At 54.7% G+C, this 54,613-nt stretch carries 53 protein-coding genes, 2 tRNA genes and 2 other annotated features (1 of these 57 cut by a window edge); of the genes, 6 read left to right on the top strand and 49 right to left on the bottom strand.

Annotated features, from left to right (window positions below):
• The 8 genes from DWY25_RS06135 to DWY25_RS06100 all read right to left on the bottom strand — a co-directional run.
• Positions 1–977: coiled-coil domain-containing protein (locus tag DWY25_RS06135; RefSeq protein ID WP_147336668.1), on the bottom strand; the 977-nt coding region annotated here is incomplete at its 3' end.
• Positions 978–1,142: 165 nt separating this feature from the next.
• Positions 1,143–1,427 carry an HU family DNA-binding protein gene (locus DWY25_RS06130; RefSeq protein ID WP_006060734.1) on the bottom strand — a complete coding sequence of 95 codons (285 nt, stop codon included), beginning with the start codon at positions 1,425–1,427 and terminating at the stop codon, positions 1,143–1,145.
• Between the two features lie 95 nt (positions 1,428–1,522).
• Positions 1,523–3,199 carry a CvpA family protein gene (locus DWY25_RS06125; protein WP_117894493.1) on the bottom strand — a complete coding sequence of 559 codons (1,677 nt, stop codon included), beginning with the start codon at positions 3,197–3,199 and terminating at the stop codon, positions 1,523–1,525.
• Positions 3,196–4,149: a DHH family phosphoesterase gene (locus DWY25_RS06120; protein WP_117894492.1), complete on the bottom strand. Its 954-nt coding sequence runs from the start codon at positions 4,147–4,149 to the stop codon at positions 3,196–3,198. Before DWY25_RS06120 ends, DWY25_RS06125 begins: the two co-directional genes overlap by 4 nt.
• A gap of 2 nt (positions 4,150–4,151) precedes the next feature.
• Entirely contained in the window at positions 4,152–5,348 is a 1,197-nt protein-coding gene (locus DWY25_RS06115) for an acetate/propionate family kinase (protein ID WP_039865131.1), read from the bottom strand.
• A 12-nt stretch (positions 5,349–5,360) separates the two neighbouring features.
• Positions 5,361–5,687 carry a putative DNA-binding protein gene (locus DWY25_RS06110; RefSeq protein ID WP_006060729.1) on the bottom strand — a complete coding sequence of 109 codons (327 nt, stop codon included), beginning with the start codon at positions 5,685–5,687 and terminating at the stop codon, positions 5,361–5,363.
• On the bottom strand, positions 5,677–6,648 hold the full coding sequence (gene ftsY, locus DWY25_RS06105) for a signal recognition particle-docking protein FtsY (protein ID WP_006060728.1): 972 nt from the start codon (positions 6,646–6,648) through the stop codon (positions 5,677–5,679). Before ftsY ends, DWY25_RS06110 begins: the two co-directional genes overlap by 11 nt.
• Positions 6,645–9,584 carry a chromosome segregation protein SMC gene (locus tag DWY25_RS06100; RefSeq protein WP_117894491.1) on the bottom strand — a complete coding sequence of 980 codons (2,940 nt, stop codon included), beginning with the start codon at positions 9,582–9,584 and terminating at the stop codon, positions 6,645–6,647. Before DWY25_RS06100 ends, ftsY begins: the two co-directional genes overlap by 4 nt.
• A gap of 235 nt (positions 9,585–9,819) precedes the next feature.
• Between DWY25_RS06100 and DWY25_RS06095 the strand changes: the two genes are divergently transcribed.
• Both DWY25_RS06095 and DWY25_RS06090 read left to right on the top strand, forming a co-directional pair.
• Positions 9,820–10,182 (top strand): CidA/LrgA family protein, encoded by a 363-nt coding sequence (locus tag DWY25_RS06095; protein ID WP_117894498.1) that lies wholly within the window; start codon positions 9,820–9,822, stop codon positions 10,180–10,182.
• A complete protein-coding gene (locus DWY25_RS06090) occupies positions 10,179–10,856 on the top strand; it encodes an LrgB family protein (RefSeq protein ID WP_117894490.1) in 678 nt (225 codons plus the stop codon). The genes DWY25_RS06095 and DWY25_RS06090 overlap by 4 nt, the downstream gene beginning before the upstream one ends.
• 63 nt (positions 10,857–10,919) lie before the next feature.
• Here DWY25_RS06090 and DWY25_RS06085 read toward each other — a convergent pair whose 3' ends face one another.
• The 21 genes from DWY25_RS06085 to DWY25_RS05990 all read right to left on the bottom strand — a co-directional run bounded on the left by DWY25_RS06085 (position 10,920) and on the right by DWY25_RS05990 (position 32,296).
• Positions 10,920–12,335 carry an amidase family protein gene (locus tag DWY25_RS06085; RefSeq protein WP_117894489.1) on the bottom strand — a complete coding sequence of 472 codons (1,416 nt, stop codon included), beginning with the start codon at positions 12,333–12,335 and terminating at the stop codon, positions 10,920–10,922.
• Between the two features lie 166 nt (positions 12,336–12,501).
• Complete coding sequence (locus tag DWY25_RS06080) at positions 12,502–14,796, bottom strand: peptidase U32 family protein (RefSeq protein ID WP_117894488.1); 2,295 nt, start codon at positions 14,794–14,796, stop codon at positions 12,502–12,504.
• Complete coding sequence (locus tag DWY25_RS06075) at positions 14,793–14,999, bottom strand: hypothetical protein (protein WP_039865122.1); 207 nt, start codon at positions 14,997–14,999, stop codon at positions 14,793–14,795. Before DWY25_RS06075 ends, DWY25_RS06080 begins: the two co-directional genes overlap by 4 nt.
• A 33-nt stretch (positions 15,000–15,032) precedes the next feature.
• A complete protein-coding gene (locus DWY25_RS06070; RefSeq protein WP_117894487.1) occupies positions 15,033–15,527 on the bottom strand; it encodes a DNA-deoxyinosine glycosylase in 495 nt (164 codons plus the stop codon).
• A complete protein-coding gene (locus DWY25_RS06065; RefSeq protein WP_117894486.1) occupies positions 15,524–16,828 on the bottom strand; it encodes an L-serine ammonia-lyase, iron-sulfur-dependent, subunit alpha in 1,305 nt (434 codons plus the stop codon). The genes DWY25_RS06070 and DWY25_RS06065 overlap by 4 nt, the downstream gene beginning before the upstream one ends.
• Before the next feature lie 82 nt (positions 16,829–16,910).
• Entirely contained in the window at positions 16,911–17,870 is a 960-nt protein-coding gene (gene holA, locus DWY25_RS06060; protein ID WP_117894485.1) for a DNA polymerase III subunit delta, read from the bottom strand.
• An 8-nt stretch (positions 17,871–17,878) separates the two neighbouring features.
• Positions 17,879–19,816 carry a ComEC/Rec2 family competence protein gene (locus tag DWY25_RS06055; protein WP_181981720.1) on the bottom strand — a complete coding sequence of 646 codons (1,938 nt, stop codon included), beginning with the start codon at positions 19,814–19,816 and terminating at the stop codon, positions 17,879–17,881.
• On the bottom strand, positions 19,807–20,280 hold the full coding sequence (locus DWY25_RS06050; protein ID WP_117894483.1) for a ComEA family DNA-binding protein: 474 nt from the start codon (positions 20,278–20,280) through the stop codon (positions 19,807–19,809). Before DWY25_RS06050 ends, DWY25_RS06055 begins: the two co-directional genes overlap by 10 nt.
• Before the next feature lie 50 nt (positions 20,281–20,330).
• A complete protein-coding gene (gene greA / locus DWY25_RS06045) occupies positions 20,331–20,801 on the bottom strand; it encodes a transcription elongation factor GreA (protein WP_117894482.1) in 471 nt (156 codons plus the stop codon).
• Positions 20,802–20,828: 27 nt separating this feature from the next.
• On the bottom strand, positions 20,829–21,458 hold the full coding sequence (udk, locus tag DWY25_RS06040; RefSeq protein ID WP_117894481.1) for a uridine kinase: 630 nt from the start codon (positions 21,456–21,458) through the stop codon (positions 20,829–20,831).
• Positions 21,459–21,485: 27 nt separating this feature from the next.
• Positions 21,486–22,568 carry an endolytic transglycosylase MltG gene (mltG, locus tag DWY25_RS06035; RefSeq protein ID WP_117894480.1) on the bottom strand — a complete coding sequence of 361 codons (1,083 nt, stop codon included), beginning with the start codon at positions 22,566–22,568 and terminating at the stop codon, positions 21,486–21,488.
• The gene (locus DWY25_RS06030) at positions 22,549–22,815 is read right to left on the bottom strand and encodes a DUF1292 domain-containing protein (protein ID WP_117894479.1); all 267 of its coding nucleotides are present in this window, start codon (positions 22,813–22,815) and stop codon (positions 22,549–22,551) included. The genes mltG and DWY25_RS06030 overlap by 20 nt, the downstream gene beginning before the upstream one ends.
• Positions 22,816–22,866: 51 nt before the next feature.
• Positions 22,867–23,286 carry a Holliday junction resolvase RuvX gene (gene ruvX, locus DWY25_RS06025; RefSeq protein ID WP_006060684.1) on the bottom strand — a complete coding sequence of 140 codons (420 nt, stop codon included), beginning with the start codon at positions 23,284–23,286 and terminating at the stop codon, positions 22,867–22,869.
• A complete protein-coding gene (locus DWY25_RS06020) occupies positions 23,286–23,543 on the bottom strand; it encodes an IreB family regulatory phosphoprotein (RefSeq protein ID WP_006060683.1) in 258 nt (85 codons plus the stop codon). Before DWY25_RS06020 ends, ruvX begins: the two co-directional genes overlap by 1 nt.
• Positions 23,544–23,599: 56 nt before the next feature.
• Positions 23,600–26,221 carry an alanine--tRNA ligase gene (alaS, locus tag DWY25_RS06015; RefSeq protein ID WP_147611934.1) on the bottom strand — a complete coding sequence of 874 codons (2,622 nt, stop codon included), beginning with the start codon at positions 26,219–26,221 and terminating at the stop codon, positions 23,600–23,602.
• Between the two features lie 58 nt (positions 26,222–26,279).
• Positions 26,280–26,483: a binding site (T-box leader), on the bottom strand.
• Positions 26,458–27,525, bottom strand: coding sequence for an AI-2E family transporter (locus tag DWY25_RS06010; protein WP_181981719.1), 1,068 nt, complete (start codon positions 27,523–27,525; stop codon positions 26,458–26,460). (Overlaps the previous feature by 26 nt.)
• Positions 27,526–27,551: 26 nt before the next feature.
• Positions 27,552–27,707: a hypothetical protein gene (locus DWY25_RS17710; protein WP_006060679.1), complete on the bottom strand. Its 156-nt coding sequence runs from the start codon at positions 27,705–27,707 to the stop codon at positions 27,552–27,554.
• Between the two features lie 51 nt (positions 27,708–27,758).
• Complete coding sequence (gene recD2 / locus DWY25_RS06005; protein ID WP_181981718.1) at positions 27,759–29,948, bottom strand: SF1B family DNA helicase RecD2; 2,190 nt, start codon at positions 29,946–29,948, stop codon at positions 27,759–27,761.
• 16 nt (positions 29,949–29,964) lie between these two features.
• Positions 29,965–30,663: a CPBP family intramembrane glutamic endopeptidase gene (locus DWY25_RS06000; RefSeq protein WP_117894475.1), complete on the bottom strand. Its 699-nt coding sequence runs from the start codon at positions 30,661–30,663 to the stop codon at positions 29,965–29,967.
• On the bottom strand, positions 30,660–31,805 hold the full coding sequence (gene mnmA, locus DWY25_RS05995) for a tRNA 2-thiouridine(34) synthase MnmA (protein ID WP_117894474.1): 1,146 nt from the start codon (positions 31,803–31,805) through the stop codon (positions 30,660–30,662). Before mnmA ends, DWY25_RS06000 begins: the two co-directional genes overlap by 4 nt.
• 59 nt (positions 31,806–31,864) lie before the next feature.
• The gene (locus tag DWY25_RS05990; protein WP_117894473.1) at positions 31,865–32,296 is read right to left on the bottom strand and encodes a Spx/MgsR family RNA polymerase-binding regulatory protein; all 432 of its coding nucleotides are present in this window, start codon (positions 32,294–32,296) and stop codon (positions 31,865–31,867) included.
• A 201-nt stretch (positions 32,297–32,497) separates the two neighbouring features.
• Positions 32,498–32,711, top strand: a binding site (T-box leader).
• Between the two features lie 33 nt (positions 32,712–32,744).
• Here DWY25_RS05990 and trpS point away from each other — a divergent pair.
• Positions 32,745–33,755: a tryptophan--tRNA ligase gene (trpS, locus tag DWY25_RS05985; RefSeq protein ID WP_072684571.1), complete on the top strand. Its 1,011-nt coding sequence runs from the start codon at positions 32,745–32,747 to the stop codon at positions 33,753–33,755.
• Between the two features lie 10 nt (positions 33,756–33,765).
• Here the strand turns inward: trpS and DWY25_RS17615 are convergent, their stop codons facing one another.
• The 7 genes from DWY25_RS17615 to DWY25_RS05960 all read right to left on the bottom strand — a co-directional run bounded on the left by DWY25_RS17615 (position 33,766) and on the right by DWY25_RS05960 (position 39,002).
• Positions 33,766–33,972: a hypothetical protein gene (locus DWY25_RS17615; protein ID WP_147336667.1), complete on the bottom strand. Its 207-nt coding sequence runs from the start codon at positions 33,970–33,972 to the stop codon at positions 33,766–33,768.
• Positions 33,973–34,056: 84 nt separating this feature from the next.
• Positions 34,057–34,917 carry a YitT family protein gene (locus tag DWY25_RS05980; protein WP_072684474.1) on the bottom strand — a complete coding sequence of 287 codons (861 nt, stop codon included), beginning with the start codon at positions 34,915–34,917 and terminating at the stop codon, positions 34,057–34,059.
• An 80-nt stretch (positions 34,918–34,997) separates the two neighbouring features.
• Positions 34,998–36,767: an asparagine synthetase B family protein gene (locus DWY25_RS05975; RefSeq protein WP_117894472.1), complete on the bottom strand. Its 1,770-nt coding sequence runs from the start codon at positions 36,765–36,767 to the stop codon at positions 34,998–35,000.
• 47 nt (positions 36,768–36,814) lie between these two features.
• Positions 36,815–37,243: a competence protein ComK gene (locus tag DWY25_RS05970; RefSeq protein WP_117894471.1), complete on the bottom strand. Its 429-nt coding sequence runs from the start codon at positions 37,241–37,243 to the stop codon at positions 36,815–36,817.
• A 359-nt stretch (positions 37,244–37,602) separates the two neighbouring features.
• The gene (locus DWY25_RS05965; RefSeq protein ID WP_006060666.1) at positions 37,603–38,085 is read right to left on the bottom strand and encodes a RidA family protein; all 483 of its coding nucleotides are present in this window, start codon (positions 38,083–38,085) and stop codon (positions 37,603–37,605) included.
• 50 nt (positions 38,086–38,135) lie between these two features.
• Positions 38,136–38,297, bottom strand: coding sequence for a hypothetical protein (locus tag DWY25_RS17705; protein WP_181981716.1), 162 nt, complete (start codon positions 38,295–38,297; stop codon positions 38,136–38,138).
• A gap of 39 nt (positions 38,298–38,336) precedes the next feature.
• Entirely contained in the window at positions 38,337–39,002 is a 666-nt protein-coding gene (locus DWY25_RS05960; RefSeq protein ID WP_117894470.1) for a hypothetical protein, read from the bottom strand.
• Positions 39,003–39,063: 61 nt separating this feature from the next.
• On the opposite strand from DWY25_RS05960, the gene DWY25_RS05955 reads away from it, so the two are divergent.
• The gene (locus tag DWY25_RS05955; RefSeq protein WP_006060663.1) at positions 39,064–39,318 is read left to right on the top strand and encodes a DUF3892 domain-containing protein; all 255 of its coding nucleotides are present in this window, start codon (positions 39,064–39,066) and stop codon (positions 39,316–39,318) included.
• 158 nt (positions 39,319–39,476) lie between these two features.
• On the opposite strand, the gene DWY25_RS05950 is transcribed toward DWY25_RS05955, so the two are convergent.
• From DWY25_RS05950 to DWY25_RS05895, 12 genes are all read right to left on the bottom strand, one after another.
• Positions 39,477–40,622 carry a VWA domain-containing protein gene (locus tag DWY25_RS05950; RefSeq protein WP_117894469.1) on the bottom strand — a complete coding sequence of 382 codons (1,146 nt, stop codon included), beginning with the start codon at positions 40,620–40,622 and terminating at the stop codon, positions 39,477–39,479.
• The gene (locus DWY25_RS05945) at positions 40,622–42,832 is read right to left on the bottom strand and encodes a DUF5682 family protein (protein ID WP_117894468.1); all 2,211 of its coding nucleotides are present in this window, start codon (positions 42,830–42,832) and stop codon (positions 40,622–40,624) included. The genes DWY25_RS05950 and DWY25_RS05945 overlap by 1 nt, the downstream gene beginning before the upstream one ends.
• Positions 42,832–43,920: an ATP-binding protein gene (locus DWY25_RS05940; RefSeq protein ID WP_181981715.1), complete on the bottom strand. Its 1,089-nt coding sequence runs from the start codon at positions 43,918–43,920 to the stop codon at positions 42,832–42,834. Before DWY25_RS05940 ends, DWY25_RS05945 begins: the two co-directional genes overlap by 1 nt.
• Positions 43,920–45,839, bottom strand: a complete 1,920-nt coding sequence (locus DWY25_RS05935; protein WP_117894466.1) for a hypothetical protein — start codon at positions 45,837–45,839, stop codon at positions 43,920–43,922. Before DWY25_RS05935 ends, DWY25_RS05940 begins: the two co-directional genes overlap by 1 nt.
• Positions 45,840–45,851: 12 nt before the next feature.
• Positions 45,852–47,276: an SWIM zinc finger family protein gene (locus DWY25_RS05930; protein WP_117894465.1), complete on the bottom strand. Its 1,425-nt coding sequence runs from the start codon at positions 47,274–47,276 to the stop codon at positions 45,852–45,854.
• Between the two features lie 245 nt (positions 47,277–47,521).
• The gene (locus DWY25_RS05925; RefSeq protein ID WP_117894464.1) at positions 47,522–48,100 is read right to left on the bottom strand and encodes a hypothetical protein; all 579 of its coding nucleotides are present in this window, start codon (positions 48,098–48,100) and stop codon (positions 47,522–47,524) included.
• Entirely contained in the window at positions 48,097–48,606 is a 510-nt protein-coding gene (locus DWY25_RS05920; RefSeq protein WP_006060655.1) for a tRNA (cytidine(34)-2'-O)-methyltransferase, read from the bottom strand. Before DWY25_RS05920 ends, DWY25_RS05925 begins: the two co-directional genes overlap by 4 nt.
• Positions 48,603–49,301, bottom strand: coding sequence for a TIGR01906 family membrane protein (locus tag DWY25_RS05915; RefSeq protein ID WP_117894463.1), 699 nt, complete (start codon positions 49,299–49,301; stop codon positions 48,603–48,605). The genes DWY25_RS05920 and DWY25_RS05915 overlap by 4 nt, the downstream gene beginning before the upstream one ends.
• A complete protein-coding gene (locus tag DWY25_RS05910; protein WP_117894497.1) occupies positions 49,288–49,878 on the bottom strand; it encodes an XTP/dITP diphosphatase in 591 nt (196 codons plus the stop codon). Before DWY25_RS05910 ends, DWY25_RS05915 begins: the two co-directional genes overlap by 14 nt.
• The gene (locus tag DWY25_RS05905; protein WP_117894462.1) at positions 49,863–51,521 is read right to left on the bottom strand and encodes a B12-binding domain-containing radical SAM protein; all 1,659 of its coding nucleotides are present in this window, start codon (positions 51,519–51,521) and stop codon (positions 49,863–49,865) included. Before DWY25_RS05905 ends, DWY25_RS05910 begins: the two co-directional genes overlap by 16 nt.
• 120 nt (positions 51,522–51,641) lie before the next feature.
• Entirely contained in the window at positions 51,642–52,622 is a 981-nt protein-coding gene (locus DWY25_RS05900) for a hypothetical protein (RefSeq protein ID WP_117894461.1), read from the bottom strand.
• Positions 52,622–53,698, bottom strand: coding sequence for a M42 family metallopeptidase (locus DWY25_RS05895; RefSeq protein WP_117894460.1), 1,077 nt, complete (start codon positions 53,696–53,698; stop codon positions 52,622–52,624). The genes DWY25_RS05900 and DWY25_RS05895 overlap by 1 nt, the downstream gene beginning before the upstream one ends.
• A 142-nt stretch (positions 53,699–53,840) precedes the next feature.
• Here DWY25_RS05895 and DWY25_RS05890 point away from each other — a divergent pair.
• Together DWY25_RS05890 and DWY25_RS05885 are read left to right on the top strand one after the other, a co-directional pair.
• Positions 53,841–53,915, top strand: a tRNA-Gln gene (locus DWY25_RS05890).
• A gap of 182 nt (positions 53,916–54,097) precedes the next feature.
• The gene (locus tag DWY25_RS05885; RefSeq protein ID WP_117894459.1) at positions 54,098–54,478 is read left to right on the top strand and encodes a YkvA family protein; all 381 of its coding nucleotides are present in this window, start codon (positions 54,098–54,100) and stop codon (positions 54,476–54,478) included.
• 91 nt (positions 54,479–54,569) lie between these two features.
• Here the strand turns inward: DWY25_RS05885 and DWY25_RS05880 are convergent.
• Positions 54,570–54,613 (bottom strand) — tRNA-Gln (locus DWY25_RS05880) (it continues 31 nt past the right edge of the window).

The following is a 54,613-nucleotide window of genomic DNA, read 5'->3' as shown; positions in this document are numbered from 1 at the left end:
CGATCCGTTTCACTCACGGCAATGTGATCCGCATTGATATCGATTCCAATCACACCGTCTTGCTTATTCTCCATCAATTCACGTTCTTCCATCTCCACAACTGCTTTGATAATGAAATATTTCTTATGATCTTCCAATAGATAAGCAACCGCTTTCCCCGGTGTGTTATGCGGCAGCTTCACCGCCCGTTCCAGTTCTTTGGCATTTGCGTGAAACTGGATCTTCAACCGGATTTCTCTGTTTTCACTGCTGCAGCGATAAATCAATACGCCTTCTTCAAGATGATATTTGAATAAGCAATTGGAATACTTCCCCTGCCTGCGCCCGGGAATCATCATGGTTTTGTTTCGCTGATATCGGTATTCTTCAAGCCACGCTTCATGATTTCCAGCGTAAACCGTCGTTCTGGAACGCGACAGCTTCTTCCCGCCAAAGCAGGTAAACCGCATTTTCTGATTCGCGGTATTGAGCTGTTGCTGCGTGCGGTTCAATTTAAAGATTAATTGAGAGCGTTGGTTCTTTAACTGTTTTCGGTTTGGACGCAGCACTTGCACCTCCTCGAGATAATCTTCCCGGGTTTGCTTTCCCAGCTTCGTTTTCTGTTTCAGCTGTGCTAACTGTTTATCCAACCGCTGGATTTCTTTCTCTGTTTTCCGGATTTTCTTCTCCACGCTTTTCACTCTTGCCTTTAACGACTTCTTCCAGCGTTCATGGTTCTCAAAGTCCGCTTTCAACTGATGCTGAGCTTCCCATAGCGCTGCCAGAGGAAAATAATCATTCGTGTGATACCGGCGCTTCAGCTCTTTATGAAGCGATTCTTCAAATGGTAAGGGAATTCCCCGGGCTTTCAGCGTCAGATAACGATAAGCGGTATGGAGGATAGAATGAACCAGCTGGATATCTTGACGAATAGCCTGAGCTTCTTCAGGAAGCAATTCATCATAGTAGACCCGATCGGAACACGTTATCGTTTTCACGAAGAAGACCTCGCTTTCAGAGATGCCCATCATCTTTAGCGAGTTAATTATACAATAAACGTGATCTCATCTCAACGCATTTGAGTTCGTTTCATTCTTTTCATTTTCTTTTGCCTCTGACGCATCGAAATTCTTAGAATACAAAAAAAAGAAGCGCAAGGCTTCTTATTTTACAGCGTCTTTTAAGGCTTTAGCAGCTTTGAATCCTGGAACCTTTGTCGCAGGCACGGTGATCTTTTCCTTTGTTGCAGGATTGATGCCTGTTCTTTCAGCTCTTGTCTTCACTTCGAATTTGCCGAAACCGCTGATATCGACTTTGCCGCCGTCTTTCAACGTTGAAGTAATTTCATCAAAGATCAGATCGACAGTTTCGCCTGCCGCTTTCTTTGTCATTCCCATCTGATTCGCTACAATATCTACTAATGCTTTCTTGTTTAACAATTCACTCATACTATTACCTCCGGTACTTGTATATGATACCATCTTTCGTTTCAGAGTTCAACAGAAACTAATCTTAAATTTCGCTTTATTTCAGGCGTTTTTTCTTATTCGTAATCCATTTCTAAATTGTCAAAACCGCTTCCGGCGACCGTATTGCTAACGGTGTCCAGATACTCAATCTTGACGTTTTGACCAGGCTGGGTCAGCGTCAGCTCCGCACTTACGTCCAGGGAGAGCACATACAGATGCGCATCATTTTCTAACGTGAGATAATAATGCGTCGTGCCTTCCTGCACGGCAGAAGCGATCGCCGCCACGGTTCCCGTGACCGTTTTCATTTCCGCCACTTCGCCGCTGATCTGTTTGTTCGCAGTCTTCAGCTTCCGCAGATAATCGTCATGTGCCGTCTGCATGGTTTCGCCGATGCCGACGATGGAATAATCCGTAACGTCGACGAAGGAATACATTTTAACCAGACCTTCGGAATCTTTTAAAGAAATGAAGTACGTCGGCTCATCCGCAATGTTCAGCAAGATTGGGAAGGTTGCGCGGTAGTTAAGATGCTGAACCTGCCCTTCCGCAGAAGCCATCGCCGAAACCTCGTCAGCGCCGCCGACTTTAATATAGCTGGCTTCCTTAGTGCGCAGATTGATTAAGGCAAAGCCGTTGATCGAATGATCCGCCGCGACGGAAGTCAGACCGGAAAAGACGTAGGTCTGACCGTCGATATTGACGAAATTGTAGCCGTCGGTCGTCTGAATCATATCCTTCTGACCAAACAGCGTATTGAAGAAACCATGGACATAGTAGCCCCAGTTGTCAATCTGTTTCCAAGCCAGTTCCGCCGGCTGGACACGATCCACCCAGGCTGGAATTTCATCCATCGTATATTTATTCATCTCACCGGTGATCGGATCGACGATGATCACGCCCTGAGCGCTTAATCCGCCGTAGTAACCGATTTCCGGCGCGACGACGGAAACAACCCAATACGGATGACCTTCGTCATCCAGCTCAAATGAATAATCGGAAAGCAGCTCTGTGCGATAACGGAAGCGGATATGCCGGAACAGATTTTGATTGAACCAGGCCGACGGGGAATATTTAATCCCTTCCTGAAGCATGACCATATCGACGTCGTTGGGATCGTTTACGTTAACCTGGATAAAGCCGGGAATTCCAGTGCCGTTGTTCTGGAACCATTTAATGAAATCCCGGTATTCCAGCGGCGACACACGGTACAGATGTTGATCGGAACTGATCAGCGTGTAGGTGGGATCGATCTGATACTGCGAACCCAAGCCGGCCTGCTTGCCGATCTGCTTATCGCCTAACAGCGATGCGGTCTGCTGATCGACGACCGGAATCCGATCGGTTGAAATGGCCTGGAACTGTGAGCTGAAATCAGACACGTCTTTTATCTCGATCTGATCGCGGTATTTCTCAGCGTTGAGCAGCTCGCTGCCTAAAAACACCAATAGCAGCATTGCGGTAAACAGGAATCCTGCCCCGAAAACGCAGCATTTCTGGATCAGCGCCCACTTGCCGGACAGCACAAAATCGCTGATCCCAAAGACGACAAGCAGAAAGACCACAAGCATAACGGTCGAGGGACTGTGCAGATTCCAGGCCGGCAGCGTCACATAGTCAATCAGGATAGCCAGCGCCAGCGTGATCACCAGAGCTGTCAGATGAGCTTTTCCCGGCTTCATTTTCGGCTTGCGCGGTGTCTTGAATTGGTTGAAGGCGTTGGGATCAAAGTTAAAATGGAATTGAGTCATGCTTGATTCTCCTTTAAGCGCCGGCGCAGATCAGCGATTAGCGCGTTCAGACTGGCGTCGTCCAGACATTTGCAGCCGGCCGCGTTCTTATGCCCGCCGCCGCGGTAATTCATCGCGATGTCGTTGACCGGCAGCGTCTTGGAACGCAGCGAACCAGCCCACCAGGTGTTTCTCTGATCGTCGTGATCCTTCGCAAAGACCGCCCAGATCTCAATTTCGCGGATTCCGCCGAACTGATAGACTTGATCCTTTGCCTGGGAAGCCGTCATGGACCAGCGGTCTAAGAAGGCCTGATCAATAACGGAAATCATCAGATGCTCATCCAGAATTTGAGCTTCGGCCCGGATCGCGCTGGCAAATTCATATTCTTTAAGCGGAACGTCGAACAGATCGCGGTTGATCTGCGGGATATTCAGACCGCTCTGAGCCAGATAGGATGCCATTGCGAGCGTATGTTCCGTTGTATTGCTCGTCTTGAAGCTCAGCGTATCCGTCAGTAAACCGCGGTACAGATATTCCGCGACATCCGCTTCCAGCGGCTCCTGATCAACGGTGCTGAAAAATTCCGCAAGAATTTCACAGGTCGCCGCGTAGTGATCGATGACATATTCAAGATCGGCGAAATGCTCGATCTGCGGATGATGATCGAGATGGATGATCTGCCGGGCGCTTTGCCAGCGCTCGTCGTCAATCCGCCGCACGTTCGCCGTGTCCAGTACGATCGCCAGCGACTGCCGAACGGTCTCATCGTCAATTTCATCGCTGTCCGGAAACAAGCCGTTGGTCATTTTCTGATGTCCGAGTACAATCACCCTTTTTAAAGGAAAGCGATGCTTTAACCAGGTGGCGAGCCCCCATTGGCTCCCTAAAGCATCGCAGTCCGGATTGATATGTCGGTAAAGTGTAATGACCTCAGACTGCTCCAGCGCGGAATACAGTCCTTCAAACATGCTTATAACCCTAACAGACGAACGGTGTCGCGGGCAATAACAAGTTCTTCATTGGTCGGTACGATATAGACCTGAACCTTGCTTTCCGGATTGGAAATGCAGACTTCCTTGCCGCGGGTCTTATCGTTGAGTTCATAGTTGATGGACAAGCCCAGGCATTCTTCCATCTTTTCGAGGATCTGATGGCGCAGGTTCGTGTCGTTTTCACCTAAGCCGGCCGTGAAGGCGATCGCATCGACGCCGCCCATCTGCATGACGTAGCCGCCGACCACATTGATCACGCGGTTGACATAGACAGCCTGGGTCAGAATGGCGCGTTCGTTGCCCTGCTTCACTGCGTCTTCGATATCACGGGCATCGCTGGAAATGCCGCTGACGCCCAGCATGCCGGATTTCTTATTTAAGATTGTGTCCATTTCCTTCGGGGAAATGCCCTTCTTATCCATGATATGGCAGATGACGGATGGATCGATATCGCCGCAGCGGCCGCCCATCATGATGCCGCCTAACGGTGTGAAGCCCATCGATGTGTTGACGCACTTGCCGCCCTTGACCGCCGTGATCGAAGCGCCGTTGCCTAAGTGGCAGGTGATGATGCGGGTATCCGCAATGTCCTTGCCCATCAATTCCGCAGTGCGCTGGGAAACATACTGGTGGCTGGTGCCGTGAGCGCCGTAGCGGCGGACCTTATCTTCCGTGTACCATTCGTACGGAACCGGGAAGATGTAGGATTCCGGCGTCATCGTCTGATGGAAAGCCGTATCAAAGACGAACACGTGACCGATTTTCGGCAGCGCTTCGCAGAACGCGCGGTAACAAATCAAATGCGCCGGATTGTGCAGCGGCGCCAGCGGTGCCAGTTCCTCAACTTTATTGACGACGTCCGCGTCGACCTTGACGGACTGATCGAAGTATGCGCCGCCCTGAACAATGCGGTGGCCGGCAGCGGAAATCTCATCCAGCGTTTCGACGATGTGATATTTAACCAGAGCTTCCAAAAGCAGTTCGACCGCGACCTTGTGGTCCTTGATCGGCAGGTTCTGGGTATGTTTTTCCCCGTTGACCTTGATCGTGAAGATGCCTTCGTCCAGACCGATCCGTTCTGCCACACCGGAAGTCAGAACTTCCTCCTCGGGCATGTTGAACAGCTGGAACTTAAGGGATGAACTGCCTGCGTTGACTGAAATAACTTTACTCATATGTACCTCCATTTATTCTGTCTGCATACAGACCTCGACCAGTGCGTCGACTTCGGCAATGTGCAGCGCTTTCAGCTTTTCATATTGCGCGATGCGGACCTGATAGTGACGCAGCAGGTGAAGTTTCGATTCATAGTCTTCCAAAATCTTTTCACAGCGTTTCAGAAGATCGTACACGGCGCTGCGGCTGGTTTGCTGCAGCTCGGCGATTTCCGACAGCGAATAATCCTCTTGAAAGTAGTAATCCAGGATCGTGCGCTGCTTCTCTGTCAGCAGCGTACCATAGAAATCGATCAGGAGATTCATTCGTTCGGTTTGAGCTAATTCTTTATCCGACATCCCGGATGCCTTCCGAAATGCTGTAAAGATACAGATCGAGATCAAACGGCTTGAGGTCGTCTTCCCTTTCGCCTAAGCCCAGATAATAGACCGGAATGTGCAGCACATCCTTGATTGCCAGCACGATGCCGCCCTTGGCGGTGCCGTCCATTTTGGTCAGGATGATGCCGGTCACATCCGTGACCTCCTGGAAGATCTTGGCCTGGGATAAGCCGTTCTGGCCGGTTGTGGAATCGAGCACCAGCCATACGTGATGAGGCGCGCCTTCGATTTCACGGCCGATGACCTTGCGCATCTTGGCCAGCTCGTTCATCAAATTGACCTTGTTCTGCAAGCGTCCGGCAGTGTCGCACAACAGGATATCCAGGTTGTGTTCCTTGGCGTAGCGGCAGCCGTCGACCAGCACGCTGCTGGGATCGCCGTTCTCGCGGCCTTTGATGCACGGGACGCCGAGCTTATCGGCCCAGCGCGCCAGCTGTTCGATCGCCCCGGCCCGGAACGTGTCCGCGGCCACGACGCCGACTTTTTTGCCCTGACTCTGATACAGCTTGGTCAGCTTGGCGCACGTCGTGGTTTTGCCGCTGCCGTTGACGCCCACCATCAGGATCACGGTCGGACCGTTTTCATTCATCACGATCGGCGCGTCGGTGCTTTCCAGATAGATATTCTGCATGATCTCCATCAGAAAAGCCATAACGTCCTTGAACGTGACGTAGCGGTATTGATCGACCGTTGTTTTCAGCTGATCGCAGATCTTCTCTGCGGTCTGAATGCCGACGTCGCTCTCCAGCAGCACGATCATCAGTTCTTCGAGGAAATCCTCGGTAACGCCGTTGAAGCCGAACGCCATCTTGTTGAGCTTTTTGCCCATCGTGTCGCTTGTTTTGTTGAAACCGCTCAGATAGCGGTCGCCGTCTTTTTTCTTGGAAAATTTATCTTTCAGCGTATCAAAGAAACTCATGCCGGCTGCACCTCCTTGGTTTCGGCCATTTCAATTGCGTCGGTCAGCTCGACCTTCAGCATCTGCGAAACGCCCTGCTTCTGCATTGTGACGCCGTAGAGGACGTCGCACTGTCCCATTGTTCCGGGACGATGGGTGACGACGATGAACTGTGTCCGTTCGCTGAAGTTCTTGATGTAGCGGGCGAACCGTTCGACGTTGCCCTGATCCAGCGCCGCCTCGACTTCGTCGAAGATACATAACGGAACCGGCCGGGCCTTGAGAATCGCAAACAGCACGCTGATCGCGATCAGGCTCTTTTCGCCGCCGGAGAACAGCCGGATATTCTGAACCGACTTGCCCGGGGGCTGAACGTCGATATCGATGCCGGTATTTAACAAATCCGTCGGATCCTCCAAGATCAGGCGGGCCTTGCCGCCGCCGAACAGCGCGCGGAACGTGTCGCCCAGCTCCTCGTTGATCTTATCGAACATGTCCTTGAACTGCCGGACCATGACTTCGTCCATCTCGTCAATCGCCGACAGGATTTTATCGCGGCTGGCGATCAGATCATCCACCTGCTTGCGCATGAATTCATACCGGTCGTTGACCTCAGTGTATTCTTCCGGCGCGTTCATGTTGATGTTGCCGAGCGCTTCGATTTCCGAGCGCAGCTGCAGCACTTCCTCGCGCGCATTTTCAATGTGGCTTTCCTCAACCTTGGTGCGGGCGTATTCATAGGTCAGCTGATATTCGCTGGTCAGCCGCGCCAGATTGTTTTCCAGGCGCGTTTCAATCTTCGCCTTGTCGAGCTGAATCGCGTGCGAGCTGGCGGTTGCCGTTTCCAGTTCCCGGCGAATCTGCCGGATCTGCTGCTCGCGACGTTCGATGTCGGCGGTCAGCTTCATCTTCTGCTGGCGCTTCTGGGACAGGGACGTCGTGATTTCATCCCGGCGGGAATAGGCCTGGTTAAGCGAGGTGATCAGCGAATCCGCGAACGTTTCCTGCACGCCGTCTACCGCTTCCGGCGCTAACAGCTCGTAATCGTTTTTCAAGCGTTCAAATTTGGCGCGCTTGGCGTCGACGACCGGTTCCAGCTGAGCGCTGGCAATCCGTTTCTCCGTCAGCGACCGCTCCAGCTCGGAGCGCTGGCGTCCGGATTGATCCAGCGCCTTCTGCGCCAACTGGCATTTCGCCTGCTGCGATTGAATCGTTCCAGTGATTTCTTCCAGTTCACGCTGAACCGTCATTAAGGACGAACTGTTGCGGGCCTTGCCGCCGGTCATCGAACCGCCGCGGTGGATGACATCGCCGTCCAGCGTTACGATTTTATAACTGAACTTTAATAAATCGGCCAGGTTATTGCCATGTTCCAGCGTATCGCAGACCAATACGTTCTGCAGTAACGACTGACTGACTAAATCAAACTGCGGATCACAGTGGATGAACTCGCTGGCGACGCCTAAGAAGCCTTCGGTGTTCTGCGCCACGATGCGGTGATCCTGCGCGATCCAGCGGGGTTTTAAGACCCGGATCGGCAGAAACGTCGCACGTCCGCTCTGGTTCTTTTTCAAAAAGCTGATCGCCTGACGGGCGCTGGCTTCGTCGGTGGTCACGATGTTGTACATCGCACCGCCTAAGGCGACTGAGATCGCTTCCTCATAGCCTTTTTCCGGTTCCAGCACCTTCGCCACGACGCCTAAGACGCCGGGCAGAAACGCCTGGGAATCCATGACAGCCTTGACGCCGGCTTGGGAATTGAACGGCTGGCGGGCCAGGTTTTCCAGAACTTCCCTGCGGTTCTGCAGCCGCCGCAGAATGCCGGCGGCCTCGTCGTTTTTCTGCGAGTTTTCAGCCAGCTCCATCGCGGTCTGCGACAGCTGTTGGGAAAGCAGCGCCACATCCCGCTGCAACTGATCCAGCCGCTGCTGCCGGTCTTCGTATTCAAAACGTGCTTCTTCCAATAACGACTGCATCTGCTTCGCTTTTTCCTCGCGCGTGCCGACCTCAATCGCGTATTTCCGCTTTTCATCCAGTTCAATCTTGCGGGTTTCCAACGTTTGGATTTCATTGATGACACGCATCAGTTCTTCCTGCAGCTTGTTGATTTCGACTTCCAGCCCGTTGGAATCCTTCTTGGCCTCCAGATTGGCCGTTTCATGAACCTGAATCGTCGTCTGCTGCATCGTCGTCGAATTCTCGATATCGAACAGCGTTTTGACAGCTTCATCGATCTGCTGGTTAAGATGCGTGATCTCCTCGACTAAAACGGCGATCTCGATTTCCTGCAGACGCGTTTTCTTTTCCCTGTAAATCTCAGCCTTGCGGGCCTGGCGTTTCAACGGCGAAACCTGCCGCTCCAGTTCGCTCAGGATATCTTGGGTGCGGTCGAGATTTTCCTTGGTCCGCTCCAGCTTGGACAGCGATTCAAGCTTGCGTTTCTTGTACTTGCTGACGCCGGCGGCATCCTCAAAGATCGCCCGCCGTTCAATCGGCTTCGCTTCCGCAAATGAACTGATATTGCCCTGAGAAATCATTGACAGGGAATCTTTTCCCAGGCCGCTGTCCAGAATCAGATCCACAACGTCCTTTAACCGGACCGGGTTGCGGTTGATCAAATACTGGGCTTCACCGTTATTGCGATAAAGCCGGCGTGTGACTTCTATTTCATCCAGCTCGCTGTTGAGATCCCGGCGGCTGTTGTCAAAGACAAGGGTAACCTCAGCCATGTTGACCATTCGGCGGTCGGCGCTGCCCGCAAAGATGACGTCGGTCATCGCGTTGCCGCGCAGAGACTTCACGGACTGTTCGCCCAGAACCCAGCGGATCGCGTCGGTAATGTTGCTTTTCCCGCAGCCGTTGGGGCCTACGATCCCGGTGACGTCGTGATCAAACTGAATCACGACCTTATCGGCGAAAGATTTAAAGCCCTGCATTTCTATTCGTTTTAGAAACATGGCATCCTCCTTCTCACTCCATCTATGTATTATAACAAACCAGCGTTTAAATTTAAAGGAAACCCAGGACGAAAAGCAGTGCTTTCGCATGTTTTTTAAGCAATTCCGCACATCCGTGATCACTTTGATAAAAATTGCTCAAGGAATGCGCTTCCATTCAAAAATCCCGGTTGCGCCGGGGTTTTATTTCCGGTATACTGGTAACGATCTTTTTAAAGCGAGGTTCTTTTCCCCTATGAAAATTTTAAAACAAATCACGATTGTGTTTCTGTTGTGCTGGCTGGGCGAGGTGATCAGCGCCCTGCTGCCGTTTGCTTTTCCCGGCAGTATCGTGGCGATGCTGCTGTTATTAGGCTGTCTGTCGACGTCGCTGCTGCGGATCGAGGATGTTTCCGGATTCGCCGGGTTTCTCCTGGCCAACATGGCGTTCTTTTTCATTCCGGCGGGCGTATCGATTCTGGACAGCTTCGGGGCGATCCAAAATGATCTGCTTCCGATCCTGGCGGTAATCGTGCTCAGCACCCTGATCACCGCGGCGGTAACTGGCGGCAGCATCCTTTTGATCACGAAATTACAGAAGCGGGGGTCGGCGCGATGAACGAGCTGCTCAACGGTCCGTTTTTCTTCACGGGTCTGTGCCTGATCGTTTATCTTCTGGCCTGCCGGCTGCAGCGGATCACGCGGAAGACATGGCTGAATCCGTTGTTGGTTTCAATTCTGGTTCTGATTGGAATTTTGTCGGTTCTGCGGATTCCCTATGCCCATTTTAAGGAAGGCAGCAGCGTCATCGCCATGATGCTGACGCCGGCGACGTGTGTCCTGGCGATTCCCATGTACAATCAGCGGAAAATCCTGAAGCAGAACCTGGCGGCGATTCTGATCGGAACGTTTCTGGGAGCGCTCAGCTCGATCCTTTCCGTCACGCTCCTATGCCGGATCTTTGGCTTAAACGAGCTGATCACCCGCTCGCTGCTGCCGAAGTCGGTAACGACGCCGATCGCGGTCAGCGTGTGCGAGGTCAGCGGCGGTCTGCCCGCGATCACCGTGGCGGCGGTGATCCTGACCGGAATTCTCGGTTCGATCGTAATTCCTCTGTTATTCGCTAAACTGAAGATTAAAAACAGCGTGGCGCTGGGCATTACCCTGGGCACAGCGTCGCATGCGATGGGCACGTCCAAGGCGATTGAGATCGGCGAACAGGAAGGCGGCCTGTCCGGACTGGCGATCGGGATCACCGGCATCTTTACGGTCATCCTGTCGCTGCTGCTGTGAACATTCAAACCAAAATAAAGGCATATCGTTCAGCGAGGAACTGACGATATGCTTTTTTTGACTTTACTGGAAAATCGGGGCATGGCGGGCGCACAGTTTGGTTTCAAGGGCATGGGCAGCGGTGATCAACGTTTCTTCGCTCCAGGCCGTAGAAAGAAACAAGACGGAACACGGCGTCCCCTGATCCGGACTTTGCGCGCAGACCGCGGCGCAGGGATATCCGGCAATCGGCGCATAACCGGTGATTTTAACCGTCATCAGACAATCCAGCTGATATTCCTTCAACAGCCGGTCGATTCCTTCTGTGCGTGTTTGACGGGTCAACGCTAAGCGCTGCCGGAGATAGTCGGCTTCCCGCAGCGTGCCGGAGGTGCGGTTGCTGCTTTCCAGAAGATCCTGTCCGTAACGCAGGCAGGTCTGCGCATGCCGGCGGTTATACGCGAGGATGTCGTCCAGCGTGCGCATCGCGGTGCAGCCGCGGACAGACCCCAGCCAGGCGTTGATTCCATTTTTGAATTCATGTTCCAGCACCGGCAGATTGTTCAGCCGGCCCTGCGGGAGGGAAACCGGCACCAGTGCTGCGCCCTGCTGTATCAAAATCTGCCGTGCCTGCTCCAGAATCGTGTTTTCAAGCTCATCCTGCGGCGCATCGTCAAATGTCAGAACGCCGATCCGGAAGCCTGCGACCCCGCGGTTCAGCGCACCGGCGAAATCGAAGTGATCCGGGCACGCCAGCGTCGCCGGGTCCAGTTCATCCTTGCCCCATAACGCATCCAGGACGACGGCGCAGTCCGCGATCGTCTTGCCCATCGGTCCAGCCGTATCCTGCATCGAGGAGATCGGAATGATGCCGCTGCGGGAAATCAGCCCCACCGTCGGCTTGATCGTCGCCACGGCGTTGTTGCGGGCTGGGGAAACAAGCGAACCGTTGGTTTCCGTACCAATGGAAAACGGCACAAGCTGGGCGGCGACGGCCACGGCGGAGCCGGAGCTGCTTCCGGACGGATCCAGCTGCGGATCATAGGGATTGACGACCTGACCGCTGCGCGAGCTGAACCCCGACGGCATCTTCCGCTTCCGGGCTACCCAATAAGCGAATTCAGAAAGACAGGCTTTGCCGAGAATGACAGCCCCTGCCTGCTTCAGCCGGCGCACGACTTCAGCGTCCTGGGGTGCGTAAAAATCAGCCAGTGCCACCGAACCGGCAGTGGTGTGCATCTTGCCGGCCGTGCTGATATTATCTTTCACGACGACCGGCAGCCCATGCAGCGGTCCGCGCGGTCCCGTTTCCTGCAGCTCGCGGTCAAGCGCGTCCGCAATCCAAAGCGCATCCGGATTCACCTCGGCAATCGCGTTCAAGCCCGGTCCGGACTGGTCGATCTCCGCGATACGCCGCAGTGCTTCCTCGGTTAAACTCCGGCTGGTCCAGCGGCCGGTCCGCAGGCCTTCCGCCAGTTCTGAAATTGAAGCTTCAAACATGAAGATTCCCCCTTTTTGTTAGTGTAGCATAATTGAAAACGTTAAACCAGCTCATCCCGCTTCCGAAACGGAACTTTCAATCTTCATATCGAGATATAGTAAAACCGCGGCGTTTCGCCGCGGTGGAAGTGTACGATCTTGTTTTTTCTTTTCTATCTCCCGAGCCTTATTCTCCCTGAATCCGGTTGCGGATACGAAGGAAACGTTCAACGATCTGCCGGCTGGCAGCACTGTCTTCCAGCGTCAGCCGGAGCTTCCAGGCAGAATGCGGATCCAGCTCGCCGGCTTTGAGCTCAAACGGCGTTTTTTCAAGACAATGACTGTAACAGGCGGCGTCGCCGAAAACGGGATAGAGCTCGCCTTTTTTATTTTTCAGCGCGTAAGCCTGCTGATGACAAAGCTGACAGTTCCGCTTTGTCCCGTCTTTTAACAATCGGTTAACCGGACAAGCCTTGGACACCATCAGATCGCGATAGCCGTAGACGTACTGCACGGTCGGCGCGAAAAATCCGTATTGTTCTTTAAACGCTTCACGAATCGCACTCTGCTGCATTGGATTAATTTCCAGTGAAAACTCCACACCTGCTACCGAAGTCTGGCTGAGCAGCAGCGCCAGCGCTTCGCTGTTGGTCACATTGAAGCCGCTCGTACAGATCAGCCGCGTCGTTGTCCGGGTCAGCGTTCCGATTTCCTCGGCCTGCAGCCATTCCGTTTCGTATCGGACAGGATGCTCCTGGACCCGCAGCGTTGAGGGCATGATCTGCGGATACGCTTGAATCAGGGCCGGCACACTGCTGATCAGCTGCACTGGAAGCTCAGCCAACGCTTCCGCCTGTTCGCGGGTTTCAATCTGCACGATCAATCCCGGCAGCGGCTGTTTTTCATGGATCGTTAAAGGTTGAATCCCCTGACGCTGAAGCTGAACCCGCTCAGGATAGCGGACAGCTCGCCGCTGCGCAAGTTGATCAAGCGCCTGGCGGCGGGCTTCGTTAATTTGCTGAACTGGCAGAAACAACGCCCCTTCCAGCTGATTGTCGACGCTTTCCAGCTGAAACGGCGTATCGTTCAGCTTGCCCAGCTGCTGGGTTAACCGCCCCGTGTCCAACGGTGCTTTCTGCGCGGGCTGCAGAACTTGTTCCGTCCAAACCTGCGATTGAAATCCCATTTCGTCGCGGACATCCACCAGCATCGGTTCGCCAGCCCGGCCGCGGATCGTAAACCGCACGGCCGTCCGGCGCGCCGGCTGGGCAGACTGCGCCTGGATTTCCTTCATCAGCTCGCTGTCGGTCGTCTGAAGCAAAGCGGCCTCCGGCCGGACTTTCTCCCGCACCGGCAGCTCAATGATCTCGCCCGGCTGTCCCTGGGCGCATAACAAATCATGCTTATAGATGTAATTGGCGATGAAGCCGATATCTTCGCCGTTTTCGCGTAAAATCCGCAGTCCGTCACCCTGATGCAGTGGCGCGGTTAATTTTACCTGGACACGGCCGTTGCGTTGGCTCAGTACGGTGCCGATGCGGATTCCGACGTGATTGGGGCGCAGCGGATTCATCAGCGCCGGTCCGCTTTGATGAAACAGATAGCCCGTGGTGAAGCCGCGGTTGAACAGCTTCTTTAACCGGATCTGTTCCCCTTCCTCAGAAGTTGGCCGCATTCCGGCCAGAACCGCGTCGATCTTCTCACGGTAAGCCCGCACGACCGCGCCGACATATTCCGGACGCTTCATCCGGCCCTCAATTTTAAAGCTCGTCGCTCCGCTGCGGATCAATTCCTCAACCTGGTCGAGGGTATTGAGATCCATCGGACTTAATAAGTATTCCCCCGGAGCTTCGATGACCCGGCCGCTGTCCCTTTCAACCAGCTGGTACGGCAGCCGGCAGGGCTGCGCGCACTGGCCTCGGTTGCCGCTGCGGCCGCCGTTGATGCTGGACATCAGGCATTCGCCGCTGTAACAGACGCACAAGGCGCCATAGACGAAAATCTCCAGATCCAACCCTTCCTCAGCGCACTCCCTGACCAGTTCGACCGGGGTTTCCCGCGCCAGCACAGCGCGCTTCATCCCCAGCTGCCTGACCCAGCGCACGCCCTCCCGGTTATGGATGTGCATCTGCGTTGAAGCATGCAGCTCAAAATCCGGATAAGCCCGGCGGATCCAGGAAACCAAGCCGAGATCCTGTACGATCAGAGCGTCGACGTCGTTGTGATACAGAAAATCAATCAGCGCCTTGGCGTCGTCCAGCTCGTTTTCGAAAATCAGCGTGTTGACGGTGACATAGACCTTCACTTCGTGTTGATGACAATAGCGCACAGCCTGACGCAGCTGCTGCTCGTCGAAATTGCCGGCATAGGCCCGCGCGCCGAAGCGTGTCGATCCCAGATAGACCGCGTCCGCCCCGTTGTTGACGGCGGCGATCAGCGCGTCCATACTGCCCGCCGGTGCTAAAAGTTCCGGGCGTTTCATCCCAGAACTCCTTTAATGATCAGCGAAATCCCTAATATAGCTAACGGAATGCCCAGCCACAGTCCGATCAGCGTCGCGCACAGCATCAAACCCAGCGCGCAGACGACTAACCCCAAAATGATGGTGATCAGCTTGCCGCATAAGGACAACACCAGTCCTGTCAGCCAGAATACCAGTTTAAACGGCCATAATAAAATTCCCATGCGCATGTCCTCCTTTGGAACTTCAATTTTTCTCTAAAGCTCGAACAGAAACCGGTAGGCCTCGAGCAGCTGCTCGAACGACACCGCGGCATTGGCCGGCGAGGTGGAAGGCAGCACGGTCGCCTCGATACCGGTTTTCGGCTGAGCGTATTTCTGATAGCAGCGGCCGGCGGTCTTGCCGGTCGTCACAATGGTTTTGATTTCCGTTTCCGCAAGCAGCCGGTTGAAATCGTTGGCGGTGACGTCGCGGATACTGGCGTCGCTGCTGCCGGTAATCGTGCAGCTGGCGATCACATCCCACAGCGCGAAGTGCCGGCGGTGCAGAAAGGCCACGCGCTGCGCGGTGGTGTCCAGCGGACTTCCGTCCAGCGCCGCCATGACCGGCCAGAACCGGTTGCGCGGATGAGCGTAATAGAACGCCTGCTGACGCGAGGCGACCGAAGGCAGCGATCCGAGAATCAGCACCCGGCTGTGCGCGTCGTAGATCGGCGCGAACGGATGCACAACGGTCTGCGCCGCATTATTCATAGATCGAATCGGATCGGCGAAGCCAGCACGTCGTTTTCCATGACGGCTTCCTCAACGATCAGATGACCGTCCAGACAGGAAGGATGTTCCTCAGGTACAATCTGCACCTCTTTGGCCAAGCCGCCAAGCGAGGTTTCCTTGAGTTCAATCGGCAGATGCTTGCCGGTATAGTTCATCGTTTTGACAACGACGTCGAAGCTGACGCGGTTCTTTTTAATCCGGCTCAGCGTGCGCGCGAGCGACATCGCGTCCAAGGCGCGCAAAACCGCGACGGCGTTGCGTTCGATGCACGGTATGATGACATAGCCGCCGACCGGATCGCATGTTAATCCAAGGTGGTGCTCCATGCCGATTTCCGCAGCGTATTCGATCTGACCGCAGTTCATGCCATTGAGATAAGCGGCTGCGGCCGCAGCCATCGCGCAGGCTGCGCCGATCTCCGCCTGACAGCCGCCGACCGCACCGGAAATCGTGGCGTTGGTTTTGATCAGATCCCCGAACAAGCCAGCCACCGCCAGCGCTTTGACCAGCTTGCCGCGGGTGATCTGCTGATCGTTATAATAATAATACATCAAGGCCGCCATGACGCCGCAGGAGCCCAATGTCGGCGCAGTGACGACGGTGCCGGCCGAAGCGTTCTGTTCGCTGGCCGCATAGGCATAGGCCGCCAGCTTCATCTTCGTCCGTTCCGCTTCATCCTCGATCGTTCCCGCCTGTAAAAGCATTGCCTTCGCCGCACGTTCCATCTTCAACCGTCCCGGCAAGACGCCGCTGGCCTGCAGACCTTCCTTTACGGAAGCGAGCATCGCGGTCAGAATCTTATCCAGATACGGCTCCAGTCCGGCTTCCGCCCGCAGCGCGTATTCCGCAAACCCGATCTTTTCTTTGTCGCAGATTTCACGGATCGCCTGCATCGAATTTTCCGGATAGACGTTTTCGCCCGTTTCCAGATGTTTTTCTAAAATCTTAATCGAACCGCCGCCGACGGAGAACACCGTCCATTTTGCCAGCAGCTGATGATCCCGGTTGTAGCCGCGGATATAAAAACCGTTGGGAAAGCTTTCCTTCCAGTCCTTTAAAAAGAAGATTGTCGTCTTCGCCGGCTCAAAGGTCTTGCGGATGATATAATCCGTCAGATGACCTTTGCCGGTTAACGACAGCGAGCCGTACAGCTCAACTTCGACGTGGTGCAGCTGCTCGCCGTATTCCGCCTTATACAGCTGGCAGGCCCGCTGCGGCCCCAGCGTATGTGAACTGCTGGGACCCGGACCGATTTTATAAAGTTCCTTTAATGAATCCATCGTAACACTCCCTTTATTCTTTCAGCGTATAAAAACACGCGGATTCTGACTGTTTTTCTGGTGATTTCACAGATTTTCCTTTTTAGTGCGCGGCTTTGATTAAGAACATTTCAAAGCCCAGCCTGCGATCCAGCGTGCCGCTTTTAAACCGCTGATCAAGCTCGGCTAAATCGTTCAGGATTTCCAATAACCGTTCGGAATTCAGCCGGGCTACGGCTTCATGCGCTTTCTTGACGCGGAAAGGATGAACCTTCAGCTGCTGGGCGATCATCGATTCGCTCATCCGCCGATCACTGAGCATGCGCACCTGCGCCATCAGGCGAAACTGCGAAGCCAGCAGGGCGACGAGGTAAATCGGATCCTTGTTCAGGGAGTCCAGATCGTGCCAAAGATGCATCGCCTGTTTTAAATCATGCGTGATGACGGCGTTGACCAGATGAAACACATCCTCGTCCAACGGCCGGCTGACCAGATGCACGACGTCGTCGCGGCTGATCTTCGTTCCAAACAGCGTCAGCTTGATCAGCTCCTGATGGAAGCTTTCCAAATCAAGCGGCAGCCGCTGCATCAGCTCATCCATCGCTTCGCGCGACAGGATCAGCTGGTGCGCTGATAGCTGCTGATTGACATACGAACGAAACTCGCGTTCATCAAGCCGCTTCATCGTGAACACCCGGCACGTCTTTACAGCCAGCTTGACCAACTTCTTGCGCTGATCCAGACTTTCAAACTCACCGCAGAAAATTAAATCGGTGCTCGGGCAGCTGTGATTGAGGTAGTCCTCCAGCGCTTTGCCGTCCTTCTCGTTTAACGATCCGCTCGTCGTTAAAAAGACCGGATTGCGCACGACGACGGTTTTCTTTTCCGCAAAGAACGGAATTGTCCAGGCGTCTTCCAGAACCGCACGAAGCTGAAAATCGGCGTTGCCTGCTTCGTAGACCACCGTGTTCATGCCCGTGTTTTCCGGATCGTTCGCTTTCAGCAGCTCGTCCAGTTTTTTCTTCAGCCGATACGTTTCCGACCCGTACAATAAATAGTTCATCGAATCACCTACCCTATTATAGCAAATCCCCGGCGCGCGGTAAAAAGGAAATTACAAATCGGCGTTACGATAATCCGGATATCGCCTTCCTGCTTCGTATCGAACATCCCGATCCGGCAGTCTTCCAGGCGCTGCATGACCTCGGGATGGGGATGTTGATAGCGGTTATTGCGGCCGCTGGAATTCAGCGCCAGAATCGGTCTCAGCGTTTGCAGCCAGCGCGCGCAGCTGGACGTGCGGCTGCCGTGATGCCCGAGCTTGACGATATCCGCGCGCAGGCCGGGAATCTGATCCAGAATTTTTTGTTCAATTTCGGCAGGCGCATCCCCGCCCAGAATCATCGTCAGATCCTGCATCCGCAAAAGCAGCACCAGCGATCCCTCGTTCCCCTGCCACGTTTCACTGTCAGGATTCAGATTGAAAATCGTTAAGCCGTGCAGGGTCAGCGGTTCGGTCATCGTCTCGATCACCTGCGCAGGTTGATAGGCTTCGATTAAAGCCGCCTTGTTGCCGCTGTGATCATCGTCCTCATGCGTTAAGATCAGCGCGTCCAGCCGCCGCACGCCCTCGCCTTGAAGCATTGCTTCAACCTGAGCCAGCGCCGCCGGCTTGCCGGTATCGATCAAAAGATTCCCCTGATTGTACGGCAGGCGGATCAGAATGCTGTCGCCCTGACCAACGTCGATCAGCGTCAGACTGGCCCACGGATGCCACCAGCCCAACAGCGTCCAGATCCCGATCAGCCCGCCGAAAAGAATCATCCGCACGCGCTTGGGGAACGCCCCGGCAACCCCGGCCAGAATCACAATCAGCCATGACAGCTGGCCCGGCAGCTCCCCGCCCCAGCTTAAGACCTGATCCAACAGACCGGCGAGGCTCACGCTGAAGGACAGAAACGGCGTAAAGACAAGCCCGGCCAGAGAGCCAAGCGTACACAGCGCCAGTCCCCAGCGCAACACGCGCATCCCGATCACCATCATGGGATTCACGGTATGAAACAGGAAGCTCTGCATTGTCCAGCTCAGCGTAAAACGGGCGGTCCGCGGCGACGACCGAGCGGGAAACATAGCGAGCAGCGCAAACGCGAACGGAAGCAGAAAGGCCGCTGTCGCGACCCTTCGCGGCGCTAACAGCGCCAATAACAGCCATTTGGTTTTAAACGTTTCAATTTTGTCGTGATGCGGATTCATCCGGAAGCCTTCGCTGAGCACCAGACGAACCAGAGGATAGGGAAAATGCAGTATCGCGGCAATGCCCAGCACGGCCCCAAAGCGGATCCTCCGCACGCTCCGGTCCGTCCAGAACCAGCCGCAGATCATTCCGAAGCCCTGGATCAGCACGCTGACTTGAAATCCGCAGCGAAGTAAGATCGCCAGTCCGCCTTCTTCCTCATTCACGCCCAGAATCAGCTTGCCTGCCAGCGCACGGGCAGCCGGATCGCGGATCGCTTCAATGCGGCGATAAAGAAAAGCCCGCGGCGTTTTCCCGGCGCTTACGATCTTGACGGTTTTGGCAAACACGCGGCCGTTAAGCTTTTCCCGCAGCGACCAGGCTTTCGCGTCGAAACCATAGAACGAATAATTTTCCTCAAATAGGCTGCTTTCCCCTTCGACCTCGACCTGATCGTCTAACCCGGGGCGGTTTTCACTGATTACCTGAAAGCGGCCCTGCGGATTTTCGAGGATAAAGCTGTTGGCGGAAACCGCGCTCACCGTGCCGCTGATCTGCGGTGGAGCGAGCGCCGGCGGCGGTTTCAGCTGCCAGAACAGAATGACAAGAACCGAGGACAGCCAGAAAAACAGAAACTTCCGCTGTTTCGAACGGGCGGAGACCAGCACGAAGACCAGGCTGAAAAGCAGGCCGGTTTTCTGCATAGGGAATGGCAGACACAGACTGATCACGACGCAAACCAGCCAGCGCAGCGCATCAGTGTTGTTTATAAACATATAAACTCCTTCAGCGCTTCCCATTTCTTCTGTTTGATGCCCGGCACCTGCATCAGATCTTCCAACGTCTGAAACAAACCATGCTCCGCGCGGTAAGCCACGATTTTTTCCGCTGTCGCCTGCCCCACTCCCGGCAGCTGCATCAGCTGCTCGATGGATGCGGTGTTGATTGAAATCCGCGGCGTTTCCTGGAAATGGGGGATCTGGATCACGTCGTGATCCTTGACGATCATCGTCATTGAAAATGGCGAGAGGTCCGCATCGTCCAGCAGCGTCACCTGATCCAGCAATTCGCCCAGCTCCGTATAGGGCGGACATGTCAGGGTGACCGGCTCCCGCACAGCCCCCTCGATCGTCACGGTAATCGGCTGTCCGCGCAGGGTCTCCAAATCGACGACACGCTGCGGAATCAGCGGCAGAAGTAGAAAAACAAAACAAAAAATAAGCAGGAACTCTTTTCTCATAAGATCACCTGCTTATTCTATTGCGCAAATTGTTAAAAATCCTGTTTTTTTTACCGAATCTCTAAGATCTTTACCTGATACGGCTCGTCGACCAGAACTTCAACGATCTGACCAACTTTGTGTTCCAGAATCGCTTCCGCCAGCGGCGTGACGTTGGACAGCTTGCCGTTGAGCGGATCCGCTTCTACGGAACCCACGATTGTGAACTCGTCGATCTGATGCGTGTCGAGTTCTTCGATCTTAACGGTCGAGCCGATTTTCGCAACCCGCACCGAGCCCTGCTTATCGTCGATGATTTCGATATTGTTAAGCATGACTTCCAGCTCGCGGATCCGGGCTTCAACCTGAGCCTGACGATCCCGCGCGGCATCGTAGTCGGCGTTTTCAGACAAGTCGCCCTGCGCCCGGGCGGCCTTTAAATCTTCAATGACTTCCTGACGAACGACATGGATCAGGTTTTCCTGTTCCTTTTTTAATTCTTCAAGACCTTCTTGAGTTACATAAATTTTATCATCTGCCATTGGTTTTCTCACTCCTTAGCTCGGCTATTATAGCATATTTGGACTGATGATGCTACTGATTTTTGTCTTCAGCAGATCGATCGCAACGATGTTGCTTCCGCCCTCGGGGATGATCACGTCGGCATACCGTTTGGACGGTTCGATAAACTGCTCGTGCATCACCCGCACGGTTTCCGTGTACTGATGTACGACCGACTGCAGTGTTCTTCCGCGTTCCTCAACATCCCGCAAAAGCCGCCGGATAAAACGGATATCGGCGTCGGTATCGACATACACCTTGATGTTTAAGCGCTTGCGCAGCTCCGGCTCCTCCAGCACAAACAGCCCCTCGAGCACGACGACATCGCACGGCTCGATCACTTCCGTAACAGTGCTGCGGGTATGCTGGACAAAGTCGTAAACCGGCTTCTCAATCGCTTGCCCGGCTAACAGGGCGTCGATCTGTTCGATCATCAGCGCGTGATCGAAGGCAAACGGATGATCATAATTCGTTTTTACCCGCTCCGCCATCGTTTTCTGCGACTGGTCTTTGTAATAATCGTCCTCGCGGATGATCACGACCGACCGCGTCTGTTCAAATTCTTCCTTCAGACACTGGGCGATCGTCGTTTTGCCCGACGCGCTGCCGCCGGCGATGCCGATCAATAACGGCTTCATCTTCCCTCACCTCTTCCTGACTGACGTTTATTTTAAATACTTGCGGACATTGGCCTGATGTTCGGCATAGGTCTTGGCGTAATACACCGTGCCGTCGCCCTTCACATCCGCCATGAAATACAGGTAATCGCTGACCTGCGGCTGCAGGACCGCCTGAATCGCATCGCGTCCCGGATTGAGAATCGGGCCGGGCGGCAGACCTTCGACGCGGTAGGTGTTATACGGGGAATCAAAGTCCGGATTGACCTCGCACGCCATCCAGTCGTCATCTTTTTCCTTATCAATCGCATAGCACACGGTGACGCTGGACTGCAGCTTCATACCGGCGGCCAGACGGTTGTAGAACACGCCCGCGACCAGCTGCATATCGCTCGGCTTGGCCGCTTCATACTGCACAATCGAAGCCAGCGTAAACAGCTGGTGCACGCTCAGCTGCGACTGTGCGAACTGATCCGCAAACTCATTGTAAACCTTCAGCGTCTGATCCAGTATCTTGCGGGTAATCTGATCGGCGTCGGCGTCGACAAAGAAATTGTAGGTTTCCGGAAACAGATAGCCTTCTAATAAAATCCGGCTGTCCGCATTGAAGATTTCCTCAGTTAAAAACGGATAATCACTCATCAGCGAACGAACATAGCTTTCATCGTTCCACAGCGCCAACATTTCATCCTTGCTGCAGCGCGTCGTCTCGCCGATTTTTTCAGCGATATGCTTCGCCCAGTCGCCCTCGATGAACGTTAAGCGCGTGTCGTTAACGACGGCCCCGTGAGAATCGTTGAGCACTTCAAAAATCTCCCGGACTTCCCAGCTCGGATCCAAGATGTACGTGCCGGCTTTGATATTCGTCAGCTTCGCCAGCTTGACGCTGATCTTCGCCGCCCAGCCGCTGCGGATCACGCCCTGATCCTCCAGGTTCTTAATAACCCGGTTGAGCGATTCGCCCTGACTGACGGTAAAGGTGATCTGTTCGCTTTCCGAAGCGGCCGGCTTCAGCTGACCGTTGTAAAAGAAAATCCCGCCCAGCACCAGGCCGGCGCATATGACCAGCACGATCAGTACGGCGGCCAGTCCGTTATTCTTTTTACGCCGTTTATTCTTCGACTTCGGCATCGTCTAATTCCTCGACAAAAGCCCCGAAGACTTCCTCGATCATGCTCCATTCCTCGGGATCCTCAACCGGTTCCATTTCGCCCTCGTCGGTGTAGCTGCAGGCGAAAACCTCGCCTTCCTCATCCTTCGGATCGGTGAACAGCACGTAGCTTTTGTTGCGGCTGTCGTCGTCGAAGGTGAACAGGATTTCCATTTCTGTTTCCGTGCCGTCTTCTTCCGTAATTAAAATTTTATTTGATTCCAACATCGCTTTTTCCTCCTTTTTGCGATTCAAATGAAAGAGTGCATTGCTGCACTCTTAGCGCTTCTGATCTAAATAACTCTGCAGGATTTGCACTGCCGCCATCTGATCGATCACCGCTTTGCGCTTTTTGCGGGAAACGTCCGCAGAGATTAAGATTCGCTCGGCCGCCGCCGTCGTCAGCCGTTCATCCTGTAAGATAACCGGCAGGCCGCAGGCCGCTTCCAGCTTTGCCTTGAAATCCAGCGAGATCTGACCGCGGATCCCGACATCGCCGTTCATATGCTTCGGCAGACCCAGTACAAACTTCACTGCACCCAGCTCCTTCGCCAGCTGCACCGCCCGGGCGCAGGCCGCGTCGTAATCGTCATCCGCAAACCGGAACGTTTCCACGGTCCGGGCAATCATGCCCAGGGGATCGGAAACCGCGATACCCAGCGTGCGGCTGCCCAGGTCCAGCCCCATGATCCGTTCCATTACTTTTCTTCCAGGTAGGAACGCACCAGTTCCTCGATGATTTCGTAACGCTCGACCGACTGAATGATGCTGCGGGCGTTGTGATGCGAGGAAATGTAGGCCGGATCATTGGAAATCAGATACCCTGCCAGCTGGTTCACTGCATTGTAGCCTCGTTCTTCGAGCGCTTCTTTTGTCAGCCGGAGCACCTGCTTGATGTTATCTCTGCGGATCTCCTCTGATTTAAAAGACATCGTTTCGGTAATTTGTTTTGACATGGATATCCCTCCTTGAATTCATTTTAGCGTAAACTGCGGAAATTGGAAAGGGATTTTCAAAGTTTTGAGCGAATCAGCGCAAAGACTTCGTCCACTTTGGAACCATCCTTGCCGCCCGACTGCGCCATGTCCGGCCGGCCGCCGCCGTTGCCCTGGCTCATCTGGGCCGCCATTTTCACGAAATCTCCGGCTTTTATGCCCTTTGCGATCGCTTCCTTACTGCAGGCGCAGACATAGGTGACCTTGCCTTCCGACGGATTGGCCAAGAAGATGAAAGATTTTTCACACTTATTGCGCAGCGTTTCCGCCAGGTTCTTCATCGCCTGTCCGTCAAGTCCGGAAACCTTTTCCAGAATGATATTCAGACCGTTGACTGCTTCCGCATGATTGACCATGTCGTCCGCTTTTAAGACCATCATTTTCTGGTTCAGCTGCCCGATTTCTTTTTTCAGCGCCGCATTTTCTTCCAGTACGCCCGCGACCTTTTCGCTGACGCCGTTGAGGCTGTTCATCTTCAGCTGCGCGGCGATTGTTTTTAACACGTCCTGCTCGCTGACGAACTCCTGGTAGGCCGCATAGCCGGTCTTGGCGGTGATCCGGCGGATGCCGGAGCCGATGCTTTCTTCGCTGACAATTTTGAATACGCCGATATCCTGCGTGTTGTGGACATGCGTGCCGGCGCACAGTTCCTTGGAAACCTCGCCCATCGATACGACGCGAACCTCATCGCCGTATTTTTCATCAAACAGCGCGATCGCGCCGGAATGCTTGGCTTCTTCAATCGCCATGACTTCGGTATGGACCGGGAATTTCGCCATGACAAATTCGTTGACCAGCGCTTCGACTTCCTTCAACTGCTGATCGCTGACCTTTTCAAAATGCGTGAAGTCGAACCGCGCGTAATCCTGGCAGACATAAGAGCCGGCCTGGGCGATGTGATCGCCGACGATCTTCTTCAGCGCGCTCTGCATCAGATGGACGCAGGAGTGGTTGGCCATCGTGCGGATCCGGCGCTGGACGTCGACCTGCAGCTGCAGCTTCATGCCTTCCTTCAGCACGCCGTCGACGACTTTCACATGATGCATAAACTGCTTGTGCGGCGCCTTCTTGACGTCGAGCACCTCGCAATCCGCTTCATCGCAGCGCATCGTGCCGCCGTCGGCCACCTGTCCGCCGCTTTCAGCATAGAAGCAGGAACGGTCAAGGATGACCTCGCCTTCGTCTTCCAGCATCGCGACACGCACGCCGTTTTTAAACAATCCGGTAATCGTTCCGGTATCGCTCATCGTTTCATAGCCCGTGAATTCAAACGGCGCTGTGAAGTCCATCAGATCTGCCGACTGGCTGGCCATCGACTGCGCGTCTTCACGCGCGGCCCGGGCACGTTCACGCTGCTTCGCCATCTGCGCCTCAAAGCCTTCCTCGTCAATCGTATAACCACGCTCGCCGGCGATTTCTTTTGTCAGCTCCAGCGGGAAGCCGTAGGTATCGTACAGCTTGAAGACGACCTCGCCGCTCAAGGTTTTCGCCGCTTCAGCTTTGGCCAGCTCCTCATTGAGCAGCTTTTCACCGTTGGCCAGCGTCGAGTGGAACGCTTCTTCCTCATTCTTAACCAGCTTGGCGACAAATTCCGTCTTTTCTAACAGATACGGATAGAAATCCTTCATGTTGTCAGCGACGACGTCGACCAGCTTGTACATAAACGCGCCGTTAATGCCTAATTTAATACCGTAGCGGACCGCCCGGCGCAGAACCCGGCGCAGCACGTAGCCGCGGCCCTCGTTGGAGAACATTGCGCCGTCGCTCAGCGCGAAGGTGACGGTGCGGATATGGTCGGCAATGACGCGGTACGCCATTTTATATTCACCTTCATACGGATGCTTGGCGAGCTTTTCCGCCGCGCGGATGATCGGCAGGAACAGATCGGTATCAAAGTTCGTTTCCCCTTCCTGGATGATCGAAACTAACCGTTCCAGTCCCATGCCGGTATCAATGTTCTTATGCGGCAGCTCTTTATACAGCTTGCGGTCCGTGCCCGGCCGGCAGTCAAACTGGCTGAACACGACGTTCCAGACTTCGATGTAGCGATCGTTCTCCATTTCTTCGAAGAACAGCTTTTCACCTAACCCCTCCGGGTCATACTTTTCCCCGCGGTCATAGAAAATCTCGCTGTCCGGTCCGCCCGGCCCTTCGCCGATCTCCCAGAAGTTATCCGCGGTTTTTAAGATATGGCTCGGATCGACACCGCACACCTCGGTCCAGATGCGGTAAGCTTCCTCATCGTCCGGATAGACGGTGACATACAGCTTGTTTTTGTCAAAGCCGATCCACTCCGGCGAGGTTAAAAATTCCCAGGCGAACGGAATCGCGTCCGCTTTGAAGTAATCGCCGATCGAGAAGTTGCCGAGCATCTCAAAGAACGTATGATGCCGGGCGGTCTTGCCGACGTTTTCGATATCGTTGGTGCGGATCGACTTCTGCGCATTGGCGATCCGGTTGCAGGCCGGTTTCTCGCTGCCGTCGAAATATTTTTTCAGCGCCGCGACGCCCGCGTTGATCCACAACAGCGTCGGATCGTTATGCGGGATCAGCGAAGCTCCCGGTTCAATCATGTGACCTTTGGATTGGAAGTAGTCCAGAAACATCTGGCGTACCTGGTTGCCTGTTAATTCTTTCATGTTTGTTTCTTCCTTTCTTTGTCTGATGCGTCTGCCAAAATAAAAAGCGCCCTGAAACTCCAGGAACGCTTTACTCACGCGGTACCATCCTGATTCATTTCTTTTCTTCAAAAGAAATGCCCTCATTTCTCTTTAACGCAGAGCACACGTTGCTTTGGGCAAACTCGGAAGCGGCTTCGATCAGATCCCATGAAAACTTGCACCGCCGTTTTCTCTCTGCAATGGAACAGCCTGATCTACTTTTCTTCGTCATCGTTTTCAAAACTATCGAAATTATACCACACTGTTTCCCACGTGCCAACTGTTTCCGTGCATTTTGCGAAAAGATAGCTGCGGTAGGCCAGCTGCACAATGGCGGCCAGGATCGGCGCCAGGATGATCCCGATCATGCCGAAGAAACAGCCCCCGGCCAAAAGCGCGATCAGCGTATAAACCGGCCGCAGGTTCATGACCTTTTTGAAGATCAGCGGCTGCACCCAGTTGGCTTCGATCTGCTGGATCAGCCATAACAAAACACCCAGCAGCCACGGGATCTGACCGGTCGCGAAATATTGCGAAAGCAGAATCACGATCTGACCAACCGTTGCGCCCAGATAGGGAATCAGATTGAGCAGCGCAAGCATGATCGCATAGAATACGGCGTTGGGTACGCTGAAGATCAACAACAGCACCGACACGGTGATCATTAAAAACAACAAATCCAGCGCCAACCCGCGCAGATAGTGGTAGACGACGCGCGAGCTGGTCTTGTAGAAAAGCAGCCAGTGCTGATAGGACGGAAGCCGTTTTTTGAGAATGCGCCCGAAAACTTCCATGTCCAGCGCAATGAAATACGCGCCTAAAAAGCTGACGCCGAAAAACGACAGTCGGTCGACGGCGCTGCGGGTCGCGCTCATCGCCGCTTCATAGCCGGCCGTGAACACGCCGTGCCAATCCAGCTGCCCGGCCCAGTGAAAGAACTCGGTCGCCGCCAGCTGTTCTCTTATCCGGCCCGCTTCGCCCAACAGCTGCGACCCCTGCTCCATCACTAACGGCACCATCATGCCGATGCCCAGAACCAACAGCCCGAGGAAACCGAAGTACACCAGCGAACAGCTGATCCCCCGGGGAAACGGCAGTTTCTCGACAAACGGCTCAAACAGAAACACGATCAGACAGGAGAACAACAGCGGCGACAGCGCGTGGAAGACAGCCATCAGCACAACGTCCCAGCCTAACATCCTGAGCACGATCATTACGATCAGCACGCAGCCCAGCAGCTGCAGCCAGCGTTTCCAGTCCGTTCGTTCAAACAGGTCTTTCATAAAAGAGAAACCCCGTAACGACGGGGTTAGTGTTCGAGATCCATCTGGTGCATTTTGCGGATCAGCTTCTTTTTGCATTTGCAGGCTTTGTAATAAGCGTCGTCAAGTTCATCCTCGTTCGCAAACGCGACCACCATGCCGGCAGCCATGCCGGCCATGAAACCGAATAACCATTTTTTCATACATTCCACTCCTTTTGGTGTTAGTATGTCCGCAATCAAATAAACTTATGCTTAAAATTCCGGATTCAGCATCGCCGTGATCCGCTGGGTAAGCGTTGTCGAGCGCAAATGGTGTTCCTGGCTGGCAATCCCGCGGATCAACGCGTCCTTCTCGCCTAAGAGAACCAGCGATTTTTTGGCGCGGGTGACGCCGGTGTAGATCAGCCGCCGCTGAAGCATGATCCCGTAATCGCGCACGACCGGCATGATGACGATCGGATATTCGCTGCCCTGGGATTTATGCACGGAAATGCAGTAGGCGTGCGAAATGTTGAGCAGGTTATCCGAGGTGTATTCAACGGGAATTCCTTCGAAGTCGACGATCAGCCGGTTTTTGCCGGCTTCGTCCTCATTGGCGTAAACGATTTCCACAAGCATGCCGATATCGCCATTGTAGACGTCGTCATCCGGCTGGTTTTTCAATTGTAAAATTTTATCGCCCTCGCGGAAGGTCCGGTAGCCCGCCTTCCATTCGCGCTTGCCCTTTTCCGGCGGATTCAGGCATTGCTGCAAAGCGGCGTTCAGCCGGTCGATTCCGGCCGGTCCGTTGTATTTGCTGGCCAGCACCTGAATGTCCTGGATATCGTAGCCCTTGTTAAGCGCCGACTGAACGACGTTGATGACCTGGTCCTTGATCTCGTAAAGTCCGACCGGGAAAAACGCCACGTCGCCATGACAATCCAGCTCCTCCGTCTGGCCCTGACGGATCTGATGCGCCAGCGTGATCACGTCGCTGCCCTCGCTCTGGCGGAAGATCCGTTCCAGCCGGACTAACGGAAACAGCTCAGAGGTGATTAAATCCTTCAAGACACAGCCGCAGCGGACCGAAGGCAGCTGATCCTCGTCGCCGATGATGCACAGCTTCTTAACATGCACCGAGGCCTTGCACAGCGCCGCGAACAGCCAGCTGTCGACCATGGAAAATTCGTCGATGATCAACAGATCGACGATCAGCGGATCCTGTTCCGTCTTGGTAAACGTATTCGATTCCAGATCCCAGCCCAGCAAACTGTGGATCGTAAACGTATCGGTTTCCGTCAGCTCTGCCAGCCGTTTCGCCGCCCGTCCAGTCGGGGCGCAGCAGGCAATCCGCTGGTACGGATACAGTTTTTTAAACAACGCGGTCAACGCCCGCACAACGGTTGTCTTGCCCGTTCCCGGACCGCCGGTCAGGATCATCGCGTCATGTTTAAAAAACGTATGGATCGCGTCCAGCTGCGCCTGATCGTAGGTGATCGCCAGCTTTTCCTGCAGCGCGTCCAGCTCAAACTGCAGCGTTTCGGGATCGACCGGTTCCAGTTCTTCAAACGGAAATAACGTCAGAAACTGTGCGATCTGGACCTCCGCGTCATATTGATCGACATGATAGATCCGCCCTTCTTCTTCCACTAACCGTCTTTGTAAAAGCAGCGATTCCAGCAGTTCGTCAAAATCATAGGTCAGACCGGCGCACTGGCGTTTCATCTGATGCGCCAGCCCCTCGCGGTTGACAAACGTATCGCCGCTCTGCATGTTCATCTGATCGACCAGCGCCACCATCGCCGCTTCCAGCCGGCGCGGATCCTCCAGCTCAAAGCCCAGCGACATCGCGACTTTATCCGCCGTCGCAAACCCGATGCCGTCCACCTCGTCGACCATCCGGTACGGATTTTCCTGGATTTTCTCAACCGCTTCTTTACCGTAGATCCGCTCCAGCTTCATGACATTGCGCATCCCCAGACCATGGGCGACAAAGAACTGGATCAGATTTTCCAGATCGTCGTCGCTTTCTTTTAACCCTTCCAGAATCGCTGTCCGGCGCTTGCTCGTCATTTTCGGCACGCTGTCCAGCACAGTTGGGTCGTTTTTAATCCGATGAATCGCGTCTTTGCCAAGGGCCGCCACAATCGTTTCGGCATATTTTTTGCCGATGCCCTCAAATAACGGACCGGACAGAAAACGAATCAGGGAGTCCTCGTCATCCGGCATAACGCGGTGGAAGGTCTCGACCTGAAACTGCATCCCGTAGCGGGGATGATCGACATAGCTGCCGCTTAACTCCATCAGCGCATCCTCGCTGAACACCGGCAGATATCCGGTGATCGTCACCTGCCGCTGCTGCAGATCATCAACGATAAAACGAGCGACAGTGTAGCCGTTGTCGTCGTTGCGGAAGACAATCTGCTTCAGTTTGCCGCGGATGACGTCGCGTTCCTCACTCATTTCCCTCATTCCTTTCTCACAGCAGGATCAGCATCACGCTGATCAGATTGTTCAGCCCGTGCATCAGCAGCGGACTGACGATCGTCTGATTTTCTTCCTCGGCCGCGCACAACAGATAGCCCATCGTGCCGTAAACGAGGATAAAGATTCCGTCGCTGAAATTGCCGCTCAGCAGCGACGTGAACACATGCAGAAGACCGAACAGAAACCCGCTGACCAGCGCGGCGGTGCGAAAGCTGCCCCGCTGGCGCAGCGGCGTAAAGACGGCCCCGCGGAAGACGGTTTCCTCGACGACCGGCGCAAACAGACAGGTGACCAGAATGATCTGCAGCGGCGACTGGGTCAGCTGCTGGACGACGGTATCCTGATTCTGGCTGCTTGACAGCCCAGTGATCAGAATGATCGCCAGATTCATCCCATACATCACCAGCCACATCTGAACATAGCGCGTCAGCGTCGATTTGACAATCGCCCGCCGGTTTTGCCGAAAGCGCTCAAGGTGTTCCTTTAACAGCGGCCAGGCTGCGCCGACCGTCACCGTGAAAACCAGGATATAGACCAGATTTTCCAGCATCCGGTCAAGATTGGCGATCCCTAAGGGCGCAAACAGCCGGAAAAGCACCCCAATCAACAGGGGATAAAGAAACAGGTAGCCCGCGAAATAATTGAACAGGATGACCTGCACCCGGCGCTTTGACAGCATGACTCGGTTCATGGCTCAAAGCTGCGGATCCGGTCCGTCAGCGATTGTCCGCGATGCCAGACTTCCTCGATCACACCCCCGCCCAGGCACTGCTCGCCCAGATAGAAGACCGCCTGCTGCCCCGGGGTCACCGAAGCGACCTGCTGGGGATAGGTCAGTCTGACAGTCGTTTCATCGAGGAATTCCAGCGTCACCGGATTATCCTTTTGACGATAGCGGAACTTCGCGCAGCAGGACAGCGCGCCCTGCGGTTTTGTCCTGGCCAGCCAGTTGACGCCGCTGACCAGACAGGTATCGCTTAAGAGCCAGTCGTTGCTTTCGCCGCTGGCCACCAGCAGCTCGTTATGGACGACGTCCTTGCCGACGACAAACCACGGTCCGCCCTCACCGCCGATCCCCAGGCCTTTGCGCTGACCGATCGTGTAATACAGCACGCCCTCATGGCCGCCTAAGACCCGGCGGCTGATCACGTCGACGATCTTGCCGGATTTGGCCGGCAGGTAGTTCTTCAGAAATTCCCGGAAGTTGCGCTCGCCGATAAAACAGATTCCGGTCGAATCCTTTTTCTCCGCGATCGACAGCCGCAGTTCCTTCGCGATCCGCCGCACTTCCGGCTTTTCAATCTCGCCTAACGGAAACAATGTATGCCGCAGCGCATCGGATGCAACCTGGCAAAGGAAATAGCTCTGATCCTTATTCAGGTCGTGCGCCTTGTATAAACCGCTGAAGTCTGCTTCGTGCCGCACACGCGCATAATGGCCGGTTGCCAGCGTATCGAAGCCGCGGCTGCGGGCGAAATCGAGAAAGCTTGAAAACTTGATGTACTTGTTGCACAAAATATCGGGATTCGGCGTCCGGCCCTTCTTGTATTCCTGCAGGAAATTAGAGAAAACGTTATCCCAATACTCCTTGACGAAATCCACGCGCAGCAGCTCTAATCCCAGACTGTCGGCGACGCTTTTAGCGTCCATCCAGTCCTTTTCCTGAGGGCATACGTCATCGTCCGCATTCGGATTGCCTAAGAAATCATTGTTGGCCATCGAATCCCAGTTGCGCATAAACGCACAGGTTACGTCCAGCCCCTGTTGTTTTAAAAGATACGCCGCGACGGCGGAATCAACGCCGCCGGACAAACCGACTAAGATTTTCATCATTCATCCTCCCTTTGCTTCTTTTGGATTTGAGGAAAAAAACAAGCATCCGCAGATGCTTGTCAGGCTTCTTCCCGGATCTTGCCGCAGCCGGCGTAATTCGGACAGCTGGCGTTGCAGGACAGCCGGGCCAGAGAGCGCAGCTGCTGCGGGACGAACGCGTCGATCTCCTCCTCGTCGTAGCCGACCTGGAAGTTCCGTTCATTCAGGATGATCGGCCGTTTCAGCACGGATGGATTTTCCTGGATGAAATGCACCAGCTCGCTGATCGTCATGTCGTCCAAATCGACCGCGTTCTGCTGGATGATTTTTGAGCGCTTGGAGATGATATCCTCCGAGCCGTTTTCACTGCGCATCAACAAATGCCGGATCTCCGTTTCGTTGAGCAGCGTCGTAAAAATGTTCTTTTCTATATACGGCAGATTCCGCTCTTTCAGCCATTGTTTGACCTTTCGGCAGGAAGCACAGCCGGGTGAAGTATACACTACGATCATAAATTGCACCGCCATTTCTATTGCGCACAGCCGGGCTGAAATCAAGCTCAACGCCGTTGTGAGTTCTTTTGAGCTTTTATCATACAATGAAACAGCCGGAAATTCAATCCGGCCCTGCCGATTCTCGGATGAATTTCGTGATTTTTTCAAGTGGTCCGGTCCGATCCGGCTTGCATGTTCGAGCGGTTTGTGCTTAAATTAAGAAAAGCAACGAAGAAAAAGCAGTAGCGGGATTTTGTGACATCCAGAGAGATGAGGAACGGTGCGACTCATCCGCAGAAATCTTTCGTGAATTGGGTTTTTGGAGCCTTGGAGAGCGTCAGTTTTCCAACGGAACAGGCCGTTATCCTGCATGAGCGGTTTTTCAGGCGTCTGGAAAACAAGCTGGGTGGTACCACGCAGAAGCGTCCCGGTGATCGGGGCGTTTTTTATTTTAGGAGGAGAAATGATGGAAAACACTGAAAAAAGAAAAGTTATGCTCAGCGGAATCAAGCCGAGCGGACAGCTGACGCTGGGCAACTATATCGGCGCCCTGCGCAATTTCGTCAAGTATCAGGATGAATATGAAATGCTTGTGTTCATCGCCAACCTGCACTGCATCACGGTTTATCAGGATCCCAAAGAGCTGAAAAAGAATCTGAAGGACGCGGTGGCGCTGTATCTGGCGTGCGGTCTGGATCCGCAGCGGGCAACGATTTTCTTACAGTCGGACGTCAAGGAGCATGCGCAGCTGGGCTTTATTATGAACTGCAACAGCTACCAGGGCGAGCTGAACCGGATGACGCAGTATAAGGATAAGGTCGCAAAAGGCGAAACAAACCTGACGGTCGGCTTGTACACCTATCCATGCTTAATGGCAGCCGATATTCTGATCTATGACGCGGATTATGTTCCCGTCGGCGAAGATCAGAAGCAGCATGTTGAGCTGACCCGCGACATCGCCAACCGCTTCAACAACCGCTATGGCGAAACATTCCGGATTCCGGAGCCAGTTGTTCCAAAGGTGGGGGCGCGGATCATGTCACTCAGCGATCCGTCAAAGAAAATGTCCAAATCCGACAAAGGCGACAAGGGCTGCATCTATCTGCTGGAAGATCTCAAATCGGCCCGCAAGAAAATCATGTCGGCCGTGACGGACAACGAGGCGTGCGTGCGCTTTGACCCTGAAAACCAGCCGGGCATCGCCAACCTGCTGACGATTATGTCTTCGCTCTCGGGTGAAGCGATCGAAACGATTGTCGAACGCTTCGCGGGCAAAGGCTATGGGGAATTTAAAAGCGCCGTGGCGGACGTCGTCTGCGCCGAGCTGGAAAGAATTCAGGCCCGCTACAACGAGATCATCAATTCGACCTTGATCGAGGAAACGCTGGCCGAGGGCGCCGTCAAAGCGCAGCGGCTGGCCAGCCGCAAGCTGGAAAAGGTCCAGCGCAAAATCGGTCTTGAGTTCCGCAAACGATAAACGGACAGCCTCAGCTGTCCGCAGCCTGGGATGATGGGAGTCCCAGGTTTTTTTTATCCGCGTGCTTCCACCCCACGCTTTGCCAGTAGCGCTGCAGCCGGCTTTCCCGGCGGGTTTTCGGCTGGATGACATTGTCCGCCAGATCCAGCTTTCGCTGCAGTTCAGGATCGTTGACCTGATAGTCCATGTGCTTCGCCCCTTCCGTTAAGCTCAGCATACCCGCTTAAAAGCGCAAAGCTTGTTTAACTTCGTCGAAAAGCGGAAAAAAAGACGTTCTGATGAAAGAACGTCCCAGGCTGGGTTAGTCCAGCGGTTTCTGATAATAGTTGCCAATGATTTTATCGGTTTTGGACACGTTGATGAACACCTTCGGATCGACCAGGCGGATCGCTTCGATCAAGCCGTGAACCTGATACGCGTTGACCGTCATGAACAACAGACACCGCGGCGTATGCGAGAAGCCCCCTTCGCCCCACAGCTTGGTGATGCCGTGACGGCAGTAATGGAACACCGCGTCGCAGACTTCTTCCGGCTTCTCCGTGATGATAAACAAGGAATTCAGCTTGTAGCGCAGATGCATCGTCTGCACGACCTGGGTGCTGCAGAACTGATAAATAATTGAATACAGCGCCTGTTCCCATCCAAACAGGATACCCGCCAGCACCAACATCGCGGCGTTGAAATACATGACGTAGGACCAGGTCGGCGCGTTGTATTTCGTCGAGGCGTAGATTGCGATGAAATCGGTGCCGCCGCTGCTGGCATCCGCGCGCAGCGCGATTGAGATTGCCAGGCCGCCCAAGATGCCGCCGAATACCGCGATCAAAAGCATGTCGCTGGTGATCGGAAAGGTCGGAAGCAACTCTGTAAACAAGCTGGTCAGCGAATATTGCAGCACGGAAAAGATCGTGAAGCGGTGGCCGACATATTTGTAAACTAACAACGTCGGCGGAATGTTCAGCAGGAAGTAGAAGACGCTGAACGGAATCGTAATCCCGCCGAATTTCGACAGCGACATGCTGAACATGCGGGACAGGCCGGCGAAGCCGCCCGGGAACAGATTGCCGGTCTCGACGAAAGCTTTCATCGCCAGTGCGTAGACAAAGGCGGAAATAATGACTGCAATCAGTGTTTTACAGTCTTTTTTGGCTTGGTTTGACATAAAATCTCCTCTTTTTTTCCATTCCTCATTTTATCATCTTTATTTTGTCTTTCAAGCCAAAAAGACAGGAATCTGAAATCCTAGAATTCGATTCGGATCTGGTAGCGGCGCAGCCACAGTTCCAGCTGAATAAAATACGCCAGCAGCTGCGGTCCCATCATCAGCTGACCGAACCACGGTTTGGCAAAACTGCCGCCGTCGGTGTCGATCAATTCCTGCAATCCCGCCGGCTCCAGCAGCTCGCACAAACGGCACTCAGGATCATTGATCAGTGCCTGCAGGCGGTCCTTGACACGCTGGGTATATTCCGGATGATAGGTCTTCGGATACGGGTTTTTCTTGCGGTGGGTGACCTTGGCCGGCAGGACGTCTTCAAACGCCAGCCGCAAAAGTCCCTTCTCTTCACCTTTATAAAATTTCATTGACCACGGCACGTTATACAGATACTGGTAGAGCTTCGCGTCGCAGAACGGCGCCCGCACGGTCAAGCCCGTCAGTGCAGCCATTGCTTCCTGGCGCTGCACCAGCGTCTGCATAAACCAATGCACGGTCAGATACGTCATGAGCTTGGCCCGCTGATCCTGTTCGCTGTCAAACGGATCCTTCGGAGCCCGCTGGACGGTCGCCCAGTAAGCGGAACGCATCGCGCCCTCATAGTCCAGCTCGTTCATCGGCGCGCGCAGCAGCTTCACACGCTGCGGCAGCGACTGCAGCCATGGAAAAGACTTCAGACTGACCAGATCGCTGCGGTAAAACCACGGATACCCGCCGAACAGCTCGTCCGAGCATTCACCCGTCAGCACCGAACCATTCTGTTCCCTGACCTTGCCGTACATCCACAACAGGCTGGAATCGACATCCGCCATGCCGGGGCCATCCCGGCCGATCATCGCCGGTTCCAGTAATTCCGCGCATTCGCGCTGGGCGATGACCAGCGGATGATGATCGAACGCATACCGCTCGATCATCGCGTCGATATATTCGTTGTCGCGCGTTGTCTGATACGCATAGCCCTTGAAATACTGCGCGTTGCCCTCATAATCCAGCGAATACGTCGTTAACGGTCCGCGCTTCGCCGCCAGCGCGCACAGGATGCTGCTGTCCAAACCACCGGAAAGAAACGCCGCGTGCACATCCGAGGCTGCGCACTGACGGTTCAGCGAATCGCTGACCATCTGCCGGACATGCGCTGCCGTCGCCGCCAGATCCTCGTTGTGCCGATGCACGTTCAGTTCAAAGTATTCGTGCAGGCTTTCCTTGCGGTCGCGGATCAACAGCGCATACCCCATCGGCAGCTCCGCGATGTTCTTATAGAACGTCTGCCCTTCGGTATGCGACGGTCCTAACGCAAACAGCTCCAGAAGCGCGGCCCGGTTGACGACCGGCATGCGGCTGCCCTCGGCAAACAATCCCTTGATCTGATCGGAGAACAGCCATTCCCCATCCGGCTTGCGCGTATAATACAGTGTTTTTACGCCCATCGGATCGCGCACAATATGCAGCTGATGCCCCTGGACAAACACGATCACGAAACAGCCGTCAAGCTTCTCAAACAGCTTCTCACTTAAAATTTCATACAGCTGCGCCAACATTTTCGCACTGTTGCCTGTGCTTTGCGGCCGGTATTGGATCCACAGCGACCGCAGCTCGTCCTCGTTATCAAGGACGCCCGACCAGAAGCAGCCGCACTTGCGCTGGCTGTCATAGTAAACCTGATCTGGTTTTGCCGAAGCGAGAAGATGCTCGTCGCTGACGATCGCCAGTTCGTCTTTCAGCCCCATTCGTTCAAGCCGGGACTGTTCTTTTTGAATATTCCGATTTTCGTTGAATATCAGATTGATCTTCGTCATAATTTCCTCCTCATCGTTTCATTCTATGACAAACGTCATCATCTGATTCACCGCAGACCGCTTAACATTTCCAAATATTGCAGACTGCGGTTACGCTGCTGGCGCAGACTTCGCGCGCAGACCGGTAAGCGGTAAACAACGCCGGTATCAAAACAAACCACGGCCATTCCGTCAACGCTTGTGATTTTGTGAATGCGGTCAGCCCGCAGATACAGACAGTCGTCGCGTTCCATCGACACGGTCGGAATGAAAATCAGCGGCGGGTAGCCCCCGATATACAGCGCCGGTTTCTGAACAATCCCCATTTTTTTGCGATAACCTTCCAGTCTTCCTTCCAGACTGCTGCCAGCCTCGACGCACCAGCGCCGCAGCCATTTCACCGGTTTTTCCGGCAATGTGTGAATCGTTCCGTCAGCCTCGATCGCGATCGTGCAGCGGTTTTGTGAGTCGTAATAAAGTATCAGTAAATCTTTCATAGTTTCCCCTTCAAGTGCAAGTGGTGAGTGATCCGTCACTATTAATCATTGCAGAAAATTTAAAAAATCCTGTTTTTTTCTCGTTTTTCGTAAATATTTCTGTCCTGCGCCAAACAGCGAAAAGCTGATTTATTTTTAATTCTCCCGCATAATTCATACAAACAGGATCGTCATCTAATGATTTTCCGATCACGTTTAACATTCTTATTTTGCTTTATTCTTACTTTCAGGGCAAACACAAAAAAACTCCCGCAAAGCGAGAGTAAAAACCGTGATTTTTGTTCTGATTTACTTGTTTTTTTGATTGTTCAAAGACAAAACAATCGTGAAAGCGAAGCCGCAGTTCTTTTTTGTCCGCGTTATTCTCCGCAGCAGTCGCCGCCGCAGCAGCCGCCTTCATCCGAGGAACAGCCCCCGCCGCAGCCTCCGCAGCCGCCCTGCATCTGGCGTTCATAAACGAGCGTGTCGATGACCAGGCATTCGATCTCGACCTTCGCGCCTTTCGGCAGCGCGCCGACCTGCACCGTGGAACGGGCTGGATACGGCCGGTCAAAATACGTGGCGTAAATCTCGTTCATCGCGTTGAATTCGCCCAGGTCGGTCATGAAGACCGTCGTCTTGACGATGTGGCGCATTTCCAGATTCATCTCCGCCAACAGCGCTTCAATATTCTTTAATACCTGATGAGTCTGTTCCTGAATGCCGCCGGCGACGATTTCGCCGCTGGCCGGATCCACCGGAATCTGGCCGGACATATAAACAAAGTCGCCCAGCTTCACCGCCGGGGTGTACGGGCCAATCGCCTTCGGCGCATTGGCAGATGTAATTTCCTGAATCAGCATGTTTACCTCCTGTACGTTTGCCGTTTGAGTCTGATTTTATGATCGGATTCCTATTCGTCTTCTTCAAAATCCTGGATATAGTAATCCCGTTCCAGATCCATAATCCGCCGCGCGTGGCGCGAACTGAAATGCTTGACGAGCTGGAACGCCGCAACGATTAAAAGAAGCGCGAGAAAGGCAACAGATAAGAAGTCATTGACGTTTTCGATCATTTTCCATCACCTCTGACGCCTATTATACTGGACTTCAGGTTAATTTTCAAATAGAGAACCCTCAGCGATGAAAAAAACCGGCGTGGTCAGGATCAGCGCCTTCCCCTGCGGCCGGATCCAAAACCGTCCGCCCTCGCACAACGCTAATGCCGGACCGGAAAGCAGCCCTTCTTCCCGCAGGCAGACATAGGCGCACAACACCCCTTCCGCGCTGCTGCAGATCCGTCCCTGCACCGGCACGCTGGAATCCAGATAAAAGGTCTGCGCATCGATCAGCCGCCAGCGATGCACCGCATGATCCGGCGGATCCCAGGGCAGAATCCCGTCCCCGCGGCATTCGTGCTGACCATAATAGCCGATGAAGTCGTTGGTGACCTGCGGGCGCGGCACGCACAGCGCAATCCCGTTTTTCTCGATAAACCAGCTGATCCAGCGGTCCGGTGTCCGGATCGTGCCCTGAGTTTGTTTCTGCACGCGTTTCTGCCAGGCTGCCTCGGCCAGCACCGCCGCCAAGAGCGAGGGGCCGTCGTTGCCCTGCGCGTCGAACAGACCGCTTCCGCCGCCGGTCTGTTCGCCAACGCAGGCCAGCTGATTGCCGCCGACACCCTGACCCCAGCTCAGAATCCGCGCCGCTGAATCGGCACGGGGTGTCTGATCGATCAGCACAGTCGAAAGATCCGCCGCTGTAAATTTCCAAAATTTCACAATATCACCTCAAGTATATTTATGCGGGGCGGGTTCAGAATAATGTCAGGAGGCGATAAATATGGCAAGAAAAAACGAGAAAACTGAATCCAGCAAAGAACGTTTCGTCGCTGTTCGTAAGAACAACGAAGGAAACCTGTGTGAATTTAAGTCCAACACAGGCAAGGTCTATGACTACGAGATGGCGATCGAAGCTATCGAACAGGGCAAGATCGAAGGCGCGATGCTGTTTACAGGCCGTGACGGAAAGCAGCACATCCGTTCTAAGAACGATGGCGATCCGAACACGAAGTTCTCTAACCTGAAAGAGTTCTAAGTTTTCCTCCTTAACTCGAATCAGGACTGCCGGATTCTCTCCGGTACTGAAAAAAGCAGGGCAAAATCCCTGCTTTTTCTATTTTTCCACACAAAACAAAATTAATCACCAATGCCGCGGAAAGGATCGTTCGTCGTCCTTGCCGCTTTTTAAGTGAATCAGCCGAACCGGGCCAGATCCTGTTTCTGGAAAACCGCCTGAAGCAGCTCCGGCAGCCGCTGGGGCGTGCAGGCAAAACAGGGAATCGCGAGATTGGCCACGCGCTGGGCCATATCCTGACTGTAATACGGCTTGCCGCCATCCTGAATTGCCAACAGGCAGATTACGGTCACGCCGCTTTCCTTCATCGCCTGCAGCCGGTGAAGCAGTCCGGCGTGATTGCCGCCTTCATCCAGATCGGAAATCAAGAAGAAAATTGTTTTGTTCGGTTCCTCAATCAGCTGTTCGCAATATTTTACCGATTTATGGATATCGGTTCCCCCGCCCAGCTGGAAACCGTAAAGCAGCTCGACCGGATCGCTGCACAGCTCGCTGAGATCCACAATCGTCGTATCGAACGCCACGACGTGCGTGCGCACTGCGTTCATGCTCGCCAAGATGCAGGCTGTGACGGAGGAATAGAGGATCGAGCTGGACATGGAACCGCTCTGATCAATATCCAGAATCACATGCCAGCGGTTGCTTCTCTGCTTGCGGTCAAAGAAATAGACGCGTTCCGGCACGATCGTCTGCAGCGCAGGCGAATAGTGCTTCAGATTTTTGCGCACGGTATAAGGAAAATCAATCGCCGCGGCGCTGGGCAGCGGGGAATGCTCCTGCTTCGCCAGGGCGGCATGCACGCACCGCTGCAGCTGTGAGGCCAGCTGACGGTTGATCAGTTCGACAATTTTACGGATGTAGGCGCGCGCCTGATCCTTCGACTTCGCCGGAATCAGATCTTTTAACGTAAGCAATACGCTGGCCATTTCCAAATCCGGTTCCAGCTGTTCCAGCAGCTCCGGCTCCATCAACAATTGCTTCCAGCCTTTCCGTTCGATCGCGTCCTGCTGAATGACCTTGACCAGATCCGGATCAAACAGCGAGCGGATATCCTTCAGCCACTTTGTGATCTGCGGATGGCTGGGACCCAGGCCGGCTCCGCCCCCCGCGGCTTCCCCGATCCCGCCATATACCACCGCCAGCGCGGCATCCAGCGCCAAGCTGCGGCGGTCCAGCTTAAAATCGGGATCCAGCTTCTGAAATTCAGAATCCGTTTGAGCGCCGAGGATTAATCGCCAGCGCGTTAGTTTTTGTTGAGTATCCATCAGAATTCACCAAAATCAAAATCTTCCAGTTCGTTCAGAAGATCTTGCTCCTCTTGTTTTAACTCGTCGTTGAGCACTTCGGCAACGCTGTCTTCATCCAGCTGCCACAGACTGCCCAGATTCTGCGCGACTGCTTGTTTTTCCGCGGCGCTGTACGTGCCGAACGCCCGCCGTAAAACCAGCAGAATCCGCTGGAAATCGGGATCGGACAGACTGGCGATGTATTCGTCGAGCTGCCGCCACAGATACGCGCGGGCGATCAGGGCATAGTGATTGCGCAGCATCAGGCCCTCAAAGCTGGCCGCCGCGATTTCCGCGGGCACCCCCGGTGACAGCCGGTAGCTTATCCACTGTTCCAACTCCGCTTCCGCCATCAACCCCCGTTCCAGCCGGATCGCCGCCGCATAGCCGCCTAACAGCGGATGGACGTCGTCGCGGCCGGACAATTCCGTTAAGACGTCCAGCCAGGTTTCCTCCATGTAATGGTCGTGCAGGATCGACAGCTCATTGATGGAACCCAGCGCTTCCATGACGCCGCGGGCGGCTTTGCCATCGCACTGGCAGCTGCCCGGACACAACAGCAGCGCGCGGTAAAACAGCTGATGAAACAACGGCTCAATCGCCGTACTGTCCATCCGCCGCAGCGAACCAAACCGCAGCAGCGTGCTCAGCCGGCGCGCCGTCTTGACGATTTCCTCCAGCGCCGAGGAATCGATCGCCAGCGCCTGCACCGCTGTTAAAGCATCGTCAAGACTTTCCTGCAAGCCGCAGAGAAACGCTTCTTCCATGACCGCCGCGCATTCGCTGAGCTGCTGCGCCTGAATCAATTGCTGGCGCAGCACAAACTGAGCGGCGGAGGCGATGCTGTCGCCGGACAACGATGCTTCAATCAACGTGATCTCCGCCGTACTGCTCCACTTCAAATCCCAGCTTTCCTTCCAATCGCCGTGGGCCTGAGTTCCCGGCCGCAGCGTGCCAAACGGAACGCCGAGCACCCGCAGCCGATGCAGAAACATCGACCGGCGCAGATCGAGAAACGCGGATGCTTCCGTCTTCACCGTGGTCTTCTCCCGCAGATCCAGTTCCAGCAAATTCGCCGTCAGCGTGTTGTAGCGCTGCAGCTTCAACGTCCGCAGCGCATGATAAAAATCATTCTGAATCGCCGTCTGCGACAGACCCTGGGGCAGACTTCCGATCGCCGTGCCGATTTCAGTATCGACAAAGGCTTCCATTAACACTGTCGGCCGGCCCTCGCCCATGCAGGCCATCGCGGCATCCTTTAAATCCTGCAGGGAAGGCGCCGCTTCCTGCCGCAGCGCGGCCAGACTCTGCGCCAGCTGCAGCGCTTCGATGACCTGCGCGGTGGAACAAGAATAGCCATGTTTGCGCTGATAAAACGATAATTGCGACAAGTAAGCCGCGGCCGCCTGATCAGGGCGCCCCTCCCGTCCAAACCGCCAGAGTTGTTCATAGTAGGCCGGCGCTTTGTTGCCGGCGCCATACCCTGAAAGCGAGGCCAGCCGGAAATAGGAATACGGCATGAGCGTTCGCCGGACGGACAAAGCCGGAAGCTTTTCTGCTTGTCCTGAAGCCGACGGTGTTTCAAGACCTTCGCCATGATACGCGCCGCAGATCACCGCAATTCGTTCCGCGTCAATTCCGCTTTGAATATAATGATCGATGACTCCGCGCATAAACGCCTCCCGGCGCAGCGTCAGCGCATCCGGCGGCTGAAGCTGGCGCAGATGATGCGCGAACAGCGCCAGCGCTTCGGCAAACTTCGCCCCATCCGTTTCATGCTCAAACATCCGTTCCCAGCGATCCTCTTCATCCAGCTTCAGATCGATGGCCTGATCCTGCGCCTGATCGTTTGCCTGCGGTTTGTCCGGCGTATCATTCTCCAGAAACGCCGCGGCGGGCAGATCCATAAATGCGCACGGTACCTGATGGGCATGCGCCCATTGCATCGCGACATACTCTGGCGAATAGCACGCAAACGGATATAAAACCGAGCGGACCGGCGTTGTGTCGGTGTACGCCATGATCGCAAACGGCGGCGTCAGTTCCGCGCTGACGATCGCTTCGATGAAATCGCTGCAGTCGCTCGGACCTTCGATCAGGACGACCTGGGGCTGAAGCTGATCGAGAAACGCGCTCAGATGGAGCGAACAGGCCGGCGAGAGATGACGGAGACCGAAAACCGCCGCCATTATTTATTCAGCTCCATGCACGCGTGATAGAGCTCGTAATAGGCCAGGCCTTTCTTCTTCAGAATATTTTCCAGATAGTCCTTCCACGCCACGCCGTCTTTCGCTTCATCCTTGACGATCGCTCCCTGCAAGCCCGCAGCCACATCCGCGGCGCGGATTTTTCCATCCCCAAAGCTCGCCGCCAGCGCCATACTGTTCGCCAAGAGCGAAATCGCCTCGGCGGAGGACAAGACGCCGGAGGTCGTTTTCACCTTCAGCTTACCGTCCAGCGTCGCCCCGGCGCGCAGCTCGCGGAAGATTGTGACGACCTGTTCGACAATGTCCTGATCCGGCATTTTCGCCTGCAGGCCCAGCGCTCCCGACAGCTGACCAACCCGCTGGGTGACGATGTCCATCTCCGTCTTCAAATCGCCCGGTGCCGGCAGCACAACGATGTTAAACCGCCGTTTTAAAGCCGCCGACATCTCGTTGACGCCCTTGTCGCGGGTGTTTGCGGTGGCGATCAGAGAGAACCCTTTCTGCGCCGGAATTTCCAGATTCAGCTCCGGCACCGACACCCGTTTTTCCGACAGGATCGAGATCAGCGCATCCTGGACCTCGCTGGCGCAGCGGCTGATTTCCTCAAAGCGCACAAGACTGCCGCTTTCCATCGCGTGCAGCAGCGGACTTTTGACCAGCGCTTCCTCGCTGGGACCCTTGGCGATCAGCATCGCGTAGTTCCACGAATAACGGATCGCTTCCTCACTGGTGCCGGCGGTGCCCTGGATCACTTTTGTCGAATCGCCGTTGATCGCCGCGCACAGATGCTCGCTTAACCACGACTTCGCCGTGCCCGGCTCGCCGATCAAAAGCAGCGCCCGGTCGGTGACCAGCGTCGCGATCGCGATTTCGACTAAACGCGGGTTGCCGATGTATTTCGGCGTGATCTCGAGCTTGCCGCTGCGCCCGCCGCAGATATAGGTGAAGACGGAACGCGGCGACATGTTCCAGCCGGGCGGAACCGGGTATTGTTCGTTGGCGATTAATGTATCCAGTTCCTTCTGATACAAGATCTCGGCCGGCAGCCGTTGAAATTTCTGATTTTCCATTATTCATCCTCGCTTTCTTCACATTGCGTGATCGCACTTTCCAGCACGTAGAACTCCCACAACTGGGCGTTCGGCCGTTTCTTCTTCCAATCGTCCCGCAGCTCGTTTAAGACCGGGACGGCTTCGCGCGGGCGGCAGAAAGCACGCGTCATCATCGCCATCTGCCCCGGGCCGAAAGCGCTGTGTTTTAAATAGGCAAGCAGCTCCTCTTTCAGCGGCAGCCCGTAAACTTGTTTAAAATACAAGTGCCCTGCCGTCTGGCGGCGTTGGTCGAAATAATCGGAAAGCTTCTGCCTCAGAAGCTTGTTTTCCGGATCGGCCAGATGCACCAGCACGCTGCTGCCTAACGGATCCTCCTCGCCGTAAACCGTGACCGTGGTTTTCTTAAACAGTCCCTTCTCCACGTTCCGCTGTCCCGTTAACAGATCGATCCAGCGCAGATCGAGTGTCTTCCCCAGCGGAATGACCGCCGTGTCTTCCTGAAGCGGATTGGCGATCAAGGCGCTGCGGTAAACGTATTGCTTTAAAGCCTCATCGTATTCCACACAGGCCCAGAGCTGGGTGAAAAAGGAACGCGGCTGACCGGCAAACGCTTCCGTCAATTCCTCGTAAGCCTGCTCGAAGTTCTGAATCAGACGCATCCGGGCGTACAACGCGGCAGCTTTGTCCGGCCAGCGCTGAACCAGCGTCCTGATCAGCGCTTCGGCCGCGTCGTTTTGATCCGCCAGCCAGCTGGTGAATACGATTTCTAAAACGGTTTCACTCAGCGTCCGCTCGCAGCTGCCGGCCACCAGATACGCTAACGGCCTGACCCGCGCAAAGCGGATATGCGTGCGGAACGGCTTTTTTTGATGATCGCGGACCGCGCTGAACGCAGCGTCCTGATCGAGAATCCAGCACACCAGCTCCGAGATGGCCGGACCGGTTTTATAGGCGAGAAGCTTCAAGGACTCGATCAGCGCCTTTTCCGCATCAAGCGTAGGCAGCGCCTGCGCTTCCAGCACAGACTGCAGCTGTTCCTTCACGCTGGCGCAGACCAGCGCGGTGATTTCTGGATCGTTGGTATAGCCGGCATAGTGCAGAAAACGGCTGTTTTTACGGATCTTTTCCAACAAAAACGCGTCGACCTTCGGATCGCGGATGCGTGTCAGGGCGTACAGCGCGGTTTCTTTCAGCTTCCCCTTTTCGTTATTGGCAATCCGCATCAACAGATCACAGTTGTCCGGATCGCAGGCCAGCCCCCGGATGATTTCCTTTAAAATCGCCGGCTGAGCCAGCGGAACCATCGACCGGTAGAATGCATTTTCCCGGTTTCCCGCCAGATCGACGATCAGCCGGATCCGCCGCAGCATCGCCTTCTTGCCGGCGGGATCGAAGCCTTCCTTTAAAAACGGAACGATCCCCGCCCCGCAGACGCGCAGAATCTGTTCGTTAAGTTCAGCCAGTTCGCCATACGCGTCATCCAGGTCCGCGATCAGCGCCGGCAGCACGCGGTAGTCCGCGAATCGTTCAGGATGATGCTGATACGTTTTTTCAATAATTTCGTAGCGTCCGCTTCCGGTTGTCGTCAAAGCCTGAATCAACGGTTTCAGCTGGGAATAGCGGATGTCGGTATAGGCTTTTTCCGCCGGCAGAACGATTGCTTCACCGGCGGCGTCCGCTTTCCAATCGGCCTGGGTGATCAGCAGCGCTTCCAACAGTGACAACGTTTCCAACAGCCGGTCCGCAAACAACTCGGGATCGTCCGCCAGACTTTGAAGCAAATTGGAAAGCCGCTGGAACACCGGAGATTTCGTGGCGAGCACGCCGACCTTTTTCTGTAATTCCAGCAGCCGCAGGTCGCTGAGCAGAATCATGCCGCCCGCCGCCAGGCCCGTCCGCAGCCGGGTTTGCAGTTCCAATAAAAGTTGCAGGATCATTTCCGCCACCTCCTAGTACAACAGCCGGACGATGTGTTCGGCGCTGATTAAACTCATCGGCTTCGCAATGAGCCGGTGGGTTTGAGCTTCGTAGGAAAACAAGAGAAGCGCACATTGGTCTGCCAACAATTTCTGTTCAGGCAGCGCCGTCAGCGCCATCAACGACATCCCCTCCAGCGGCGAAAGCGCCAGCACCTCACCCTGCCGGTCCACCATCACAAATCCCTCGTCCTGCCGGCGGATCTCGGCATACGCGACAAGCGCCGCGACTTCATTTTTGACGAAGGGATTTTTCAGCTTGTTTTTAACGTCCTTGATCACCGTTTCCAACGTTTCGCCGGCGGCTTGCCGGATCCGGGCGTAATCGTCCCCCTTCAGCGGATCGGTTGTCCTCGTTTCTTCATAACGCAGCCGGCGGTTGCCGGCGCCGGGGTACAGGTAGACCGCGGGCGCCTTGATTTTCATCAATACGCTGTCTTCTTCCCGGATGTATTTCTCCGCCTTTTTCGGCCGGATATGGATCGTTTTATGAATTTCATTGAGCGGATGGACAAACCAGAATCCTTCCTCCACGGTTTCCTGATGCGCTGAATCATAGCGCACGCGGAAGCCGAGCTGAATCAGGGACTGTTCTCCGATCTCAAAGCCTTGTTCCTTCAAATCGCTGAGATTCCAGATCGTGCCGAGTCCTTCTTCAATTCCCTTTTCCTCCGGAGTCACCGGCTGATCCTGAAGCTTCTTATTCAGATACTTCCGGCCCTGCTTTACCGTCTGATTCAGCCGCAAAAGTTCGGTAAACACCACGTCGTAAGTTCCCTCTGAAGTCTGAGCGGTGCGCGCCGCCGCGATCAGCGTTACAAGCTGGCGCTGAATGCCGGGCAGATAATAATCGTTCATCTGCTTCGCCAGCACTTCGTAATCCTTAAGCGAATTGTTGACAAACGCGCTTACGCCGCTGCGCACGAGATCCCGCAGCATTCTGTCGCAGACGTCCAGGCCTTCCAGCTGCTTCAGCCAGCGTTTTTTATTCGCCGTCTTTTTCGTTTTCTTCGGCTTTGCCTGCGGCGGCTCGGCTTCCGTTTCCGGCTGGGTGCTCCGCTTCGCCAGCCGCTCGCGCTTTCTGAGGATATCCTCCGGAATCGCGCCCGTTTCAAACGCCGCTTTTTGAGCTATCGCGTACAACAAACCGAGGCTGTGCTTGCACGGAAACTGCCGGCTCGGACAGCTGCACCGGAATACCGGATGCGCCGGATCCAGAAAATCGGCGGACGTCGTATAATTAGAGCTGCCGCTGCCCTGACATTCCCCCATATAAAAAGTATCGTCCTCGCTGCGAACCAGCCTGACAAATTTGCCGCTCTGAACAAGCGCTTTTGCATTCTTCAGCGCGTTCGCGTTGACAGCCTGTTCCGCAATCCAGCTTTCTTTGATCTCCATACCGTTCCTCCTGACTTTGTGATGCTTTTATTTTACCATAGATGAGGAAGAACGCAGAAAGAGATCGTCCGATTTACGAAATTCTTCATCGTTAGAATCCCAACCCAGTTTTTCCCGCCCTGCTTAATGAATGCCGGATACGGAGATTGTAAGATAAAAAAAAGCCCGAAAGCAAAGCAGTGAACCGGCTTAAGGACTTCTTGAATTTTTTATGATCTATTCGAATTGTTTTTCGCTGGAACTCATTATGACTTCACGTTCTCCGGCGCCAGAAAATCGCGGTAGAGCGCTAAGGGAATCTGAATCAGCGCCAGCATCAGCTGCAGCGTTGCCAACGACCCCACGGCGATTCCGGCATAGGCAAACTGCTGGATCGCTTTGAGCGTAGTGAGGGAAAAATAGCTGCGCGTTACAAAAAAAACGCCGGCGGTCACCATGACCAGCTCGCATCCGATCAAGCAGCCTAAGCCCCTTCGTTTGCGGCGGAGATTTTTATCCTTGCCGCGCTGGGTAAAAAACATCACGGCGACCAAAAGAAAGCCGATCTGCGGCCAGGCCAGCGCCGTTACCGCACTGCTCAGCCAGTCGGAAAAGGCCAGCGGCGTCGCCAACAGATTCAGAATCGTCCGCCCCAGCCACGTCCCCTCTACCCAGAGATGGTGCGTCAGCGCCAGCACATCCTCAATGCTGCGCAGCTGGACTAACAAATACCCCATCCGGGCGTTGGCGAAGGCAAACACAGCCGCGCAGAAGCAGCCGGTGCAGAACAAAATACAGATCCGGCGTTTTTCGGTTTGAAGCAGACGGTTGAACAACGTGATCATACCAACAGCCAGTCCTCTCCCTTGATGTGCTCCGTTTTGCTTAAGCCCGGATAATCGAGCTGGCGCAGCACTTCATAGACGCAGATCGCGACGCAGTTGCTTAAGTTCAGGCTGCGGGCGTCGGCAACCATCGGCAGCCGCGCGCAGCGGTCAAGATGATCGCGCAGGATCGCCTTGGGAATGCCTGTGCTTTCACGGCCGAACACCAGATAAATATCCTTTTCCGTCCGGGTATAGTCAAAACTGGCCGGCGGCTGCTTGCCATAGCGGGTTAAGAAGTAAAACTCCCCGTCCGGATTCTGCGCACAGAACGCCGCCCAATCCGGATAAACGCTCATCTGCAGCTTTTCCCGGTAATCCATCCCGGAACGGCGGATCTTCTGTTCGTCTAACGAAAAACCCAGCGGCTCGATTAAATGCAGCCGGCAGTTTGCCGCGACGCAGGTCCGCATGATATTGCCGGTATTCTGCGGAATCTCCGGCTCATATAAAACAACGTGAATCACGCTTGAACGCCTCCTTTGCTTTCAAACCACGCCAAGCCCAGGCAGATCAGATAGCCCAGCCCGAACCCGCCGAGAATCCGGAATACCAGATTGAAGAAAAAGGTTTCCGGAACCATCATGATCAAGACGTCGGTATTGGGATCGAGCAGCCACAGGTCATTGCGGAAAAAGATATGATGGAACATCGTCCAGAATTCATTGAAATCGAGAAACGCGTAAAACGCCAGCGCTCCCGCCAGGCCCATCAGCACCGCCGAGGTTTTTAAAAACATCTTCGCCGTCTGCCGCCGCAGTGCCTTATCCTTTTTCATCACCAACAGACCCAATCCCACGATCACGATCGCCGCCGCCAAGTTCCGCACGCTCATCGCGTTGAGATAGAGTGCCTGAACGTCGACCATGTGGTCTTTTTCCCGCTGATTGAAAACCTCCTGCACCTGGCCGTTGATGACAGCCTGCACGTCCAGATTCCCGCGCTTGCCCTGGGTGTAGTCCAGCAGCACGTCGGTCGTTAAATCCAGATCTTCCTCACTCATGCCGATCGTCTGCGCGGTGTTGAGCTGGCGGTATTGATCGGCGTAAAACGGCCGGCTGAAGCAGTTGAGATCAACCGATGTCAAAATCAGCACGGCGATGAGCGCCACCGACCAGACCGCCTGCAGCGTCTTGACGAGAAGCGAATCAGTTTTCTTCATGATGTAAATACTCCATTAACAAGCGCATCGCCTTGCCGCGGTGACTGACCTGATTCTTTTCTTCCTCGCTCGCCTCGGCCAGGGTTTTGCCCAGCGGCGGATAATAGAAAATCGGATCGTAGCCAAAGCCCTGGCCCCCCGCAGGCTGGAAGGCGACTGTCCCTTCGACCGTTCCCTCAAACACCTCGGTCGGCCTGCCCGGGCGCGCCAAGGCGATCGCGCAGACAAACCGGCAGGTGCGGTCCGCCTGGCCGCTGACGCGCTCGATCAGATTCCGGTTCTTGATTTCATAGCTTGTATCATGGCCCAGATATCGGGCTGAATACACGCCGGGTTCCTTGTTTAACGCGTCGATTTCCAGTCCGGAATCATCGGAAATCACGGTGCAGCCCAGCTGTGCGCACAGCGCTTCGGCTTTGATTACGGCATTGGCCGCAAATGTCGTTCCGGTTTCCTCCGGCTCGGCGAACGTACCGCATTCCTTCATGCCGATCACGGTGATCCCCAGCGGCGCAAACAGCGTGCGGAATTCCTCAATCTTATGTTGATTGCCCGACGCAATTACGATTTTATCCATTCTTGTTGTTCCTCCTCACTGAGCCAGATCCGCCGCACCGGCTGTCCGGGAACGGCCAGCACGATCTGAATCTGAATCCCGCCGGCCTGCCAGCCGACGTCAATTTGGGTATAATTATAAACCTGCTGCTCGTCAAAATCCATCCGCTGAACTAAATTCCTGCGGATTTCCTTGCGCTCCTCGGCGCTGAGATGCCGGATCGCCAGCGGCTTCTGGCGGTGGGCAGACTGCATCAGATAATCGGTATTGACCCGCGCCTGCGCTTCCGATTCTCCCACCAGCGGCGTTAACACCTCGATCAGCAGCTCATAGAGCTCCTTCAGCTGATACGGATGGGGCAGCGCCTGCAGCCGCGCCCCGGCCTGCGCCATCAGGGCATAAGCGCTCAACTGGAGATGCTCCGCAAAGACGCTCTGTAAACAAGCCCGGCAGCGGCCGCTGTTGAGCAGCTTTTCCGTCGCCAGATGCACGCACTCCACTTCCGCCAGATCCGCTTCACTCAGCCACGCCGTCTTCGTCACGGTATACGGCGTCTGCGCTTCAAATTCCATACCCCAGCCCGGCGCGCGTGCGATCATCGCCGTCCCCTTCAATAATTTCAGGATGCCGACCTGCAGCTCGCTGGGATGCACGGCGAACAACCCGTTGTAGGATTGTTCAAAACTGGCCCGATCCTCATACGGCAGCCCCGCGATCAGATCCAGATGACAGACGTAGCCGCGTTTTAACAGCCGGCTTGTGACCTCAAGCAGACGCTGGTTGTCCTGCCGCCGGTCCACCGCTTCCAGGGTTTTGGAATTCAGCGACTGCACGCCGATTTCAAATCGGTAGCGGGCCGGATCGGCTTCCTGTTCAAAGAAATCCAGCATCGCTTCGCTGATCGTATCGGCGACGACCTCAAACTGGAAATTGATCGAAGGCGGCAGCGTTTCAATAAACCGCGCGATCCGCAGCGCCCGCTCGGGCATCACATTGTACGTCCGGTCTAAAAACTTCACCTGCTTGACCGCCCGCTCTGCCAGCGGCGCCAGCTGCCGCAGGACATACGCTTCCGAAAACATCCGCACGCGGTTATCCGCCGAGGACAGGCAGTACGCACAATGATACGGACAACCCCGTGAGGTTTCAAGATAGAGGTAGCGATGCGCCATTGCTTCCTCGTCCATCGCCAGCCAGTAAGGACTTTCCAACGTTTCCAGCCAGTTCAGGTCCACCCGCGCGTAAGCAACCGGGCTGACGTAACCGCGGCTGACTAACCCGTCGATATCCGCTTCCCGGCGCACCGCCTGCCAGAACGTCTTCTCGCCTTCGCCCCGCAGCACCGCTTCAATCCCGGTGTCCAGCCAGTCTTCGCATTGATAGGAAACCTCCGGCCCGCCGATCAGAATTCGGACATGAGGCAGCTTGCGCTTAAGAATCGCAATCCATTTCCGGGTCAAATCCGCATTCCAGATATAGACCGAAATTCCGATCACCTCCGGCTGCCGCTGAGCGATCTGATCGCTGATCCGTTCCAGATCATCCTTGATCACAAACTCCATCAGCTCGACATCCGCCTCCGGAATCCGGCTGACATACAGCCAGCGCAGCGCCAGATTTTTATGAATATATTTGGCGTTGAGCGTGGTTAGCACAACTTTCATGTTTTATCACCTTTGCTATTCTAGCAGAAATCCCCTCGCTTTTCTATCCCCGGATCCCGCGGCATCCAATGGAAACAAAAAAAATCTTTCCTTACACCGAAGCATAAAGAAAGATCCATATCAGACGTTCTGTTCGTCTTCGATCCATTGAATCGCCGGGTTTTCGTTCAGTATCTGATCGATCAGCCGGTTCATCTCGTCGACGCTGCGACCGCTGTTGTGCGCGGAAACCAACGTGACCCAGCGGTCCGGTTCGTCACTGCGCTGCGCCTGCAGCAGCATCATCGGCATCTGGAAGCTCTCAAACCGCCGCCGGCAGCGCAGCCGCAGGATCGGCGCCAACGTCTGCATCCGAAGCGTTTTTCCGGTTTCCAGCAGTACGCCGTGATGGACGATCAGCTTGAATGAAGGATAATAAGCCGCCTGCTCAAAGTCGTCCGCCAGACGCTCATACAAGCCTTTTTCGTCAGCATCTTCCAGCTGCTGGCGAGCGGTTTTCTTGTTGTAGCGGCCGCTTAAGATCAACAGCACGCCGGCCACGCCCAGGCCGATCAAGATCAGAACGTTAGCTAAGGGAAAGGAATGCTGCGCACCCTCGACTAACATCAGCGAACCGATTTCATCCTGCAGCGTCGTCGGATCGGCGTTCTCGTCGATCAACATCTGCACGACTTCCAGCGCATATTCCTGCAGCTGTTCAGGGATCGCCGCGCTTAAGCCCTCGACCACTAACGGCAGCGGTGCAATGTCCGTATCGCCGTAGCTGTAATCGATGATCGGCTCGCAGCGCTTCGCCGTCGCTTCGCTCAGCATCACAATCCGCCAGGATAACCCGTCGGACGCTAAATAATAATGATTGGTCTTGTAGCCGTCGCTGCTGCTGGCAAACTCCTCGGTGCACAGCTGGATCTCATATTTCGCCTGTTCGTTGATCAGCGACGTTTCCGTTAACGGCTTCGGCCCGGAGGGCTTGAATATCGTATTGATGAGGATCGGAAAAAGCACCGCGCCCGCAAGCAGAGCCGCGCCCAGAAGCATCCGCAGATGATTGCGCTTAAAGACCGCGTCGACCGGTCCCAGCGTTCTCCATGGGGATTCCATTACAAACCGTCCACGTCAGCCGCGCTTACGGTATCGACGACAGCTTTCGCTAACGCCACTGCGGCTTCCACATCCGCCAGACAGGCGATGCCATGATGCGAATGAATGTAGCGAACCGGAATCCCCAAGACGACCGTCGGAATGCCGCGCTGACTTAACTGAATCATCGCGCCGTTATTTCCGCCGCCGCTGCGTACCGATTCCTGAACCGGAATACCGCGGTCATGAGCCAAGGTCAAAACCTGGCGCATCCAGCGGGGATTGGCAATGATCGAGCGATCCATGTGCCGCAGCATCGGCCCTTTTCCCATCGCCGTCTGGCAGAGCCAGTCTTCCGTGAACGTATCGTCCGCCGGACAGCCCTCGAACACAATTGCCACGTCCGCCTCCAGCTGATGCAGCGCCGTCTGGATACCGCGGTCGCCGACTTCCTCCTGGCTTGACAGACAGGCTGCGACATGATTGCGGTGCACGCCCGGATCGATTTGATCCAGCGTTTCCAATAGCGCCGCCACGCCGATCCGGCAGTCCAGCGCCTTGCCGATAATCAAACCCTTCTCCCTCTGGATTTCGCACGTCACATCCGGCACGACCGGTGCGCCGATCTCAATTTGAAAAACATCGCGGGTTTCTTCCAGCGAATGCGATCCGACGTCGATCACCATCGCACTGATCTCGGAGGGCGCCCGCCGTTCGCTCTCGCTCATAAAATGCACCGGCTTGGCCGCAACCACGCCGCTGATATACTCTCCCCTGCGGTTTCTGACCTTCACCTTATGCGCTGGCACAGTATTCGCCGCCCAGCCGCCTAAGGGCAGAAACGTCAGCGTGCCATTCGGTTTAATCGCCTGGACCATAAACCCCAGCTCATCGCTGTGAGCGTCCAGCAGGATCCGGACCTCCCCGCCCGCCGCCTTGGGCTGGATGATCAAATTCCGCATGTGATCCTCACGCACCGCATAGCGTGTTTCGTCGATCCAGCGCCGGGCCTCCGCCGCCGCCAGATCCTCAAAGCCGGACACGCCGTAAGCGTCGCTGAGCCGCCGGATCATCGTCAGCCGTTGTTCTGAATTCATAAAATCCCCTCACTTCTTCATCCATTGTAATCAGGAAGCGAATTTTTTGTCAATCAGGGATTCTAAAACTTTCCAGAAAAAGAAAAATTTTCAGGGTTGACTTTCTTTGAAAAAAGGGTAGAATATAAAAGCACCAAGTCATTGGGATGTAGCCAAGCGGTAAGGCTGTGGACTCTGAATCCACCATGCAAAGGTTCGAATCCTTTCATCCCAGCCATAAGAAATAGAAGCCATCCAGCCGGATGGTTTTTTTGTCGTTGACTCAAGAAAGATTGACCCGCAGTTCCGTTTTTCTCTATAATAAGAATAAACAATGAGCCTGATCGAATAGAAGCCATCCTGTCTTTCCTATTACTTCAGAAATTAAAAACAATCAGAATACTCTGGGAGAATGAACCGATGAATAAAGAAGAACGCCAACGCCGCATGAAAGATCGAATCCATTCCTGTAAATCTGCCCTTCCCGCACTGGCGCAAGCACTCAAAGATCCGGATACGCCGAAGCGGGCGCGGTGGCTTTGCGCTCTGGCCGTCGGCTATGCCTTGTCTCCCCTGGATCTGATCCCCGATTTTATTCCCGTTTTGGGAGCGTTGGACGATCTGCTTCTGCTGCCGCTGCTCATCACGCTGGCAGTCAAATGTATCCCTGCCGACGTCTGGCAGAAATGTCAGGCGCAGGCCCAGGCTCTGCCGCCCAAACGCGGGCGCTATGCTTTAGGCGTCGTTTTGTTTTGGCTTATTCTTTTATTATTAATTCTGAAAGGGACAGGTTTGTTTTAGCCAAGCGGTTCACATTGCGCAGGCTTTCATCCCCAGCCCCGCTCGTTTTCCATAAAAAAACTCATCTTTTACAGATGAGGAGTTTATTTTATGGCTGGGATGAAAGGATTCGAACCTTTGCATGGTGGATTCAGA

Source organism: Holdemania filiformis, from assembly GCF_003459085.1.
Classification (GTDB): Bacteria; Bacillota_I; Bacilli_A; order Erysipelotrichales; family Erysipelotrichaceae; genus Holdemania; species Holdemania filiformis.
The sequence above is the reverse complement of the archived record's forward strand: the minus strand, read 5'-3'. Positions and strand labels throughout refer to the sequence as shown.

What these genes read in the sequence shown, in the direction of transcription:
- DWY25_RS06125 (WP_117894493.1), bottom strand. Translation starts at nt 3,199, where the DNA reads ATGACTCAATTCCATTTTAACTTTGATCCCAACGCCTTCAACCAATTC.
- DWY25_RS17710 (WP_006060679.1), bottom strand. Translation starts at nt 27,707, where the DNA reads ATGAAAAAATGGTTATTCGGTTTCATGGCCGGCATGGCTGCCGGCATG.
- DWY25_RS05945 (WP_117894468.1), bottom strand. Translation starts at nt 42,832, where the DNA reads ATGGCGGCGGTTTTCGGTCTCCGTCATCTCTCGCCGGCCTGTTCGCTC.
- ftsY (WP_006060728.1), bottom strand. Translation starts at nt 6,648, where the DNA reads ATGAGTTTCTTTGATACGCTGAAAGATAAATTTTCCAAGAAAAAAGAC.
- alaS (WP_147611934.1), bottom strand. Translation starts at nt 26,221, where the DNA reads ATGAAAGAATTAACAGGCAACCAGGTACGCCAGATGTTTCTGGACTAC.
- DWY25_RS06080 (WP_117894488.1), bottom strand. Translation starts at nt 14,796, where the DNA reads ATGAAACGCCCGGAACTTTTAGCACCGGCGGGCAGTATGGACGCGCTG.
- DWY25_RS06130 (WP_006060734.1), bottom strand. Translation starts at nt 1,427, where the DNA reads ATGAGTGAATTGTTAAACAAGAAAGCATTAGTAGATATTGTAGCGAAT.
- DWY25_RS05895 (WP_117894460.1), bottom strand. Translation starts at nt 53,698, where the DNA reads ATGAATTCAGAACAACGGCTGACGATGATCCGGCGGCTCAGCGACGCT.
- DWY25_RS05980 (WP_072684474.1), bottom strand. Translation starts at nt 34,917, where the DNA reads ATGTCAAACCAAGCCAAAAAAGACTGTAAAACACTGATTGCAGTCATT.
- DWY25_RS05940 (WP_181981715.1), bottom strand. Translation starts at nt 43,920, where the DNA reads ATGGAAAATCAGAAATTTCAACGGCTGCCGGCCGAGATCTTGTATCAG.
- DWY25_RS06075 (WP_039865122.1), bottom strand. Translation starts at nt 14,999, where the DNA reads ATGGGAATTTTATTATGGCCGTTTAAACTGGTATTCTGGCTGACAGGA.
- DWY25_RS05905 (WP_117894462.1), bottom strand. Translation starts at nt 51,521, where the DNA reads ATGAAAGTTGTGCTAACCACGCTCAACGCCAAATATATTCATAAAAAT.
- DWY25_RS05950 (WP_117894469.1), bottom strand. Translation starts at nt 40,622, where the DNA reads ATGGATACTCAACAAAAACTAACGCGCTGGCGATTAATCCTCGGCGCT.
- DWY25_RS05930 (WP_117894465.1), bottom strand. Translation starts at nt 47,276, where the DNA reads ATGGAGATCAAAGAAAGCTGGATTGCGGAACAGGCTGTCAACGCGAAC.
- DWY25_RS17705 (WP_181981716.1), bottom strand. Translation starts at nt 38,297, where the DNA reads ATGATCGAAAACGTCAATGACTTCTTATCTGTTGCCTTTCTCGCGCTT.
- DWY25_RS05965 (WP_006060666.1), bottom strand. Translation starts at nt 38,085, where the DNA reads ATGCTGATTCAGGAAATTACATCTGCCAATGCGCCGAAGGCGATTGGC.
- DWY25_RS05990 (WP_117894473.1), bottom strand. Translation starts at nt 32,296, where the DNA reads ATGATCGTAGTGTATACTTCACCCGGCTGTGCTTCCTGCCGAAAGGTC.
- DWY25_RS05970 (WP_117894471.1), bottom strand. Translation starts at nt 37,243, where the DNA reads ATGAAAGATTTACTGATACTTTATTACGACTCACAAAACCGCTGCACG.
- greA (WP_117894482.1), bottom strand. Translation starts at nt 20,801, where the DNA reads ATGGCAGATGATAAAATTTATGTAACTCAAGAAGGTCTTGAAGAATTA.
- DWY25_RS17615 (WP_147336667.1), bottom strand. Translation starts at nt 33,972, where the DNA reads ATGCTGAGCTTAACGGAAGGGGCGAAGCACATGGACTATCAGGTCAAC.
- recD2 (WP_181981718.1), bottom strand. Translation starts at nt 29,948, where the DNA reads ATGAGTGAGGAACGCGACGTCATCCGCGGCAAACTGAAGCAGATTGTC.
- holA (WP_117894485.1), bottom strand. Translation starts at nt 17,870, where the DNA reads ATGAACTATTTATTGTACGGGTCGGAAACGTATCGGCTGAAGAAAAAA.
- DWY25_RS06115 (WP_039865131.1), bottom strand. Translation starts at nt 5,348, where the DNA reads ATGAGTAAAGTTATTTCAGTCAACGCAGGCAGTTCATCCCTTAAGTTC.
- DWY25_RS05955 (WP_006060663.1), top strand. Translation starts at nt 39,064, where the DNA reads ATGGCAAGAAAAAACGAGAAAACTGAATCCAGCAAAGAACGTTTCGTC.
- mnmA (WP_117894474.1), bottom strand. Translation starts at nt 31,805, where the DNA reads ATGATGAAAATCTTAGTCGGTTTGTCCGGCGGCGTTGATTCCGCCGTC.
- DWY25_RS05885 (WP_117894459.1), top strand. Translation starts at nt 54,098, where the DNA reads ATGAATAAAGAAGAACGCCAACGCCGCATGAAAGATCGAATCCATTCC.
- DWY25_RS06000 (WP_117894475.1), bottom strand. Translation starts at nt 30,663, where the DNA reads ATGAACCGAGTCATGCTGTCAAAGCGCCGGGTGCAGGTCATCCTGTTC.
- DWY25_RS06030 (WP_117894479.1), bottom strand. Translation starts at nt 22,815, where the DNA reads ATGTTGGAATCAAATAAAATTTTAATTACGGAAGAAGACGGCACGGAA.
- DWY25_RS05900 (WP_117894461.1), bottom strand. Translation starts at nt 52,622, where the DNA reads ATGGAATCCCCATGGAGAACGCTGGGACCGGTCGACGCGGTCTTTAAG.
- DWY25_RS06110 (WP_006060729.1), bottom strand. Translation starts at nt 5,687, where the DNA reads ATGTCGGATAAAGAATTAGCTCAAACCGAACGAATGAATCTCCTGATC.
- DWY25_RS05910 (WP_117894497.1), bottom strand. Translation starts at nt 49,878, where the DNA reads ATGGATAAAATCGTAATTGCGTCGGGCAATCAACATAAGATTGAGGAA.
- DWY25_RS06050 (WP_117894483.1), bottom strand. Translation starts at nt 20,280, where the DNA reads ATGAGAAAAGAGTTCCTGCTTATTTTTTGTTTTGTTTTTCTACTTCTG.
- DWY25_RS06010 (WP_181981719.1), bottom strand. Translation starts at nt 27,525, where the DNA reads ATGAAAGACCTGTTTGAACGAACGGACTGGAAACGCTGGCTGCAGCTG.
- DWY25_RS06095 (WP_117894498.1), top strand. Translation starts at nt 9,820, where the DNA reads ATGAAAATTTTAAAACAAATCACGATTGTGTTTCTGTTGTGCTGGCTG.
- DWY25_RS05975 (WP_117894472.1), bottom strand. Translation starts at nt 36,767, where the DNA reads ATGACGAAGATCAATCTGATATTCAACGAAAATCGGAATATTCAAAAA.
- DWY25_RS06100 (WP_117894491.1), bottom strand. Translation starts at nt 9,584, where the DNA reads ATGTTTCTAAAACGAATAGAAATGCAGGGCTTTAAATCTTTCGCCGAT.
- DWY25_RS05915 (WP_117894463.1), bottom strand. Translation starts at nt 49,301, where the DNA reads ATGAAGAAAACTGATTCGCTTCTCGTCAAGACGCTGCAGGCGGTCTGG.
- mltG (WP_117894480.1), bottom strand. Translation starts at nt 22,568, where the DNA reads ATGCCGAAGTCGAAGAATAAACGGCGTAAAAAGAATAACGGACTGGCC.
- DWY25_RS06055 (WP_181981720.1), bottom strand. Translation starts at nt 19,816, where the DNA reads ATGTTTATAAACAACACTGATGCGCTGCGCTGGCTGGTTTGCGTCGTG.
- DWY25_RS05925 (WP_117894464.1), bottom strand. Translation starts at nt 48,100, where the DNA reads ATGATCACGTTGTTCAACCGTCTGCTTCAAACCGAAAAACGCCGGATC.
- DWY25_RS06090 (WP_117894490.1), top strand. Translation starts at nt 10,179, where the DNA reads ATGAACGAGCTGCTCAACGGTCCGTTTTTCTTCACGGGTCTGTGCCTG.
- DWY25_RS06085 (WP_117894489.1), bottom strand. Translation starts at nt 12,335, where the DNA reads ATGTTTGAAGCTTCAATTTCAGAACTGGCGGAAGGCCTGCGGACCGGC.
- DWY25_RS06070 (WP_117894487.1), bottom strand. Translation starts at nt 15,527, where the DNA reads ATGAATAATGCGGCGCAGACCGTTGTGCATCCGTTCGCGCCGATCTAC.
- DWY25_RS05935 (WP_117894466.1), bottom strand. Translation starts at nt 45,839, where the DNA reads ATGATCCTGCAACTTTTATTGGAACTGCAAACCCGGCTGCGGACGGGC.
- trpS (WP_072684571.1), top strand. Translation starts at nt 32,745, where the DNA reads ATGGAAAACACTGAAAAAAGAAAAGTTATGCTCAGCGGAATCAAGCCG.
- DWY25_RS06020 (WP_006060683.1), bottom strand. Translation starts at nt 23,543, where the DNA reads ATGTCAAAACAAATTACCGAAACGATGTCTTTTAAATCAGAGGAGATC.
- DWY25_RS06065 (WP_117894486.1), bottom strand. Translation starts at nt 16,828, where the DNA reads ATGGATTCATTAAAGGAACTTTATAAAATCGGTCCGGGTCCCAGCAGT.
- DWY25_RS06120 (WP_117894492.1), bottom strand. Translation starts at nt 4,149, where the DNA reads ATGTTTGAAGGACTGTATTCCGCGCTGGAGCAGTCTGAGGTCATTACA.
- udk (WP_117894481.1), bottom strand. Translation starts at nt 21,458, where the DNA reads ATGAAGCCGTTATTGATCGGCATCGCCGGCGGCAGCGCGTCGGGCAAA.
- ruvX (WP_006060684.1), bottom strand. Translation starts at nt 23,286, where the DNA reads ATGGAACGGATCATGGGGCTGGACCTGGGCAGCCGCACGCTGGGTATC.